General features: G+C 66.8%; 45 protein-coding genes and 1 CRISPR repeat array (1 of these 46 only partly in view). Of the genes, 24 read left to right on the forward strand and 21 right to left on the reverse strand.

Going from position 1 to position 50403, the window contains the following annotated elements:
* The 3 genes in view from PIGHUM_RS06260 to PIGHUM_RS06270 are tightly spaced (each overlapping or abutting the next) and all read right to left on the reverse strand, a layout consistent with a single transcriptional unit that may run on beyond the window.
* Positions 1 to 31: the 5' end (the start) of an alpha/beta hydrolase gene (locus tag PIGHUM_RS06260; protein WP_124078531.1), read on the reverse strand. Its footprint begins 962 nt before the window's first position; only the first 31 of its 993 coding nucleotides appear in the window; its start codon is at positions 29 to 31; its stop codon lies off the left edge, out of view.
* Positions 28 to 1368, reverse strand: coding sequence for an amidohydrolase family protein (locus tag PIGHUM_RS06265; protein WP_124078532.1), 1341 nt, complete (start codon positions 1366 to 1368; stop codon positions 28 to 30). The genes PIGHUM_RS06260 and PIGHUM_RS06265 overlap by 4 nt, the downstream gene beginning before the upstream one ends.
* Positions 1365 to 2876 carry an FAD-dependent monooxygenase gene (locus PIGHUM_RS06270; protein WP_124078533.1) on the reverse strand — a complete coding sequence of 504 codons (1512 nt, stop codon included), beginning with the start codon at positions 2874 to 2876 and terminating at the stop codon, positions 1365 to 1367. The genes PIGHUM_RS06265 and PIGHUM_RS06270 overlap by 4 nt, the downstream gene beginning before the upstream one ends.
* A 147-nt stretch (positions 2877 to 3023) precedes the next feature.
* Between PIGHUM_RS06270 and PIGHUM_RS06275 the strand changes: the two genes are divergently transcribed.
* Together PIGHUM_RS06275 and yghX are read left to right on the forward strand one after the other, a co-directional pair.
* Positions 3024 to 4022: a LysR family transcriptional regulator gene (locus PIGHUM_RS06275; protein ID WP_124078534.1), complete on the forward strand. Its 999-nt coding sequence runs from the start codon at positions 3024 to 3026 to the stop codon at positions 4020 to 4022.
* Between the two features lie 104 nt (positions 4023 to 4126).
* Positions 4127 to 5014: a YghX family hydrolase gene (gene yghX, locus PIGHUM_RS06280; RefSeq protein WP_124078535.1), complete on the forward strand. Its 888-nt coding sequence runs from the start codon at positions 4127 to 4129 to the stop codon at positions 5012 to 5014.
* Here yghX and PIGHUM_RS06285 read toward each other — a convergent pair.
* A complete protein-coding gene (locus PIGHUM_RS06285) occupies positions 5002 to 5811 on the reverse strand; it encodes an alpha/beta fold hydrolase (protein ID WP_124078536.1) in 810 nt (269 codons plus the stop codon). The two genes, yghX and PIGHUM_RS06285, sit on opposite strands and share 13 nt — an antisense overlap.
* Before the next feature lie 222 nt (positions 5812 to 6033).
* Here PIGHUM_RS06285 and PIGHUM_RS06290 point away from each other — a divergent pair, with 222 nt between their 5' ends.
* Entirely contained in the window at positions 6034 to 6966 is a 933-nt protein-coding gene (locus PIGHUM_RS06290) for a LysR substrate-binding domain-containing protein (RefSeq protein ID WP_124078537.1), read from the forward strand.
* 45 nt (positions 6967 to 7011) lie between these two features.
* Here PIGHUM_RS06290 and PIGHUM_RS06295 read toward each other — a convergent pair whose 3' ends face one another.
* The gene (locus tag PIGHUM_RS06295; RefSeq protein WP_425466682.1) at positions 7012 to 7536 is read right to left on the reverse strand and encodes a cupin domain-containing protein; all 525 of its coding nucleotides are present in this window, start codon (positions 7534 to 7536) and stop codon (positions 7012 to 7014) included.
* A gap of 245 nt (positions 7537 to 7781) precedes the next feature.
* On the opposite strand from PIGHUM_RS06295, the gene PIGHUM_RS06300 reads away from it, so the two are divergent.
* The 4 genes from PIGHUM_RS06300 to dsbD are packed head-to-tail and all read left to right on the forward strand — an operon-like array spanning position 7782 to position 11866.
* Entirely contained in the window at positions 7782 to 8753 is a 972-nt protein-coding gene (locus tag PIGHUM_RS06300) for an ATP-binding cassette domain-containing protein (protein WP_124078539.1), read from the forward strand.
* A gap of 35 nt (positions 8754 to 8788) precedes the next feature.
* The gene (locus PIGHUM_RS06305; RefSeq protein WP_124078573.1) at positions 8789 to 9580 is read left to right on the forward strand and encodes an ABC transporter permease; all 792 of its coding nucleotides are present in this window, start codon (positions 8789 to 8791) and stop codon (positions 9578 to 9580) included.
* A gap of 10 nt (positions 9581 to 9590) precedes the next feature.
* Positions 9591 to 9935 carry a divalent-cation tolerance protein CutA gene (gene cutA / locus PIGHUM_RS06310; protein ID WP_246012964.1) on the forward strand — a complete coding sequence of 115 codons (345 nt, stop codon included), beginning with the start codon at positions 9591 to 9593 and terminating at the stop codon, positions 9933 to 9935.
* Positions 9929 to 11866 carry a protein-disulfide reductase DsbD gene (gene dsbD, locus PIGHUM_RS06315; RefSeq protein WP_246012965.1) on the forward strand — a complete coding sequence of 646 codons (1938 nt, stop codon included), beginning with the start codon at positions 9929 to 9931 and terminating at the stop codon, positions 11864 to 11866. Before cutA ends, dsbD begins: the two co-directional genes overlap by 7 nt.
* 31 nt (positions 11867 to 11897) lie before the next feature.
* Here dsbD and PIGHUM_RS06320 read toward each other — a convergent pair whose 3' ends face one another.
* From PIGHUM_RS06320 to PIGHUM_RS06335, 4 genes are all read right to left on the reverse strand, one after another.
* On the reverse strand, positions 11898 to 13109 hold the full coding sequence (locus PIGHUM_RS06320) for a magnesium transporter CorA family protein (protein ID WP_124078541.1): 1212 nt from the start codon (positions 13107 to 13109) through the stop codon (positions 11898 to 11900).
* A 4-nt stretch (positions 13110 to 13113) separates the two neighbouring features.
* Positions 13114 to 14124 (reverse strand): porphobilinogen synthase, encoded by a 1011-nt coding sequence (gene hemB, locus PIGHUM_RS06325; protein ID WP_124078542.1) that lies wholly within the window; start codon positions 14122 to 14124, stop codon positions 13114 to 13116.
* A 67-nt stretch (positions 14125 to 14191) separates the two neighbouring features.
* A complete protein-coding gene (gene yihA / locus PIGHUM_RS06330) occupies positions 14192 to 14815 on the reverse strand; it encodes a ribosome biogenesis GTP-binding protein YihA/YsxC (RefSeq protein ID WP_124078543.1) in 624 nt (207 codons plus the stop codon).
* Between the two features lie 54 nt (positions 14816 to 14869).
* Positions 14870 to 15427 (reverse strand): gamma carbonic anhydrase family protein, encoded by a 558-nt coding sequence (locus PIGHUM_RS06335; RefSeq protein WP_124078544.1) that lies wholly within the window; start codon positions 15425 to 15427, stop codon positions 14870 to 14872.
* A 323-nt stretch (positions 15428 to 15750) separates the two neighbouring features.
* Here PIGHUM_RS06335 and PIGHUM_RS06340 point away from each other — a divergent pair, with 323 nt between their 5' ends.
* The 8 genes from PIGHUM_RS06340 (at position 15751) to PIGHUM_RS23870 (ending at position 22847) form a co-directional block, all read left to right on the forward strand.
* On the forward strand, positions 15751 to 16431 hold the full coding sequence (locus tag PIGHUM_RS06340; protein ID WP_124078545.1) for a c-type cytochrome: 681 nt from the start codon (positions 15751 to 15753) through the stop codon (positions 16429 to 16431).
* Between the two features lie 148 nt (positions 16432 to 16579).
* On the forward strand, positions 16580 to 18694 hold the full coding sequence (locus PIGHUM_RS06345) for a cytochrome c biogenesis protein ResB (RefSeq protein WP_246012973.1): 2115 nt from the start codon (positions 16580 to 16582) through the stop codon (positions 18692 to 18694).
* Between the two features lie 6 nt (positions 18695 to 18700).
* The gene (gene ccsB / locus PIGHUM_RS06350; protein ID WP_124078546.1) at positions 18701 to 20029 is read left to right on the forward strand and encodes a c-type cytochrome biogenesis protein CcsB; all 1329 of its coding nucleotides are present in this window, start codon (positions 18701 to 18703) and stop codon (positions 20027 to 20029) included.
* Positions 20030 to 20126: 97 nt separating this feature from the next.
* The gene (gene msrP, locus PIGHUM_RS06355; RefSeq protein ID WP_124078547.1) at positions 20127 to 21095 is read left to right on the forward strand and encodes a protein-methionine-sulfoxide reductase catalytic subunit MsrP; all 969 of its coding nucleotides are present in this window, start codon (positions 20127 to 20129) and stop codon (positions 21093 to 21095) included.
* Between the two features lie 3 nt (positions 21096 to 21098).
* On the forward strand, positions 21099 to 21761 hold the full coding sequence (locus PIGHUM_RS06360) for a protein-methionine-sulfoxide reductase heme-binding subunit MsrQ (RefSeq protein WP_124078548.1): 663 nt from the start codon (positions 21099 to 21101) through the stop codon (positions 21759 to 21761).
* 70 nt (positions 21762 to 21831) lie between these two features.
* Entirely contained in the window at positions 21832 to 22179 is a 348-nt protein-coding gene (locus PIGHUM_RS06365; protein ID WP_124078549.1) for a DUF4870 family protein, read from the forward strand.
* 180 nt (positions 22180 to 22359) lie between these two features.
* Positions 22360 to 22530 (forward strand): hypothetical protein, encoded by a 171-nt coding sequence (locus PIGHUM_RS23865; RefSeq protein WP_160142182.1) that lies wholly within the window; start codon positions 22360 to 22362, stop codon positions 22528 to 22530.
* Between the two features lie 149 nt (positions 22531 to 22679).
* Positions 22680 to 22847 (forward strand): hypothetical protein, encoded by a 168-nt coding sequence (locus tag PIGHUM_RS23870; protein WP_160142183.1) that lies wholly within the window; start codon positions 22680 to 22682, stop codon positions 22845 to 22847.
* A 64-nt stretch (positions 22848 to 22911) separates the two neighbouring features.
* On the opposite strand, the gene PIGHUM_RS06370 is transcribed toward PIGHUM_RS23870, so the two are convergent.
* Positions 22912 to 24168: an NYN domain-containing protein gene (locus PIGHUM_RS06370; RefSeq protein ID WP_124078550.1), complete on the reverse strand. Its 1257-nt coding sequence runs from the start codon at positions 24166 to 24168 to the stop codon at positions 22912 to 22914.
* Positions 24169 to 24374: 206 nt separating this feature from the next.
* Between PIGHUM_RS06370 and PIGHUM_RS06375 the strand changes: the two genes are divergently transcribed.
* Together PIGHUM_RS06375 and PIGHUM_RS06380 are read left to right on the forward strand one after the other, a co-directional pair.
* A complete protein-coding gene (locus PIGHUM_RS06375; RefSeq protein ID WP_246012967.1) occupies positions 24375 to 25343 on the forward strand; it encodes an ABC transporter ATP-binding protein in 969 nt (322 codons plus the stop codon).
* Positions 25343 to 26104 carry an ABC transporter permease gene (locus PIGHUM_RS06380; RefSeq protein ID WP_124078577.1) on the forward strand — a complete coding sequence of 254 codons (762 nt, stop codon included), beginning with the start codon at positions 25343 to 25345 and terminating at the stop codon, positions 26102 to 26104. Before PIGHUM_RS06375 ends, PIGHUM_RS06380 begins: the two co-directional genes overlap by 1 nt.
* Here PIGHUM_RS06380 and PIGHUM_RS06385 read toward each other — a convergent pair.
* The 7 genes from PIGHUM_RS06385 to lptM form a co-directional block, all read right to left on the reverse strand.
* Positions 26086 to 27099 (reverse strand): substrate-binding domain-containing protein, encoded by a 1014-nt coding sequence (locus PIGHUM_RS06385; RefSeq protein ID WP_124078551.1) that lies wholly within the window; start codon positions 27097 to 27099, stop codon positions 26086 to 26088. The genes PIGHUM_RS06380 and PIGHUM_RS06385 overlap by 19 nt on opposite strands.
* 12 nt (positions 27100 to 27111) lie before the next feature.
* Positions 27112 to 28140 (reverse strand): Bug family tripartite tricarboxylate transporter substrate binding protein, encoded by a 1029-nt coding sequence (locus tag PIGHUM_RS06390; protein WP_124078552.1) that lies wholly within the window; start codon positions 28138 to 28140, stop codon positions 27112 to 27114.
* A 73-nt stretch (positions 28141 to 28213) separates the two neighbouring features.
* The gene (locus tag PIGHUM_RS06395; RefSeq protein WP_124078553.1) at positions 28214 to 29413 is read right to left on the reverse strand and encodes a M24 family metallopeptidase; all 1200 of its coding nucleotides are present in this window, start codon (positions 29411 to 29413) and stop codon (positions 28214 to 28216) included.
* The gene (locus PIGHUM_RS06400; RefSeq protein WP_124078554.1) at positions 29410 to 30393 is read right to left on the reverse strand and encodes a D-2-hydroxyacid dehydrogenase; all 984 of its coding nucleotides are present in this window, start codon (positions 30391 to 30393) and stop codon (positions 29410 to 29412) included. The genes PIGHUM_RS06395 and PIGHUM_RS06400 overlap by 4 nt, the downstream gene beginning before the upstream one ends.
* A gap of 132 nt (positions 30394 to 30525) precedes the next feature.
* A complete protein-coding gene (locus PIGHUM_RS06405; RefSeq protein WP_124078555.1) occupies positions 30526 to 31218 on the reverse strand; it encodes a GntR family transcriptional regulator in 693 nt (230 codons plus the stop codon).
* 22 nt (positions 31219 to 31240) lie between these two features.
* On the reverse strand, positions 31241 to 32533 hold the full coding sequence (lysA, locus tag PIGHUM_RS06410) for a diaminopimelate decarboxylase (protein WP_124078556.1): 1293 nt from the start codon (positions 32531 to 32533) through the stop codon (positions 31241 to 31243).
* Positions 32530 to 32733 carry an LPS translocon maturation chaperone LptM gene (lptM, locus tag PIGHUM_RS06415; RefSeq protein WP_124078557.1) on the reverse strand — a complete coding sequence of 68 codons (204 nt, stop codon included), beginning with the start codon at positions 32731 to 32733 and terminating at the stop codon, positions 32530 to 32532. The genes lysA and lptM overlap by 4 nt, the downstream gene beginning before the upstream one ends.
* Before the next feature lie 103 nt (positions 32734 to 32836).
* On the opposite strand from lptM, the gene cyaY reads away from it, so the two are divergent.
* Entirely contained in the window at positions 32837 to 33181 is a 345-nt protein-coding gene (cyaY, locus tag PIGHUM_RS06420) for an iron donor protein CyaY (protein WP_124078558.1), read from the forward strand.
* Between the two features lie 125 nt (positions 33182 to 33306).
* Here the strand turns inward: cyaY and PIGHUM_RS06425 are convergent, their stop codons facing one another.
* On the reverse strand, positions 33307 to 35661 hold the full coding sequence (locus tag PIGHUM_RS06425) for a penicillin-binding protein 1A (RefSeq protein ID WP_124078559.1): 2355 nt from the start codon (positions 35659 to 35661) through the stop codon (positions 33307 to 33309).
* 285 nt (positions 35662 to 35946) lie between these two features.
* Between PIGHUM_RS06425 and PIGHUM_RS06430 the strand changes: the two genes are divergently transcribed.
* The 3 genes from PIGHUM_RS06430 to PIGHUM_RS06440 are packed head-to-tail and all read left to right on the forward strand — an operon-like array spanning position 35947 to position 38750.
* The gene (locus PIGHUM_RS06430) at positions 35947 to 36480 is read left to right on the forward strand and encodes a shikimate kinase (protein ID WP_124078578.1); all 534 of its coding nucleotides are present in this window, start codon (positions 35947 to 35949) and stop codon (positions 36478 to 36480) included.
* Positions 36477 to 37586, forward strand: a complete 1110-nt coding sequence (aroB, locus tag PIGHUM_RS06435; protein ID WP_124078560.1) for a 3-dehydroquinate synthase — start codon at positions 36477 to 36479, stop codon at positions 37584 to 37586. Before PIGHUM_RS06430 ends, aroB begins: the two co-directional genes overlap by 4 nt.
* A gap of 27 nt (positions 37587 to 37613) precedes the next feature.
* Positions 37614 to 38750 (forward strand): deoxyguanosinetriphosphate triphosphohydrolase, encoded by a 1137-nt coding sequence (locus PIGHUM_RS06440; RefSeq protein ID WP_124078561.1) that lies wholly within the window; start codon positions 37614 to 37616, stop codon positions 38748 to 38750.
* Positions 38751 to 38787: 37 nt separating this feature from the next.
* Here PIGHUM_RS06440 and PIGHUM_RS06445 read toward each other — a convergent pair whose 3' ends face one another.
* Positions 38788 to 39711, reverse strand: a complete 924-nt coding sequence (locus tag PIGHUM_RS06445) for a LysR family transcriptional regulator (RefSeq protein WP_124078562.1) — start codon at positions 39709 to 39711, stop codon at positions 38788 to 38790.
* Positions 39712 to 39926: 215 nt separating this feature from the next.
* Here PIGHUM_RS06445 and PIGHUM_RS06450 point away from each other — a divergent pair, with 215 nt between their 5' ends.
* From PIGHUM_RS06450 to PIGHUM_RS06460, 3 genes are read left to right on the forward strand one after another with little or no spacing between them, the layout of a single operon-like run.
* The gene (locus PIGHUM_RS06450) at positions 39927 to 41642 is read left to right on the forward strand and encodes a thiamine pyrophosphate-requiring protein (protein ID WP_124078563.1); all 1716 of its coding nucleotides are present in this window, start codon (positions 39927 to 39929) and stop codon (positions 41640 to 41642) included.
* 32 nt (positions 41643 to 41674) lie between these two features.
* Positions 41675 to 42640: a Bug family tripartite tricarboxylate transporter substrate binding protein gene (locus PIGHUM_RS06455; RefSeq protein WP_124078564.1), complete on the forward strand. Its 966-nt coding sequence runs from the start codon at positions 41675 to 41677 to the stop codon at positions 42638 to 42640.
* A gap of 28 nt (positions 42641 to 42668) precedes the next feature.
* On the forward strand, positions 42669 to 44117 hold the full coding sequence (locus PIGHUM_RS06460; RefSeq protein ID WP_124078565.1) for an aldehyde dehydrogenase family protein: 1449 nt from the start codon (positions 42669 to 42671) through the stop codon (positions 44115 to 44117).
* A 406-nt stretch (positions 44118 to 44523) separates the two neighbouring features.
* Here the strand turns inward: PIGHUM_RS06460 and cas3f are convergent, their stop codons facing one another.
* The gene (gene cas3f / locus PIGHUM_RS06465; protein ID WP_124078566.1) at positions 44524 to 47901 is read right to left on the reverse strand and encodes a type I-F CRISPR-associated helicase Cas3f; all 3378 of its coding nucleotides are present in this window, start codon (positions 47899 to 47901) and stop codon (positions 44524 to 44526) included.
* Complete coding sequence (cas1f, locus tag PIGHUM_RS06470; protein ID WP_124078567.1) at positions 47898 to 48881, reverse strand: type I-F CRISPR-associated endonuclease Cas1f; 984 nt, start codon at positions 48879 to 48881, stop codon at positions 47898 to 47900. The genes cas3f and cas1f overlap by 4 nt, the downstream gene beginning before the upstream one ends.
* Before the next feature lie 194 nt (positions 48882 to 49075).
* A CRISPR array of direct repeats spans positions 49076 to 50302; the repeat unit is 28 nt; unit sequence CTTCACTGCCGTGCAGGCAGCTAAGAAA.
* Positions 50303 to 50403: the final 101 nt, after the last annotated feature.

Below are 50403 nucleotides of genomic sequence, written 5' to 3' on the forward strand. Positions count from 1 at the left end.
CCGCCAGTTGCGGATCCAGCGGCGTGCTCATGCCGGCAATTCCATGACATAAGCCTGCGAAGCCCGCGCGCGCGCCATCAAGGCCTCGAGATCGATGTCGAGCATGCGGCCGGCCCGCTTGACCGCGCGGCCGGCGACGAACACCGAGTCGACGTTGCCGGGATGGGCGGCCAGCACGACCGCGCCGACGGCATCGCACACCGGGGCCAGGTTCAGGTCCCCGGTGCGGACGAAGATGATGTCCGCCTGCTTGCCCGGCGTCAGCGAGCCGACCTTGTCGCCCAGGCCGTTGGCATGCGCGCCGGCCACGGTGGCGAACTCGAGCACGTCGCGCATGGTCAGCGTGGCGGGCGCGTCGGGCTCCCGCGAATGGCGGCCGCCCATCCACGAACGGTAGTAGGCGAAGGCCAGGCGCATCTGGGTGAACATGTCGCCCGAGCACTTGGTTTCGGTGTCGCCGCTGAGGCTGGGGCGGATGCCGGCGGCCAGCAGGCGGTCGAAGGGAATGTCGCCGATGCCCTGGGCGTTCATTTCGCAGTGCACGCCCAGCGAGGCGCTGACGCCGGCGTCGGCCATCATCGAGATCTCGTCGCGGCCGCAGCAGCAGCAATGCACGAAGGTCAGGTCGGGGCCGAGCGCGCGCTCGCGTTCCATCTGCGCGATCGCGCGCACGGGCGCGTTGCGCGCGTAGGCGCCCATGTGGATGCTGGAACGGATGCCCAGTTCGCGCGCCAGCCGCAGGTCGGCCAGCCAGGTTTCCCGGCGCGCCATCTCGGGGCCGCGCGCCGCCATGGCGAGCGTCAGCAACTGGTCGTCCGAAGAGAAGTATTCCTTGCGCAGGCGCCGGATGTCTTCGGGATGGCCGCGCTGGCTGTCGAACATCCAGCTGGCGCCGTCGACCAGCGGCCAGCCATGGCCGAACACCGCCCGCAAGCCGGCGTCGCGCAGCGCGTGGATGGCGGCGTCGCTGTGCTCCGGGCTGTTCTGCACGTGCGACCAGTCCATCATGGTCGTGATGCCGCCGTCGAGCGCGGATACCGCGCCCAGCAGCGTGCCGGTATAGACGTCCTCGGTGCGGAACGCCGCGCCTTTGGCGCCCAGCATTTCCGCGAAGTAGATCTGCGGGTCGATGTCGGCATAGCGGTGCCGCACGCAGCTCTGCCAAGTGTGGCGGTGCGTATCGACGAAACCCGGCAGCACGATCATGCCGCCGGCGTCGATCTGTTCGGCGTCGTCCACGCGCAGCTCCGGCGCGACGGCGGCGATGCGCTCGTCTTCGACCAGCAAGTCGCCGCGCGGCAGCTCGCCGATGCGGGGATCCATGCTGAGGATCCATCCGCCCTTGATGAGTTGGCGGCGCGGGCTCATGGCTGGAGCCCCCGCAGCCAGCGGCCGAGTTCCGCGCGCGCCTGTGCGGCGCCCTGAGCGGGGTCCGTGCCGGCCCAGGCGACGTAGGCGTCGGGGCGCACCAGCAGCCCCGTGACGCCGCGCAGCTCGGCCGGGACCCTGCCCAGCCGCGCCTGCATGCGCCTTACCGGCAGGCCGTCCAGCGGCAGCGCGTCGAACTGGCCGGAATAGCCTTCCAGGTCGAGCAGGACGAACTCCCGCCGGCGCAGCAGTTCGGTCAGCCGCAGAGGTTCGCCTTCCAGGGGCAGGACGTCGATGTCGGGCGCGCGGCATCCCGCCAGTGCATGGCTGCCCGGCGGCCGCGGATAGGGCTGCGACAGCCCGCACAGCTCCAGCACCAGCTTGCGCTGCACGTCGGGCTGGGGAATGACTTCGCTTTGCATGCGGCGCTTGAGGGCCACGCCTTCTTCGCCGAAGTTGAATTGCAGCGCGCACTGGGCCATGACGCTGGCCAGCAGTTCGCGCATCACGGGCAGGCGTTCGTCGTTGTAGCTGTCCAGGGTCTCGGCGGGGGCGGTGCCCTTGAGCACGTTGGCCAGCTTCCATCCCAGGTTGAAGGCGTCCTGCAGGCAGAAGTTCATGCCGACGCCGCTGGCCGGGTAGTGGATGCGGGCCGACTCCCCCACCAGGAACACGCGGCCGCTGCGCAGCGCGGGGACGGCGCGCATCTGGTCGTCGAAGCGCGAGGCCCACCGATGGCTGCGTATGCCGTAGTCGGTGCCGTGCACGTCGCGTATGCATTGCAGCGCCTCGTCCAGCGTGACGGGATCGTCCTTGGCGGCGTGGCGCCGGTCGCGGTGCACGATGTTGAAGCGGGTGATGCCCTCGCCGAAGGCGTAGCCGCGCACCCAGCCCATTTCGTTGTCGACGTTGATGCGCCCGCCCGGCCACGGCGCGTCCAGCTCGGCGTCGAAGACGATGCCGCGGAACGTGCCCGAGCGGCCCTCGAACGGCAGGTCGAGCGCCTTGCGGACCGCGCTGCGGCCGCCGTCCGCGCCGACGACGTAGCTTGCCCGGATGCGCGCGACGCGTCCGCTGGTATCCACGGTCTCGACTTCCACCCCGTCGCCATCCTGGCTCAGGCCGCGCACTTCCACGCCGCGCTGGATCTGCGCACCGCTTTCGACGGCCCAGTCCCAGAGCAGCGCTTCAGTTTCATTCTGCGGCAGCCCGAGCGTGACGCCGAAGCGCGACTCGAAGTAATGCCATTCGATCGGGTGGAAGCCCGCCCAGATGTGGGACGGGCGGAAGGGATAGGGGCTGATGCGCCGCGTCCTTTCCACGAAGCGGCCGGCAATGCCGCGCGCATCGAACAGTTCGAGGACGCGTGGCAGCAGGGTGCCGGCGCGCGACTGCACGCCCTCGGTGCGCCGTTCCAGCACCAGCGTCCGCGCGCCCGATCCCGCCAGCTCCGCGGCCGTGACCAGGCCCGACGGGCCTCCGCCTACAACAATGGCATCCCACTGCATGTCTTGTCTCCTGCGTGGCGGCGCAACGATGCGCGCGCCTGTTTTCCCGGCCCGGGGGCCGCCGGATACGCATGGTGGCGTTGGCCTGGACGTGCGTAAAGTTAATTGTTTAAATTCGACTCATTTGCCAGATAAATAGGTTGGGCAGTGCGATTCAACAAACTGGACTTGAACCTGCTGGTGGTGCTGGACGCCCTGCTGGCCACCCACAGCGTCAGCCGCGCGGCCGAACGCTTGTTCCTGAGCCAGCCCGCGACCAGCCTGGCGCTGGGAAGGCTGCGCGAATACTTTGCCGACGAGCTGCTGGTGCCGGTGGGCAAGACGCTGGTGCCGACGCCGCTGGCCGAGCAACTGGTCAAGCCCGTGCGCGACGTGCTGCTGCAGATCCAGGCCGTCACGCGCGCCCGCCCCACCTTCGATCCCGCTACCGCGACCCGCCGCTTCACCATCGAGTCCTCGGACTACGTGATCACCGTGCTGCTGTCCGAGGTGGTGCGGCGCGCCGCGCGGCTGGCGCCGCTGATGCAGTTCGACCTGCGGGCCATCAGCCCGCAGACGCGCGAACATCTGGACAGCGGCGATATTGAACTGCTGGTTGCGCCGGAGTTCGCCGTCGTCGCAGGCCATCCGTCCGAGCCCCTGTTCGAGGACGACTTCTCCTGCCTGGCCTGTATCGAGCACGGCGGCGCCGGCACCGGCATGACCGCGGAGCGCTACTTCGAATCCGCCCACGTCGGCGTGGAGTGGGGCGGCGGCCGGCGCATCACCTACGACGCCAAGATGATCGCCACCGGGCCGCAAGTGCGCCGCCAGGACGTCATCGCGCCCAACTTCACGCTGGTGCCCGAACTGGTGATGGGCACGTCGCGGATCGCCACGCTGCCCACGCGCCTGGCCCGCCACATGGCCGCGCGCTATCCGCTGCGCGTATTGCCATGCCCGATCCCGATCCCGCGCTTTTTCGAGAACCTGCAGTGGCACAAGTACCAGGAGCGCGACCCGGCGATCTCCTGGCTGCGCGCCCTGATCCGGGAGACCGCGCAAGGGCTGCCGCCGCTGGCCGGCCTGGCCGCGTCCGGCCGGCGCGGGCGCGGCGCGGGGCGGGCTCCCGCGCACGGCAAGGCGCGGCCGCGGCGCGCGGACTGAGCCGGGCTCGACCCGGCATCATCCCGATGCCGGGCGGCGCCATTCCAGTGTATGGTGAACGCCGATCGCGGATTCCCATTCCTCCCACACGCCACGAGGTCGCCATGGCTCGCCTGACTGCGGAAGATTTCCACCCGGAACTGCTGGAACTGTACGACTACTACGTGCACGGGAAAATCTCCCGGCGCGACTTCCTCGACCGCGCCGGCAAGTACGCCGTGGGCGGGTTGACCGCGGCGGGGCTGCTGGCCTCGCTGATGCCCGACTATGCGATGGCCCAGCAGGTGTCGTTCACCGATCCCGACATCGTCGCCGAATACATCGTCTATCCCTCGCCGAAAGGACACGGCCAGGTGCGCGGCTATCTGGTGCGGCCGGCCAAGGTCGCGGACAAGCTGCCGGGGGTGGTGGTGGTGCACGAGAACCGCGGCCTGAACCCTTACATCGAGGACGTCGCGCGGCGCACCGCCAAGGCCGGGTTCATCGCGCTCGCGCCCGACGGCCTGAGTTCGGTGGGGGGCTACCCAGGCAACGACGACAAGGGCCGCGATCTGCAGCAAAAGGTCGATCCGGCCAAGCTCATGAACGATTTCTTCGCCGCCGTGGACTTCCTGATGGCCGATGGCAGGACCACGGGCAAGGTCGGGATCACCGGCTTCTGCTATGGCGGGGGCGTGGCCAATGCCGCCGCCGTGGCGATCCCCGAACTGGCGGCGGCCGTGCCGTTCTACGGCCGCCAGCCCAGCGCGGAAGAGGCCGCGCGCATCCGCGCGCCGCTGCTGCTGCACTTCGGCGAACTGGACAAGGGCGTGAACCAGGGCTGGCCGGCCTACGAGGCCGCCCTCAAGGCTTCGGGCAAGACCTACGAGGCGTACGTCTATCCCCGCGCCAACCACGGCTTCCACAACGACTCCACGCCGCGCTACGACGAAGCGGCGGCCAAGCTGGCGTGGGACCGGACGGTGGCGTGGTTCAGGCGCTACCTGGCCTGAGCGCGCACGTGCCGCAGCCAATCGCCCAGCACGCGATTGAAGGTGTCCGGCTGCTCCACGTTCGGCACATGGCGGGCGCCCGTGAACTCCTGGTAGCGTCCGTCGGCCAATAGCGCGGCGATGCGGCGGCTTTCCTCGGGCGTGGCGCGCGGATCTTCACTGCCGCAGGCCACCAGGGCCGGGATGCGTACCGTGCCGAGGCGGTCGGTGTAGTGGAAGTCGGCCAGGGCTTGCGCGCAGCCTATATAGCCCTCTGCGGTGCAGCCGGCCACGGTGTCGCGTATCTGCTGCCACCGCAGCGGATGCGCCGCGCGGTAGGCCGGCGTCAGCCAGCGCTCCATGGTGTCGTCCGCGATCGCCGCCACGGTGCCGGTTTCGCGCAGCGTGGCGATGCGTTTGCCCCAGTGCGTCGCCGCATCGGGAAACGACTCGCTCTGGGTGTCGCACAGCATCAGCGAGCGCACGCGGTGGGGATGGCGCAGGGCCAGCGATTGTCCGATGGCGCCGCCGATCGATAGGCCCACGAAGTGGAAGCGCTCGATGCCGGCGGCGTCGGCGATGGCGATCAGGTCGTCGGCCAGTTCGTCCATGGTGTACGGGCCGGGCGCGGCGCGGCTGCCGCCATGGCCGCGCAGGTCGCTGCGCAGGACGCGGTAGCCGCCGTTCAGCAGCGCGGGGAGCTGCTCCGCCCAAAGGCCGAGGTCGGCGGCGAGCGAGTGGGTGAAGGCGACGACTTCCCCGGTCTCCGGGCCGGCCAGGTCATAGCAGAGCGTGCGGTCTTTCAGCGGGAGGAGCATCGCGTCACTCCCCGGTCGGCGCGGGGCGCCGCGAGGGGGGCGGGCCGTGCGTGATCTTGCATGTCTTCATGTATCCTTCGCTCCTCGATGTGTGCTGGCCGCCAGGCAGGCTTGCCGCTATAGTGACTTCTCGCCTTGGCCGCCAACCGGGAATTCTTCCATTCCCGGCCATCGCAGTCGATTGAATAAAACCGCCCGCCTCGTTAAAGGAGTGGTTAATCGGTGCCCACCAAGCTGGACTGGTATCTTCAGGTCAATCTCAAGGCGCGCCAGCTCCAGCTGCTCGTCGCACTCGACGATTTCGGCAACCTGAAGAAAGTCGCGGAGGTGTCGCACGTCACGCTGCCCGCGGTGTCCAAGGCGCTGACCGAACTCGAAAAAGGACTGGGGCTCGAGCTTTTCACCCGCACCGCGCAGGGGATGCTTCCCACCGTGTACGGAGAATGCCTGATCCGGTACGCCCGGGGCATGCTGACGGACTTGCAGCAGGTGCGGGACGAACTCAAAGCCCTGGAGTCGGGTTCCAGCGGCAAGGTCAATATCGGCGTATATCCGCTGTCCAGTCCCGCCCTGGTTCCGCGGGCGCTCGTGCTGCTCAAGCAACGCTCCCGCAGCACCAATGTCAGGGTGATCGAAGGCACCACGCGTGCCCTGCTGCCCCAATTGCTCGAGGGCAAGCTCGACCTGGTGATCGGCAGGCTGCCCGCCTTGCAGTCGCCGACGGGGTTCGAGGCAAAGGAACTGCTGGAGGAAGACCTCCTGGTGGTGGCCGGACCCCAGCATCCGTTGGCCAAGCGCGAACACGTGGACTGGCCGGAGCTGACGGGCTACACATGGGTGCTGCCGCCGCTGTTCTCACAGATGCGCGAGCCGCTCGAGCGCGTCCTGCTGCAGCACGGTATGCCGCTCGAGAACGACTACCTCGAGACGCCCTCGATCTCCCTAGCAAAAGCCTATCTGTATCTCACCGACGCCGTTGCTGTGATGGCGGGCACGGCGGCCCACGACTCCTTGCAGCCGTTGGCGATTCTGCCGGTGAGTCTGCCTCGCTTGCTGCCGCCGCTGGGCGTGCAATGGAACCGCAACCGGCCCTTGAGCCGGTCGGCCAGGCTCATGGTGGAGTGCCTCGAAGAAGCCGCGGCCATGCTGCGCTAGCAGGGGCCGGGGCGCCCCGCCAATCCGGCCGCGCCCGGCCGACGCTCAGCGCTTGACCTGCGACAGCGGATCGTCCGGCTTGTAGGTGGGAGTCTGGGGCCTGGGCGAGCCGAGCATCACGCACATCAGCGCTTCTTCGTCGCCGATGTTGACCTCGCCGCGGTAGACGCCGGGGGGCACGGAGATCAGGTCGCGCTCGCCGGCTTCCGCTTCCCAGTATTCGCCTTCCTTGGATTCGCACATGATGCGCACCTTGCCGCGCAGCACGAAGAAGACTTCCTCGGTGTCTTCGTGCAGGTGCAGCGGGCCGACGTGGCCGGCCGGGATGATCATGGTCGAGAAGGTGAAGTGCACCGAGGGCACGGTGTTGCTGTCGCTGGACACGCCGGTGGCGCCGGTGCCGATGTAGCGCATCTGGGCGCGGCCGTACTTGGGATCGTAGTCGGCCTGGAATTTCAGCGCGTTCCAATCGTACTTGCGAGTGGAACGCATCACACATCGCGATGCCATCCAGTCGCCGAAGCTCATCCCTTCGGGGCGCTGCAAGGTGGGAAGCGCGGCGTCGATCAGTGGTCTTACGGGGTCGTTCATGGCTATTCCCTGGTGTGGTTGCGGGGGGATATCGTCGGAAGAAATTCTAGGGACGATGGCGGCCGGAATCCTTGATCTAGGTCAAATTTGTTCCATAATTAAACTGTTGTCTCATAGGTAAAAAATAAAGACGGATGACGCCGCAGTGGCCTTCGCCCGGCGGAGCGGCCATCCTCCCATCGGCCCGGTCCTGCGGCGCGGCGGGCACCGGGTACTATTCCCCTATGACCAACACCTTCCTGCATGCCGGATCCCCGCCCTTGGCAGCCGATGGAGCCGGTCCCGCGCTGCGGGTCGAACGGCTGGCCAAGCGCTATGGCGACCGGGTGATCGTCGATGGCTTGTCGTTCGAGATCCGGCGCGGCGAATGCTATGGATTGCTGGGGCCCAATGGCGCCGGCAAGACGACCACGCTGCGCGCGCTGCTCGGGCTCACTCCCATCGACGGCGGCAGCATCCGCCTGCTGGATTTCGAGGTGCCCGGGCAAGCGCGGCAGGCGCGTGCCCGCGTCGGCGTGGTGCCGCAAATGGACAACCTCGATCCCGATTTCACGGTGGAGGAAAACCTGCTGGTGTTCGGCCGCTACTTCGGCCTGTCCGATGCGCAGGTCCGCCGCCGCATTCCGGGTTTGCTGGATTTCGCCTCGCTGGCATCCAAGCGCGCCGCGCGCATCAACGAGCTGTCGGGCGGCATGAAACGGCGCCTGACGCTGGCGCGGGCGCTGGTCAACGACCCGGACCTGATCGTGATGGACGAGCCGACCACCGGGCTGGACCCGCAGGCCCGCCACCTGATCTGGGAGCGCCTGCAGGCCCTGCTCGGGCAGGGCAAGACCATTCTGCTGACGACGCATTTCATGGACGAGGCCGAACGGCTGTGCGGCCGGCTGGGCCTGATCGACCACGGCAGGATGATCGCGGAAGGCGCGCCGCAGGAACTGATCGCCCGCCACGTCGAGCCCGAAGTGGTGGAGGTGTTCGGCGAGGGTGCGCTGCAGTGGCTGGCGCGCCGCCGGCAGGAATTGCCGGGCCGCATCGAGACCAGCGGCGAGACCGTGTATTGCTATACCGCCGAACCCGAGCGGGTGCTCGGCCTGCTGCGCCAGGACGGCAGGCTGCGCTATCTGCACCGGCCCGCCAGCCTGGAAGACCTGTTCTTGCGCATCGCCGGCCGCGACCTGCGCGAAGGAGCCTGAACGTGTCCGCGCAACGACCCGGCACGATGCCCGCCATGCGCCGCCCGTCCGGCCTCTGGGGTCTGCCGCGCCCGGGCCGCGGCTGCCTGCCGGTGCTGCGCCGCAATTTCCTGGTGTGGCGCAAGACCGCGCTGACCACGGTGCTGGGCGACGTGATGGATCCGATGGTCGCGCTGCTGGCGCTGGGCTACGGCCTGGGCAGCCTGCTGCCCGGCATAGACGGGGTGCCGTACGTGACCTTTCTCGCGGCCGGGTCGATCTGCATGGGGGCGTTGTACGCGGCGACGTTCGAGGCCACGTATAGTGCGTTCTCGCGGCTGCACATCCAGCATTCCTGGGATGCCATGCTCAACACCCCGCTGTCGCTGGACGACGTGGTGTTCGCCGAAATCCTCTGGGCCGCGGCCAAGAGCCTGAAGAGCGGCCTGGCCATCCTGCTGGTGGTGCTGGCGCTGGATATCTCGCGCGCGCCGACGCTGGCGTGGATTCCGCTGCTGCTGGTGCTGCTGGGCGTGACCTTCGCCTCGCTGGCGCTGGTCATGTCGGCGCTGGCCAAGGGCTTCGATTTCTTCATGTATTACTTCACGCTGGGCGTGACGCCCATGGTGTTCCTGTCCGGGGTGTTTTTCCCGGTGGCGCAATTGCCCGAGGCATTGGTGCAGGTGGCGCGCATCGCGCCGCTGGCGCCGGCCATCGAGCTGGTCCGGCCGCTGGTGCTGGGGCGGCTGCCGGAACACGCGTGGATGCACGTGCTGCAATTGGCCGCGACCGCCGCCGTCGCGACCTGGCTGGCGACGGCGCTGATGCGCCGCCGGCTCTTGAGATAAGGGGAACGGGATGACGATGTCCGGACCGCCCGCCGGGGATGCGGTGCTGTTGATGATGTGCAATGCGCCGGATGCAGGGGTCGCCGAGCGGATCGCGCAGGAACTGGTGGCGCGTGGGCTGGCCGCCTGTGTGAACGTCGGCGCGCCGGTGCTGTCCATCTACCGTTGGCAGGGCGCGGTCGAGCGCGCCGAGGAAGTGCCGCTGTTCATCAAGACCGTCCAGGCGCGCCGCGAGGCCGTGCAGGACGCGATCGCCGGCCTGCACCCCTACGACGTTCCCGAGATCGTCGCCCTGCCCATTACCCACGGATTGCCGGCCTACCTGGAATGGGTGCGGCAGGAAACGCAATGCTGACTTCCATGTTCTCCAAGCGGCCCGCGGGCCTGTTCGTGTCCTGTCTGCTGGTCCTCGCCGCATGGCTGGGGGCGCTTGCGCCGGCGGCGGCCGACGATTTCCTGCCGCCCGAGAAGGCCTTCCGGTTCTCGGCCCGCGCCGTGGCGCCCGACGCCATCGAGTTCGCCTGGCAGATCGCGCCGGGCTACTACATGTACCGCGAGCAATTCCGCTTCGTGGCCGACGCGGGCGTTGCCCTGGGCGATCCGCAATTGCCGCCCGGGAAGGTGAAGTTCGACCAGACCTTCGGCAAGGACGTCGAGACCTACCGCGAGCGCATCGCCGTGCGGGTGGGCATTCCCGCCGGCAGCGGGTTCGCGGTGACGGCCACGGGCCAGGGCTGCGCCGACGCCGGCCTGTGCTATCCGCCCACCGACCACAAGGTGCGCGTCTCGGCGGCGGCCGGTCCGGGCGAGCTGCCGCGGGTGGACGACGGCCGCGGCTTCGACTGGTCGGCGCTGGCCGGCAGCGATGACGTGGGGCTGGCGGGCATGCTGGAAGACAGCGGGCTGGCGCGCATTGCGCTGGTGTTCTTCGGCCTGGGTATCCTGCTGTCGCTCACGCCGTGCGTGCTGCCCATGGTGCCCATCCTGTCGGCCATCGTGGTCGGCGACGCCGCGGCCGCGCGCCGGCCGCGCCTGCGCGGGCTGGGGCTGGCGGCGATCTACGTGCTGGGCATGTCGGTGGTCTACACCGCCGCCGGCCTGCTGGCGGGCCTGAGCGGCGTCAGCCTGGCGGCGTCGCTGCAGACGCCCTGGGTGCTGGGCCTGTTCGCCGCGCTGCTGGCGGTGCTGGCGCTGGCCATGTTCGACGTGTTCACGGTGCAGATGCCGGCCGGTTGGCAGTCCTCGCTGTCGGCCCGGGCGGCGCGCCTGCCGGGCGGCCGGGCCACCGGGGCGCTGGCGATGGGGGCGGTGTCGGCGCTGATCGTCGGGCCATGCGTGGCGGCCCCGCTGGCCGGCGCGCTGCTGTACGTATCGCAGACGCGCGACGTGGTGCTGGGCGGCGTGGCGTTGTTCGCGCTGGCCTGGGGCATGGGCGTGCCGCTGCTGGCCGCGGGCGCATCGGCCGGAGCCTTGCTGCCCAAGGCGGGGCCGTGGATGAATGGGGTCAAGCGCTTTTTCGGCATGCTGCTGCTGGCCGTCGCCTGGTGGATGCTGTGGCCGGTGCTGCCGGGCAACGTGCAGATGGCGGGCTGGGCGGTGCTGGCCATCCTGGCCGCCGCGCTGCTGCACGCTTTCGACGGCCTGCCGGTGGATGCGGGCACGGGCCGCCGCCTGCTCAAAGGCGTCGGCGTCGTGCTCGCGCTGGCCGGCGCGCTGGAGGCGGTGGGCGCCGCCAGCGGGGGGCGCGAGCCTCTGCGGCCGTTGGCGCACCTGGCCGCGCCCGGATCGGCGCCGCGGGCGGCGAGCGGCGATGGGGCCGCCGACGGGTTCGTTCCAGAGCCGCGCGAGCCGGCCGGCGTGGAGTCTCCCGACGACGGCCTGTGGCAGCCGCCCGGTGCCGGCATGTCGCGCCAGGGCGGCGAGGTGGGCTTCGAGCGGATTCGCTCGGTGGCCGAGCTCGACGCGCTCGTGGCCGCGTCGGACCGCCCCGTCATGCTCGATTTCTATGCGGACTGGTGCGTATCCTGCAAGGAAATGGAGGCGCTGACCTTTCCGCGCCCCGAGGTCGCCGCGCGCATGTCGCGCTTGCGCGTGGTGCAGGCCGACGTGACCGCCAACAATGCCGACGACCGCGAATTGCTCAAGCGCTTCCGGCTGTTCGGCCCCCCCGGCATCGTGTTCTTCGCGCCTGGCGGCAAGCCTTTGCCACAGCGGGTGATCGGCTACCAGAATGCCGAGCGCTTCGCGCGCACGCTGGATGCGGTGCTGGACGGCGCCGGCGGCTGAGGGCAGGGCGCGAGCGTTTGCCGCCGCGCCGCTACAAGCGATCGCCCGGATCGGTATCCGGGTCGTGCCTGCCGGCGCGCAGCCCCGCCTTGCGTATGAGCGCCTCGGCGATGCGGTAGGGGCGGGTTTCGAGGAAGCGCCGCGCCGCGAACCAGGTCCACAATATGACCGCCAGGATCGCCATGCCGGCGATGATGCCCCAGAATGCCCCGCGGTCGTGGACGAAGGGCAGGTCGTCCACGTTCATGCCGAAGATGCCGGTGATGAGCGTCAGAGGCATGAAGATCACCGTGACCACGGTCAGGATGCGCATGATCTCGTTGGTGCGATGGGCGGTGGCGGAGAAGTGCAGCTGCACCGCGTTTTCCACCGACGACTCCATGCGCCGCGCGTGGCCCAGCACGCGGTTGACGTGTTCCATGACGTCGTTGATCCGCACCAGCAGCGCATCGCGCCGCAGTTCGAACGCGCCCGAGCCCCAGGCGTCTTCGCTGCGGTCCATGGCGGCGTCGCGCAATTCGGAGAGGGCGTCGTACTGTTCTTCGCAGGTGTTCTCGAGCCGGCGCAGCACGATTCGCGCATCCAGCAGCGCCAGCCAGTTGCGGAAACGGCCGTTGGGGTTGAGCAGTTCGCGCTGCCAGCGGTCGAGCTGGCGCGTGAGCGGCTGGCGCAGCGCCAGGTATTTGTCGACCATGCCGTTGAGCAGGCGCAGCATGAGTTCGGCGGGGCCGGCGGGCGGGCGCCCGAGCGAGGCGGGAGGGCCGGCGGCGCGTTCCGCCTGCCCCGCCGGCGCGGCCTGGCCGTCGGGATGGGCCAGGCGCTGTTTCATGTTCTCGCAGGTCGAGCTGTGGCCGTGGCGCACGGTGACCAGGGCGCGCTCCAGCACGAAGAAAGCCACCGGCTGGGTATGCAGGTTGGCCAGCAGCGGGATGCCGGCGCGGCCGTTGGCCTCAGGCCGTTGCGCGGCCTCGGGAGTGTCGGTGACGATGCGCCGGAACACCACCATCTCGTAGGTCAGCGTGTTGTCGAAGTACGAAGGGTGCGCCGGATTGGTGGCGTCCTGGAGGTGGAGGTCGTGCAGATGGACGCCGGTGAGCCGCTCGACCTCGTCGCGCCAGGCCTCCGGGCCGTTGGCGACTTCGTCGGCGCTGGCGTCTATCCACAGAAAGCCCGCGCCGCCATGCACCGCCGACGCGGTATGGGGCAGGGCCCCTCCGCTTTCCGGCAGCCAGAGCACGTCCATGCCGTCAGCCCTTGAGCTTGCGGGCGGCGTCGAGCGCGAAGTAGGTCAGGATGCCGTCGGCGCCGGCGCGCTTGAAGGCCAGCAGCGCTTCCATCACGACCTTGTCTTCGTCGAGCCAGCCGTTGGCGCTCGCGGCCTTGATCATCGCGTATTCGCCGCTGACCTGGTAGGCGAAAGTCGGGACGCGGAAAGTGTCCTTGACGCGCCGCAGGACGTCCAGGTAGGGCATGCCGGGCTTGACCATGACCATGTCCGCGCCCTCGCGCAGGTCCAGCGCGACTTCGCGCAGGGCCTCGTCGATGTTGCCCGGATCCATCTGGTAGGTGGCCTTGCTGGACTTGCCCAGGTTGGCGGCCGAGCCCACGGCGTCGCGGAACGGGCCGTAGAACGCGCTCGCGTACTTGGCCGAGTAGGCCATGATGCGCGTGTGGATGTGGCCGTTGTTCTCCAGCGCCTGGCGGATGGCGCCGATGCGGCCGTCCATCATGTCGCTGGGCGCGACGATGTCCACGCCCGCCTCGGCCTGCACCAGCGCCTGCTGGGTCAGCAGGCCGACGGTGCGTTCGTTCAGCACGTAGCCGTGTTCGTCGATCGGGCCGTCCTGGCCGTGGCTGGTGTAAGGATCCAGCGCCACGTCGCACAGCACGCCCAGCTCGGGAAAGCGCCGCTTCAGTTCGCGCACCACGCGCGGGACCAGGCCGTCCGGGCGGGTGGCCTCGCTGCCGTCGGGATCTTTCAGTTCCGGGGCGATGACGGGGAACAGCGCCAGCACCGGCACGCCCAGTTCCAGGCATTCCTCGGCCACCGGCAGCAGCGTGTCCAGGCTGTAGCGGTGCACCCCGGGCAGCGACGGCACGGGCTGGCGCAGCCCCTGGCCGTCGGCCACGAACACCGGGTAGATGAAGTCGTCGGCCGACAGCCGGTGCTCGCGCACCAGCCTGCGCGTGAAATCGTCGCGCCGCAGGCGGCGGGGCCGGCCGGCGGGGAAATCTGCGAATACTTCGTGTTGGCTCATAGCGGTTCCATCGTTCCAGGTCTTGCAATGCGGCAAGGCAGGCTTCGCCGCGCCGGTTCCCGCGCGCTCAGGGCGCGACTTGCGGCGACAGCCAGCCCTCGATGTGGGCCGTGGCTTCGTCCAGGCCGAGGCGTTGGGTCGAGGAAAACGGCACGGTATGCAGCGCGCCGATGGCCGCCAGTTCCTTCTTGACCGCGAACTGCGCCTTGATGCGCTGGCCGTAGGGAAACTTGTCGGCCTTGGTCAGCAGCGCCAGCACCGGCTTGCCGGAGGGGGCGATCCAGTCGATCAGGTTGCGGTCGAGGTCGGTCACGCCGCGGCGGATGTCCACCAGCAGCACCACCCCGGCCAGCGAGGCGCGGCCGCGCAGGTAGCCGCCCAGCACCTGCGCCCACTGCGTGCGGTCTTCCCGCGCCACCGAGGCATAGCCGTAGCCGGGCAGGTCCACCAGGTAGCCCAGATCGCGCTCGGGGTCGAGCGGGTCGGGCACGCCGAACATGTTGATGAGCCGGGTGCGGCCCGGCGTCTTGCTCGAGAAGGCCAGGCGCCTTTGCTGCGTCAGCACGTTGATGGCCGACGATTTGCCGGCGTTGGAGCGGCCGACGAAACAGACCTCCGGCGCGGACGGGGCGGGCAGCTGGTCCAGCCGGGCGGCGGACGTGGTGAAGTGGGCGCGATGAAGAATGGACACGGATGGGCGCCGCAGCGGCAAATATGAATACGGGACATTGTACGGCGAGGGGCCCTATTCGTATTCGGGCGTGTACCGGCCGGCGGGCGCATCCACCCTGGCCAGGCCCTGCTTGAAGAGCTGCTGGCGTTTCACGTAGCTCTCGGCGCCCTTGCGCAGGCGCGCGATGTCGTCGTCGGTGAGCTCGCGCACCACTTTGGCCGGCGCGCCCAGGATCAGCGAGCGGTCGGGGAACACCTTGCCTTCGGTGACGATCGCGCCCGCGCCGACCAGACAGTGCCTGCCGATGACCGCGCGGTTCAGCACCACGGCCTGGATGCCGATCAGCGTGCCGTCGCCGATCGTGCAGCCGTGCAGCATGGCCTGGTGGCCGATGGTGACGTAGTCGCCGACCGAGAGCTTGATCCCTTCGTCGGTGTGCAGCACGGCGCCTTCCTGCACGTTGCTGCCCGTACCCAGCACGATGTCGTCGTTATCGGCGCGGATCACTGCGCCCGGCCAGACGCTGGCATCCTCGCCCAGGCGTGCCTTGCCGATGACCGCGGCCTGCTCGGCCACGTAGGCCGATGCGGGGATGATGGGGGTGTCGATGCCCAGTGAATAGACCGCCATGAGTGTCGTCCTTTCGTCCTTGTCCGAATGCTTTTAAACTGGCTACGCCGTAACGGCTATAATAAGTGGTTGCGTAGAAAAGCAAACCAAACGAACAAATTCGCGGTAGACGAACGCGTTTGCCCCGGCGCGAGCCGGGACGAACGGATAAAAGGGGTAAGTGGGCCCCGCGGAGACGCCTGCAGGACACCTTCCTGCCGTGGCCGTGCCTTGATCGGGCGGTGCGGCCGGGACGGCCGGACTCCTGGTGGGAACGGCATCGAGCGGGGCATCCGTGAGTCGCGTAACCGTAGCCTGATTCAGGAACATAGGTCGAGGTCTTCATGAAGCGTGTGCTGTCCCAGATGCTTGTTGCCAGCGGTGCGATCTTCGGCGCCATGGCGATTGCGCCCTCCATGGCCGCCGATGCCGCGGCCCGTCCCAAGGTCGACGCGGCCAAGGGCGAGCAGCTCTTCACCAATGGCGATGAAGCGCGCAACATCATTTCCTGTGCCAGTTGCCACGGCCCGGGCGGCAACAGCCCCGGCGCCGCCAATCCCAAGCTGGCCGGCCAGCATCCCGAGTACATCTACAAGCAGCTGGTCAATTTCAAGGTCAAGGAAGGCGCCAAGAAGCCCGAGCGTGTCAACGCAGTGATGAACGTCAACGCCGCTCCCCTCACCGAAGAGGACATGCGCAACGTTTCCGCCTACTTGGGCACCCAGGCCTTGAAGCCGGCCTTCGCCAAGAACAAGGATACGGTCGAGCTGGGCCAGCGCATCTTCCGCTCCGGCATCGCCAGCAAGGGCGTTCCCGCCTGCGCCGCATGCCACGGGGCCACCGGCGCCGGCATCCCCTCGCAGTACCCGCACCTGGGCGGCCAGTTCGGCGAATACACCGAATCGCAGCTGGTGGCGTTCCGCAGCGGGGAGCGCCACAACAACACCCCCATGGCGGAGATCGCCGCCAAGATGTCGGATGCCGAGATCAAGGCCGTTTCCGACTACATCGCCGGCCTGCGCTGAAGCGTCCGCCGGAACCGCCGGCCGTGCGCATGGTCTGTGAAGGGGCGGGGTTTCCGCCCCTTTTGCTTTTCATTTTGGATGGCCATGCTGCCGGGGCGGTTCCGCCGGCGCGCAGTTCCGGGTCAGGCCCGTTTTCGTCAAGAGCATGATGTCTTCTTCCGCTTCCCGCCAGGCGCCCCGGCGCACCGCCGCCGAGCTGCTCGAACTGCTGGCCTCCATGCGCTTCGCGGTCAGCCTGCTGGTCTTCATCTGCCTGGCCAGCATCGTCGGCACCGTGCTCGTGCAGAACCAGCCGTCGAACAACTACGTCAACCAGTTCGGCGCGTTCTGGTACCAGGTGTTCGAGACGTTCTCGCTCTATCACGTCTACAACGCCTGGTGGTTCCTGCTCATCATGGCGTTCCTGGTGACGTCCACCACGCTGTGCCTGGTCCGCACCGCACCCAAGATGGTGCGCGACATGCGTTCCTTCCGCCAGAACGTGCGCGAGAACAGCCTGCGCGCCTTCCACCACCGCGCCGAATTCGCGTCGGCCCAGGCGCCGGAAGCGATGGCCGGGGCGGCGGCCGGGCTGCTCAGGCAGAAGGGCTATGCGGTGCGCACGCGCACGGATGGCGAGGCCGTGCTGGTGGCGGCCAAGACGGGCAGCGGCAATCGCCTGGGGTATATCTTCGCGCATACCGCGATCGTGGTCATTTGCCTGGGCGGGCTGCTCGACAGCGAACTGCCGATCCGGCTGCAGATCTGGCTGGCCGGCAAGCAGCCGCTGTTCGACAACATGGCCATCGCAGACGTGCCGCCCAGCGGCCGGCTGGGCGTCGGCAATCCCAGTTTCCGCGCCAACATCCTGGTGCCCGAGGGCGGGCAGACGCGCAGCGCCATCGTCATGGTCGACGACGGGGCGCTGGTCCAGCCGCTCCCTTTCACGCTCGGACTCAAGAAATTCATCGTCGAGTATTACTCGACCGGCATGCCGCGCCTGTTCGCCAGCGAGGTCGAGGTGACCGACCCCGAGACCGGCGAGCACTTCCCGGCCACGATCAAGGTCAATGAGCCGCTGCGCTACAAGGGCGTGACGGTCTACCAGTCCAGTTTCGACGACGGCGGCAGCACGCTCGAACTGACCGGCTATACGCTGCGCGGCACGCAATCCGCCAGCTTCCCGGTCGAGGGCAAGGTGGGCGAGTCGGCGAAATTGGTGGCCGAGGCGGCTGGCGGCAACGATGCGCTCAAAGATCTGACCGTCGAGTTCAGCGGGTTCCGTCCGATCAACGTCGAGAATTTCGCGGCGGCGCGTGTCGGCGCGGCCGCGCCCAAGGCGTTGCGCGAGCACGTCGCCTCGGTGACGGGCAGCGCGGCGCGGCCGGGGCAGAACGAGGATTTCCGCAACGTCGGCCCGAGCGTGCAGTACAAGCTGCGCGACGCGAGCGGGCAGGCGCGCGAGTTCCACAACTACATGCTGCCGGTCGAGGTCGACGGCGTGCCGGTGCTGTTGACCGGCGTGCGCGACAACCCGGACCAGGATTTCCGCTACGTGCGCATCCCCGCCGACGCGGAAGACTCCCCCAGGGAATTCCTGGCTTTGCGCGCCGCCCTGCAGGACCCGCAGGCCAGAGCGCTGGCGGCGCGCCGCTTCGCCATGGGCAATCGGCAGGCCGCCGGCGGCGGGGCCGACGAGGTCCTGACCGGGCAGTTGCAGGCATCGGCCGAGCGCGCCCTGGAGACCTTCGCCAACGGCGGCCTGCAGTCCATCGCCCGCTTCCTCGAGGGCAGCGTGGCGGCGGGCGAGCAGCAGCGCGCCGCCGACGTCGTGGTCAAGCTGCTGGGCGGGGCCGTCGCGGGGCTGCGCAGTGTCGCGCGCGAGCGGGCAGGCCTGCCGCCCGTCCCCGCTTCGGGTCCGCAGGCCGAGGCGGCCCATGCCTGGAACCAGGCCGCTGTGGCGGCGCTGTCGGACCTGTTCCTGTACCCGGCGCCGGTATTGCTGGGCCTGAAGGATTTCCATCACGTGCAGGCCAGCATTTTCCAGATGAGCCGGACGCCGGGCAAAAATGCGGTATACCTGGGGTGCCTGCTGCTGATCCTCGGCGTATTCTCGATGTTCTACATCCGCGAGCGCCGGGTCTGGCTGTGGATCAAACCCGGCGGGCCGGGCGCGCAGGCGCTGATGGCCATGACCTCGCAGCGTCGCACGATGGATTTCAACCAGGAATTCGAGCAGCTCAAGGCTGATATGTCCGCCTTGCCGCCGCATCACCAAGGGTAGAGAAACATGGAATTGACCTCTTCCACGCCGGGTGGCAGCCGGCGGATCGCCCGGCGGGGCCTGGAGGCGCCGCGCGGGCTGGACTGGACCGACGCCGCCTTCACCCTGCTGCTGGCCGCCGGCGCCGCCTTCGCGTTCCAGCGCGTGGGCGGCCTGATGGACTACTACGAGAAAGCCATCCTGGCGGGCGCGGTGGCGGCGCTGGCGTGGCTGGCCTGGCTGTGGCGGCCGCTGCGGGCGCTGATGGTCGCGGCGGCCGTGAGCGGCGGGCTGGCGGTCATGCTCTACCAGGGCGACCTGGCGCGCGCCGACCAGGCCTTCCTGCTCAAGTACCTGTTGTCTTCGCAGTCGGCCATCCTGTGGATGTGCACGCTGTTCGTGCTGGCTACGGCCTGTTACTGGATAGGCCTGGTCGCGCGCAGCGGCACGGCGGCCTGGCTGGGCACCGCGCTGACCTGGGGGGCGGTTTTCGCCGGCCTGACCGGACTGCTGGCGCGCTGGCACGAAAGCTACCTGCTCAGCCCCGACATCGGCTACATCCCGGTCAGCAACCTGTACGAAGTCTTCATCCTGTTCTCGCTGATCACCGCGCTGTTCTACCTGTACTACGAGCAGAAATACGATACGCGCAGCCTGGGCGGCTTCGTGCTGCTGGTGATCGCCTCGGCCGTCGCCTTCCTGCTCTGGTACACCTTCGACCGCGGCGCGCAGCAGATCCAGCCGCTGGTGCCGGCCCTGCAGAGCTGGTGGATGAAACTGCACGTGCCGGCCAACTTCATCGGCTACGGCACTTTCTCGCTGGCCGCCATGGTGGCGTTCGCCTACCTGGTCAAGGCGCACGGCCGGACCGGGTCGTGGGTACGGCTGGCGCCGCTGTTCGTGCTGGGCGTGGCGCTGGCGGTCGAGCCCATGGTGTTCCGCCAGACCGGCATGCCGGCCTACTGGATGGGCTATGCCGGCGTGGCGGCCGTGGTGGTCGGCGCGATCCTGCTGGGCCGGCGGCGGCTGGCCGAGCGCCTGCCGCCGCTCGAGGTGCTGGACGACATCATGTACAAGGCCATCGCGGTGGGCTTCGCCTTCTTCACGGTGGCCACCGTGCTGGGCGCGCTCTGGGCCGCCGACGCCTGGGGCGCCTATTGGCAGTGGGACCCGAAGGAAACCTGGGCGCTGATCGTCTGGCTCAACTACGCCGCCTGGCTGCACATGCGCCTGATCAAGGGCCTGCGCGGCAATGCCGCCGCCTACTGGGCGCTGGTCGGCCTGCTGGTGACGGGTTTCGCCTTCCTGGGTGTGAATATGTTCCTGTCGGGCCTGCACTCCTACGGAGAGCTGTAGCTTTTCGCCTGAATCTTTTTCCGGGCGCGGTGTCTATACTCGACGATGCCGTGGCTGGGGTGGCTTGCCGCGGGCTGGTACGGACCAGGAGCCCGTCATGTTGATACGCAGGTCGTCCGGCATACTGCCTTCCGAAATTACGCCCGAGGCGGTCTACCGCGACCGCCGCCGGCTGATGCTGCAGGCCGGGCTCGGGGCTTCGGCGCTGGGGCTGGCGGGGTGGAGCGGGCGGCAGGCGTTCGCGCAGGCCGCCGCGGGCGCCAAGCTGCCGGCTACGCGCAATCCCGCCTTCGTGGTGATGGACAAGCCCACCTCGCGCAAGGACGTCACCACCTACAACAATTTCTACGAATTCGGCACCGACAAAAGCGATCCGTTCAGCCGCGCCGGCCGGTTCCGTACGTCGCCCTGGACGGTGGAGATCGAGGGCGAGGTCGGGAAGCCGCTGCGCCTGTCGGTGGACGACCTGCGCAAGCTGGCGCCGCTGGAGGAGCGCGTCTACCGCCTGCGCTGCGTCGAGGGCTGGTCCATGGTGATTCCCTGGACGGGCTATGCGCTGTCCGCCCTGATCCGCAAGGCCGAGCCCACCGGGAATGCGAAGTTCGTCCAGTTCGTGACCGCAGTTCAGCCCGACACCATGCCGGGCCTGCGCACCGGGGTGCTGGACTGGCCCTACGTCGAAGGCCTGCGCATGGACGAGGCCATGCACCCGCTCACGCTGCTGACTTTCGGTGTCTATGGCGAAACCCTGCCCAACCAGAACGGCGCGCCGGTGCGGGTAGTGGTGCCTTGGAAGTACGGTTTCAAGTCGGGCAAATCGCTGGTGAAGATACGTCTGGTCGAGCGCATGCCGGAGACCAGCTGGGTGCGTTCCGCGCCGCAGGAGTACGGCTTCTACGCCAACGTGAACCCCGACGTGCCGCATCCGCGCTGGAGCCAGGCCACTGAGCGCCGCATCGGCGAGGACGGCTTGTTCTCGCCCAAGCGCAAGACCCTGATGTTCAATGGCTATGCCGACCAGGTCGCCAGCCTCTATCGCGGCATGGACCTGGCGCGCAACTACTGAGCGATGGCCGCGCCCTTCGCCCCGCCGGCCCGGCCCGTGCGCCCCAAGGGAACGCCTGCCGAGCCGCGCCTGTTCGGCATGCCCGTGGCGCGATTCAAGATCCTGCTGTTCATCGTCGGGCTGCTGCCGCTGGCGCGCTGGATCTGGCTCGCCGCCAACGACGGGCTGACCGCCAACCCGGTCGAGTTTCTGACGCGCTCGAGCGGGACCTGGACCCTGGTGGCGCTGCTGGCGACGCTGTCCGTCAGTCCGCTGCGCGTCTGGCTGGCCCAACCCGCGCTGCTGCGCGTGCGCCGCATGTGCGGGCTGTTCGCGTTCTTCTACGCCTGCCTGCATTTCACCACCTATGTCTGGTGGGACCAATGGTTCGACCTGACCGCCATGCTGCGCGACGTGGCGCGCCGCCCCTTCATCACCGCCGGGTTCGCCGCGCTGCTCGGGCTGCTGGTGCTGGCCGCGACTTCCACGCGCGGCTGGATGCGCCGGCTGGGGCCGCGCTGGCAGGCGCTGCACCGCCTGGTCTATGCCGTCGGCATGCTGGCCTTGCTGCACTACTGGTGGCAGAAGGCCGGCAAGCATGATTTTTTCGAGGTCTTTATCTACACTGTCGTATTCGCGGGGTTGATGGGCTGGCGGCTGGTGCGCTGGCGGCGGCGCAGGAACTGAAGGGCGCCTGCCGCGATCGCGCCGTTGGCCTGGGCTCCGGTGTTTCCGATACGACAACAAAAGGTGCCTCATGAACGAAGTCGAGGTCGACTCCAGCAAGCTGCAATCCGCCAAGAACCTCGCCACGGTCGTCTATGCGCTGCAGGCGCTGTCGCTGCTGATCGGCATCAGCGGCATCGCCGCCATCATCATCAACTACATCAAGCGCGACGACGTCGCCGGCACCTGGGTCGCCGGCCATTTCCGCTGGCAGATACGTACTTTCTGGTTTGCGCTCTTGTGGGCGGTGATCGGCTGGGTCACGATGTGGCTGTTCGTCGGCTGGATCGTCTGGTGCGCCGGCTATGTGTGGTTCATCTACCGGGTCGTGCGCGGCTGGCTGAACCTGAACGATGGCAAGGAAATGTACGCCGCTTGACGCAGAGGCGTTCGACGCCATGGCTGAGAGTATCGGTATTTGGGATTGAATCGCGCACCCTGGCCGCTACTGCGTCTCGTGCCCTCTGTGGGTGATGCAAAAAGCCTTTTATACTCGGCTTTCGTAGCAGCCCATGAAGGGCTGTGCTGCGGCTTTGTGTTTTGAATCGAAGGAGTCGATATGAGCAAGACCGAATTTTCGCAACACGTGGGGGGAAGCCCTCGCATCGAAGAAGACGATGCGGGCAAGCAGGCCTATTGCGCGCCTGGCCTGGTTCGGATGGGGACGTTGAAAGACATGACCCACTTCAATCTGGGCCCCGGCCCGGATGGGTCCAGCTCGGCAAGCTGATTCTCGCAGCTGCGCCTCTGCGGCAGCAGCTCGTCCTTGTCTGCTCGTCATTCTTGCCTGGGTGGCGCAAAAGCCTTTTATACTCGGCCTTCGTGGGAGCCCATGCACGGCCGTGCTGCGGTTTTTTGTCCTGAATCGAAGGGGGAGACATGAACAAGATCGAGTTTTCGCAATACGTGGAGGGTAGCCCTCGCATCGAAGAAGATGGGGGCAAGCAAGCCTATTGCGCGCCGGGCCTGATCCGGATGGGGACGTTGAAAGACATGACCCTGCTGGAGTTGCAAATCATCGACGATGGGATCCTCTTCGGAAGCTGATTTTTCAAGGAAGGTATGCCGCCAGGCCCAGCCCTCCCGGCATTGTCCCCATGGCTCCGCGTCCTTATTCCGCTTGGGATGCAGAGCTCGCCTTGCGCGGACGGCTGTGCCGGGCAGTTGACTTACGGGCTGCCGTTTTCTTGGCAGGCTTGTCTCCTGTCTTCTTGAGGGACTGCGCCGTTTCCAAAACGGTCTCGTTCGCAGAAGGTACCGCCGCCTGCTCGGCCGACGGGCGGTGTTCCACGTCGATGGGCTCCCGGGAGGGTGCTTCCGCGGGTTCTGCGGATCGACCGGTTTCGTCGGCGTTGCCGCTCTTCACCGCCTTGGCCGGCGAAGCCCGCCGCGATGCCGATTTGCGTGGCGCGCGCGTGCCGCCCCGGCGTTCCGGCTGGGCCGTGGCCTCCTCCGCGGCTGGTCCCGTGGGCAAGGGCGCCGCTTCCGCGACTTCTGCGGCAGGGATCGAGTGCTTCGGCACTGCCGCTTCCACCGCCGGAGGCTCTGCGGTGCCATTGCCCCGATACACGTAGGCTCCCGATTTGTCGTCGCGTCCGAATTCCAGCAGGCCGCGGGCCTGGGCCGCCTCGAGCAGGTTGCCGAAGGCGCGGAAGCCGAAATAGCTTTCGTTGAAATCGGGGCGCCGGCGCTTGATGGCCTCCTTGAGCACGGAGGCCCAGATCTTGCCGGTGTCGCCGCGTTCGGCCACCAGCGCGTCGAAGGTTTCCACCGCAAGCGCGATGCCCTTGTCGCGGCGCGATTCCAGTTCTTCCTTGCGACCCTTGTCTTCTTCCTGGGGACGGCGTCCGGCGTGGCCAGCGCGCGCATCGCGCTTGGCGGCCTGCTGGGTCTCGCGGACCAGGTCGTCGTAGAAAATGAATTCGTCGCAGTTGGCGATCAAAAGGTCGGAGGTCGATTGCTTGACGCCCAGGCCGATCACCTGCTTGGCGTTCTCGCGCAGCTTGGAGACCAGCGGCGAGAAGTCCGAATCGCCGCTGATGATGACGAAGGTGTTGACGTGCGACTTGGTATAGCAGAGGTCGAGCGCATCGACCACCAGCCGGATGTCGGCCGAGTTCTTGCCGGATTGGCGTACGTGGGGAATGTCGATCAGCTCGAAGTTGGCTTCGTGCATGGTCGCCTTGAAACCCTTGTAGCGCTCCCAGTCGCAATAGGCCTTCTTGACCACGATGCTGCCCTTGAGCAGCAGGCGCTCCAGGACCAGCTTGATGTCGAAGCGCTCGTATTTGGCGTCGCGCACCCCCAGGGCAACGTTTTCGAAGTCGCAGAACAGTGCCATGCTGACGTTGTCGTGGGTGGTGATCATGGTGGTGCTCCGGATGGTGCCATGGCCGGCGGATTGCCGGCCGTAGAGCGCCGATGATAGCGGTTTCGGCCGGGGTTCGCCGCACGCGGCGGGGCGCCGTCCGATAAACTGGATGCGGCAACGGCGACGCGTGTCTGCTCGACGGGCGCGTCGCCCGCCTTTTCCGAGACGCCATCCACTTCCCGGCTCCACTGCCGGATTCCGACATGCCATCTGTTTCGCACATGCCCACGATCGCCAGCCCGCCATCCGCTTCCGCAGTCGAGATCCGCGGGTTGGCCAAGACTTATGCCAACGGTTTCCAGGCCCTCAAGGGCGTGGACCTGGAGATCCGCCGTGGCGAGATCTTCGCGCTGCTCGGCCCGAACGGCGCCGGCAAGACCACGCTCATCAGCATCGTCTGCGGACTGGCGCGCGCCAGCGCCGGCAGCGTGCGCGTGGACGGCCACGACATCGTGGCCGACTACCGCGCCGCGCGCAGCAGCATCGGCCTGGTGCCGCAGGAATTGTCCACCGATGCTTTCGAGACGGTCTGGGCGACCGTGAACTTCAGCCGCGGATTGTTCGGCCGCCCCGCCGATCCGGCCTACCTGGAGCGCGTGCTGCGCGAACTGTCGCTGTGGGACAAGCGCAAATCGCGGATCATGACGCTGTCCGGCGGCATGAAGCGCCGCGTGCTGATCGCCAAGGCGCTGGCCCACGAACCCACCGTCCTGTTCCTGGACGAGCCCACCGCCGGCGTGGACGTCGAGCTGCGGCGCGACATGTGGAAGATGGTGCGCCGGCTGCGCGACGAAGGCATGACCATCATCCTGACCACGCACTACATCGAGGAGGCCGAGGACATGGCCGACCGCATCGGCGTCATCAACAAGGGCGAGCTGATGCTGGTCGAGGAAAAGCGCGCGCTGATGCGCAAGCTCGGCAAGAAGCAGCTCGTGCTGCGGCTGCGCCAGCCGCTGGCGTCCCTGCCGTCCGCGCTGGCCCGCTACGACCTGGAGCTGGCCGACCAGGGCCGCACCCTGGTCCACGTCTTCGACAAAAGCGGCGAGGCCGAGGGCATCGCGCCGCTGATGCGCGACCTGATCGGACAGGGCATAGAGGTCCAGGACATCGAGGCCAGCGAGAGTTCCCTGGAAGACATCTTCGTGAACCTGGTGCGGGAGCAGGCATGATCAATTTCTACGCGATACGCGCCATCTACCGCTTCGAGATGGCACGGGCCTTTCGTACGCTGATGCAGAGCATCGCCTCGCCGGTGCTGTCCACCTCGCTGTACTTCATCGTGTTCGGCACCGCCATCGGCTCGCGCATGGGCGAGGTCGGCAGCGTCAGCTATGGCGCCTTCATCGTCCCCGGACTGGTGATGATGTCGCTGCTCAACGAGAGCATCTCCAACGCCTCGTTCGGCATCTACATGCCCAAGTGGACCGGCACGATCTACGAGCTGCTGTCGGCGCCGGTGTCGCCGCTGGAGGCGGTGGTCGGCTACGTGGGCGCGGCGGCATCCAAATCGGTGCTGCTGGGCATCCTGATCCTGGTCACGGCGCGCCTGTTCGTGCCGTACCACATCGCCCATCCGTTCTGGATGATCGGCTTTCTGGTGCTGACCGCCGTCACGTTCAGCCTGTTCGGCTTCATCATCGGCCTATGGGCCGACGATTTCCAGAAACTGCAGATCGTCCCGTTGATGGTGGTGATGCCGCTGACCTTCCTGGGCGGCGCCTTCTATTCCATCAGCATGCTGCCGCCGCTGTGGCAGAAGATCACCCTGGCCAACCCGGTGGTCTACCTGATCAGCGGCTTCCGCTGGAGCTTCTACGGCGAAGCGGACGTGAACGTGGCGGTGAGCCTGGGCATGACGCTGGCGTTCCTGCTGCTGTGTCTCGGCGTGGTGGCCTGGATGTTCCGCACCGGCTATAAGCTGAAATCCTGATCCCCCTGCGCGCTTGCGCGCGCCGGTACGAATACCTCGTCCCAGCTCATCGGCCGCTCCAGGTAGCCGTCGTCGTGCAGCATGGCGGAGAACGCGTCCAGCGTGGGCCGGTTGGCTTCGATGCCATAGGGCCAGGGATCGGGCCCCAGCGCCGCCACGGTTTCCTCCACGTGGTCCATCAGCCACGGCAGCATGGCCGACAGCGCGCCGCTGAAGCGCAGCCGCTGCCAGGCGGCGGCCTTGGCCTGATCGCAGGCCTGCACCAGCGCCGGCGCCAGCCAGGGATGCGCCTCGTGCACGTCGCGCCGCAGGACCAGTGCGTGCATGATGGGAAAAATGCCCGTGCGGGAGAAATACCCGGCTTCGCGGGTCCGGTAATCGGGGAACAGCCGCTGCACGTCGCCGTGCCGGCCGTAGGATTTCGGGATGAAGGCGCCCACCAGCGCGTCGATCCCGCCCTGGGCGAGCAGGTCGCTCAGGCAGGTGGTGGCGGGGATGCGCTGCGCGCGCAGCGGCCGGCTGGGCCGCAGCTCCATGATGTCGCCGCCCGCCACCCCGTATTCATTGACGCCGCCTTCATACCATTCGACCCCGTCCAGGTCGACGCCGTGCTCGTCGCGCAGCAGGCCCCGTATCCAGACAGCCGCCGTCATCTGGTGGCCCTGGACGCCGATCCGCTTGCCGGCGAGATCGGCCGGCGTGCGGATGCCTGCTTTGGCATTCACGAAAATGAATCCGTGCCGGAACATCCGTGACGGAAAGACCGGCAGCGTGACGAAATTGGCGCGGCCCTGGGCGGTCAGGGCGTAGCAGTGCGTCAGCGACATTTCGGCGATGTCGAAGGCGCCGCGTTCGATCATCGGACTGAAGATGTCGACCGGGCGCTGCCGCACGTTCGCATCGATGCGCACACCCTCGACGGCTACCGTGCCGTCGTAGAGGGCCTGCAGGCGGTCGTAGGGGCCGGCGGCCAGCGTCAGGTCGAGGGTAGGCATGGCCGCTCCCGCCTACTCGAGCTTGACGCCGACTTCACGGACCAGCGCGCCCCAGCGGTCGAACTCCTCCTTGAGCATGTCGCGCATCTGTTCGGGCGTGTTCGGTTTCGGATCGTGCGAGGCGGTGTGGATGCGCTCGACCAGATCTGGCGACTTGAGGGCGGTCGCCACCTCGGCATTGAGCTTGCGCACGATCTCCGGCGGCGTGCCGGCGGGCGCGAGCAAGGCCATGGCCGAGTCGATGCGGAATCCCGGCACGCCGGCTTCTTCCATGGTCGGCACGTCGGGCATGGCCGACGCGCGCTGGCCGCCGGTCACGGCCAGTACGCGCACGCGGTTGGATTGAAGCAGGGGCTGTATCGGCCCCGAATCCGTGATGCCGGCGTGCACCTCGCCGGCGGCGACCGCCGCCGCGGCGGGGCCGCCTCCCTTGTACTGGACCGAGGTCATGTCCAGCCCCTGGGAGCGCTTGAGCAGCTCGCCCGCGAGGAACGTCTGGCTGCCGACGCCGGTGACGGAATAGTTGATGCTGCCCGGCTTGGCCTTGGCGGCATCGATCAGGTCGCGCATCGACCGGATGGGCGAGTCGTTCTTGACCGAGATCACCAGGCCGCTGGTGGCGATCAGCGAGATCGGCGCGAGGTCCTTGAGCGGATCGTAGCCGGCCTTGGTCAGGTGGACGGTGACGGTCAGGGCACCCAGCGAGGTCAGCACCAGCGTGTAGCCGTCGGGCTTGGCGCGCGCCACCGCTCCCACGCCTATCGTGCCGCCCGCGCCGGCGCGGTTGTCGATGAAGAAGGTCTGGCCGGTCTGTTCAGTCAGCTTTTGCGCAAGCGCCCGCGCGATCACGTCCACGCTGCCGCCGGGGGCATAGGGCACGACGATCTGGACGGAGCGTTCGGGATAGCGTTGCGCCCAGGCGGCGGGCGAGGCCAGCGCCAGGCTGGCGGCAACTGCGGCCGCGGCCGGCGCCGCGGCGAGGCGGACGGTCCGGTCGAGAGAGGTGGGGCGAGGTACTGCTGGCGATCCGGTACGGGACATGGCAAGCCTCCATCATCAAGCAGGGCAGGGCGTGAATGCGGCAAAGCCGCCGCGCGAGGCGCGCGGCCGCGGGTCAGATTTCGATGATCGTCTTGGGGGTCTTGTGCAGGCACTCTCCCGGGCCGTCGGGGCCGATGATGTAGTTGTCGCAAACGGTGGTGAAGACGCTGGGCGTGGCGTGGCCGGGGTGCGCCACGATATTCATGCCGGCGGCGATGGGCATGGTCTCGTCTTCCCGGATCAGCGGGCGCTCGACCATGTCGTAGCCTTGGCCGTGGCAATACAGGCGCGTTTCCTCGCGCATGCCGCGCGAACGCATGAAGGCATTGTGCGCGGACAGAATGTCGGCGGGCAGCGCGCCCGGTTTGAGCTGGTCCAGCGTATGGCGCTGCGCCTCGACCAGCAGCGCTATGGTGTCCTTCAGCTCTTCCGAGGCCTTGCCCAGCACGAAGGTGCGCGCCAGTTCGCCGTAGTAGCCGCCGGGGCCGTTGTTCTCGATCAGCAGGGTGAACGAATCGCCTTCGCGGATCTCGCGGCCCTGCAGGTGGCGCGGCTTGTACATGGCGGCGCGGCCGGCGGGCGAGGACGAGCCGATGAACAGCCCTTGCTCGCTGCCGTGCAATTGCCCCACGTACTGCGCATAGGCGGAAATCTCGAAATCCTTCATGCCCGGCCGGATGTGGCGCGTGAGGGCTTGCAGCACCTCGTCCTGCATGGCCGCCATGCGCTGGATGGCCTCGATTTCCTCGGGACTCTTGATGGCCTTGATGTGGTCCACCATGTCGGTGGCGTCCACCACTTTCACGCCCGCCGCGTCGAGCGACTTCAGCAAATGGGCGCAGAAATCGTGGTACATGCAGGCCGTGCCCACCATGCCTATGGTCTTGTAGCCGGCGCGCTTGAGTTCGCCCAGCACCAGGTCGGCGTCGTAGTGGCCGGTGTAGTGGATGGACGCGTAGCTGGGCGTGAACAGGATGCGCTCGACGCCGCGGTCGGCCAGGTCGTCGGCCTCGACCTGGCGCACGCCGCCCGTCGGCCCTTGTTCGACCGAAATCATGTGGCCGCTGCGCGCGAAGACGATGGCGCGCGGGTAGGCGTTGGTGGCGGGGCGGTCGGTGAACCATTTGACGTAGCCGCCGAGCCAGTCGTTGGCGTTCTGCATGACGAGCGCGTCGATGCCGCGCGCTTCCATTTGAAGGCGCACGGCCTGCCAGCGCCGTTCGAGCTCGGCGGTGGAGATGGGATGCAGGACTCGGGAGTTGTTGTCGCTCATTGGATTTCCGCGGGTTGGACCAGGGGCCGGTCGCTGCCGCTCCGGACGACGTTGCGCATGGCGCCCGGCCGTCCGTCGAGGTAGCACCGAAGGTTGTGTTCAAGAATGGGCATGACTTGCTCGACGTAGATTTCGGTCGTGCCGCCGTGCTTGGGCGAGATCAGGATGCGCGGCTCCTGCCAGAAAGGATGGCCGGCGGGCAGGGGTTCGGTGGCGAACGCGTCCAGCCCGGCGCCGGCGATCGTTTCCTGGCGTACCGCCGCGAGCAGCGCGTCCTCATCGACGACGCTGCCGCGCGACATGTTGACGAAGAAGGCGCCGGGCTTCATGGCCGCGAAGAAGCGGCCGTCGATCGAGCCGTCGGTGTCGGGGCCGGCCGGCAGCAGGCAGATGACGTAATCGGCCGTCGCCAGGGTTTCATGCAGGCGCGCGCGAGGCAGGACGAGATCGAAGTTCGGGACTTCGCGCGGCGCGCCCGAGATGCCGACGACCTCCATGTCGAAGGCCTTGCACCGCCTGGCCAGGCCTTCGGCGATGATCCCCGTGCCGAGGATGACCGCGCGCTTGCGGTACAGCAGCGATTGCGGCCAGCGTTCCCAGGTGGCTTGCGCCTGGTTGCGCAGCATGCGGGGCAACTGATGCGTCAGGGCCAGCATGTGGATGAAGGCCATCTCGGACATCTGCGGGGCGTGGATGCCGCGGGCCGAGGTGACGAGCACGTGGGGCCGGAGCGTTTCCAGCGCGACGATGGCGTCGGTGCCGGTGGTGAGCGCCTGTATCCAGCGCAGGCGCGGCATGCGGGCCACCAGTTCGTTGGTGTAGAGGTGGCCCAGGGCGAAGACCGCTTCGCAGCCGGCCAGCGCCGCGTCGTCGATGGCGGCGAAATTGCGTCCGCTGGCGATCTCCACCTGCGGAAAGGCGGCAGCCAGGGCCTCGTGGTAAGGCCGGCTGAAGTAATGGTCCACGATCAACAGTTTCACTGCGTACTCCGGGGCGATGCACTGGACGTACTCTATAACTAAGATTCTAGTATGTCAATCAAGGCGAATCAGCAGAAGCATCGTGGTCGAAGAGAAGAAGCGAGGGGGGAAGAGCGGCCGCCGGAGGCGGCTTTAGAGCAGTCCTACGCGGCGCGGCTTGCCCAGCACGTGGGCTTCCATCGCCTGCTCCGCCGCGGCGGCGTCGCGCGCGGCGATGGCGGCGACGATGCCGGCGCGCTCGCGGTTGCCGATGGCGCGCATGTGCTCGGAATAGTCGCGCTGGCCGTTGCGCAGGATGTAGTTGGCCATGTGCCAGAACTTGCCGATGCGATTGGCCAGCACGGGCGTCCTGGCCATGTGCCGGATGACGCTGTGGAAATAGCTGACGTTGTCCAGGTTCCAGTGGCCGCCGCCGCTGGGCGACTGCTCGAAGCTGGCCTGAGCCGCGCGCAGCCGGGCCAGGTCGGCTTCGTCATGGCGTTCGGCCGCCATGCCGGCCATGCGGCCTTCCATCTTGGCGAAGACCGAGAAGAAATCCTGGATTTCGCCGCGATCGGGCGCCGCCGCTTCGCATCCGACCTGCGGCGTAATGATGACGAAGCCGTCGCCGGCCAGGTCGCGCATCGAGGTGATGATGGGCTGGCGGCTGACGCCGAATTCCTGCGCCAGGTCCACCACCGAGAGTTTTTCGCCGAAGCGGTAGTGGCCGCTGGCGAACCGCCCCTGCAGGATCTGCAGGATCCTGCCCGTCTTGCCGGCGGGCGCGCTCTGATCCGCGAGGCCGGTGGGGTAGCCGGGAGGGGGAATCGGGACGGGGCTGGACATGTGCGGCTGTCTCGGTCGGGCGTCAGCCCAGCGTGGATTCCAGCGCGAACAGCTGCTCGACCGTTTCGCGCGCGCGCACGACGTGGTAGCTGCCGCCGTCCACCATGACCTCGGCCGCGCGCGGCCGGGTGTTGTAGTTGCTGGCCATGACCATGCCGTAGGCGCCGGCGGATTCGATTGCCAGGTAGTCGCCTTCGCGCACGGCCAGCGAGCGGTCCTTGGCCAGCCAGTCGCCGCTTTCGCAGACCGGGCCGACCACGTCGTAGAGCGCGGCGGCTTCATCGGCGCGCGGCCGGACCGCGAGCACGCCGTGGTAGGCCTCGTACAGCGTGGGCCGGATCAGGTCGTTCATGGCCGCGTCGACGATCAGGAAGTTCTTGGCGTCGGTGGGCTTGAGGTATTCCACCCGCGTCACCAGCAGGCCGGCATTGCCGACCAGCGAGCGGCCCGGCTCCAGCACGATCTGGCGCGAGCCGTAGCCGCGCGCATCGATGCGCTCGAACACGCGCGACAGCAGCGTCTTGGGTGCCAGCGCGGTTTCGTCCGAGTAGCGGATGCCCAGGCCGCCGCCCAGGTCCAGGTGCTCGACGCGGATGCCGTCCGCGGCCAGGACGTCGAGCAGGTCCAGCAGCTTGTCGAGCGCGTCCAGGAACGGCGCGGTCTCGGTAATCTGCGAACCGATGTGGCAGTCCACGCCGACCACCTGTATGCCCGGCAGCGAGGCGGCCGTGCGGTAGGCGGCGGGAGCTTCCTCGATGGCGATGCCGAATTTGTTTTCCTTGAGCCCGGTGGAGATGTAGGGATGGGTCTTGGGATCCACGTCCGGGTTGACGCGCAGCGACACCGGCGCGCGCTTGCCCATGGCGTGCGCGACCGAGGAAAGGCGGTGCAGTTCGGCCACGGATTCGACGTTGAAGCATTTCACGCCCGCCTCGAGCGCCAGGCGCATCTCGGCGGCCTGCTTGCCCACGCCCGAGAACACCACTTTGCCGGGGTCGCCGCCCACGGCCAGCACGCGCTGCAGCTCGCCGGCCGAGACGATGTCGAAGCCGGAGCCCATGCGGGCGAACTCGCGCAGCACGGCGAGATTGGAGTTGGCCTTCATGCCGTAGCAGACCAGCACGTCGCGCTCGCCTATGCCCTGGCGGTAGGCATCGTAGGCGGCGTGCAGCGCGGCGCGCGAATAGATGTAGAGCGGCGTGCCCAGCCGGTCGGCCAACTGGGCCACGGACACGCCCTCGGCGTGCAGGATGCCGTCGCGGTAGGCGAAATGGGGGCTGCCGACCGGAACGGGCAGGGAGGCGGAAAGGCTCATTGGGGAATGGGAGTATGCGAGATGGATTCGTTGCGGCGGGAAACATCGTCGCCGGTCTGTGCCGGCGCCGCTTGGGCCGGAGCGGCCGGCTGCGTGGCCTGGGGCGGCGCCTTGGGCAGGTAGAGCGGCCCTTTGTTGCCGCAGCCCGCCAGCAGCGCGAGCGCGGCAGCCGCGCAGGCGGCGCCCAGCCGCCGCGCCATGCGGGGCTTGCTGGCTACAATGGCGGTATCAGCAACCCGATCAAGGTCTGGGCATGCGGCGCGCCCGCGGCGCGATGGTTTCATGTCGGACATAGACGAAATTATGAACGAAAGCGAATTTCTTGCCCTGGCCCAGGACATCCTGGATTCGATCGAGCAGCAGGCCGATGTCTGGTTCGAACAGCGCGACATCGATATCGAAGGCACGCGCAATGGCAACGTGCTGACCCTGACCTTCGAGGACGGCAGCCAGGCCGTCGTCAACAGCCAAGCCCCCATGCAGGAAATGTGGGTCGCTGCGCGCAGCGGCGGCTTCCATTATCGCCTGAAGGACGGCAAGTGGCTCGACACCCGCTCCGGCGAGGAGCTGGCGCAGGCCTTGTCGCGTATTTGCTCCGAGCAATCGGGCCAGCCCATAGAAGTGGAAGTCCCCTCCCCTACGCGCTGACGCGCGCTCCCTCAGGGGGCGGCGCTGGCGGACCGGCGGAGCCGGATCCGCGGCGCCCTGGGCCAGGCGGCGTCCCTTCATGCGGTTGGGGCACGGCGCCACTCCCGAGGCGCCGGCCGCTCCGGTCACGGCAGGTAGTTCTCGCGGCGCGCGCCTTCGCCCGTGTTGCTGCCGCCGTTGCCGTTGATCAGGTTGCCCAGGCTGTCGATGAGCCGGGACATGGGATCGGCCGAGGGCTGGGGCACGCCGACGCTGGCCACTGCCTGCCCCGGCGGGAATTCCGCGAAGTAGTAATCGCCGTCGCTGACGACGATGCCTTGCGGCATGGGCTGTTCGCGCTGCGGGACGTCCTTGAGCGCCTGCTGCATGAACTTCAGCCAGATCGGCATGGCGGCGCCGCCGCCGGTTTCGCGCGTGCCCAGCGAGCGCGGCTGGTCGTAGCCCAGCCAGGCCACGCCCACCAGCCCGGGGGTATAGCCCGCGAACCAGGCATCCACCGAGTTGTTGGTCGTGCCGGTCTTGCCGCCCACGTCCGAACGCTTGAGCGACAGCGCGGCGCGCGCCGTGCCGGTGCGCACCACGTCGCGCAGCATGGAGTCGGCGATGAAGGCGGTGCGGGCATCGATGGCGCGCAGCGATTCGTCGCCGGCCTTGGTGGGACGGGCCTGCATCAGCACGCGGCCGGTACTGTCGGTGACCTTGTCGATCAGGTAGGGCGTCACGCGGTAGCCGCCGTTGGCGAACACCGAGTAGGCGCCGGCCATCTGCAGCGGCGTGACCGAGCCGGCGCCCAGCGCCATGGTCAGGTAGGCCGGGTGGCGGGCGGCCTCGAAGCCGAAGCGGGTGATGTAGTCCTGCGCATACTGCGGGCCGATGCTTTGCAGAATGCGGATCGACACCAGGTTCTTGGACTTGGCCAGGCCCTGGCGCATGGTCATCGGCGGTTCGTTCTTGCCGTCGTAGTTCTTCGGTTCCCAGCGCTGCGAGCCTGTGGCCGAAGCCTCCAGCACGAAAGGGTCGTCCGAGACGATGGTGGCGGGAGTCAGTCCGCGCTCCAGCGACGCCGCGTAGATGAAGGGCTTGAAGCTGGAGCCCGGCTGGCGCCAGGCCTGCGTCACGCGGTTGAACTTGCCGTTGTGGAAGTCGAAGCCGCCCACCATGGCGCGGATCGCGCCGTTCTGGGGATCAGTGGAGACGAAGGCGCCCTGGACCTGGGGAATCTGCAGGATTTCCCAGTCGTTGCCGGTCTTGAGGATGCGCACGACGGCGCCGCGGCGCAGTTTCATCGAAGGCTGGGCCTTGGGCGACAGCGCGGACTGCGCGAACTTGAGGCCCTTGCCGGAGATTTCGATGATCTCGCCCGAGCTGCGCGCCACCCGTACCTTGGCGGGCTCGGCGGACAGCACCACGGCGGCCATCAGGTTGTCGCTGTCGGGGTAGTCGTTGAGCGCGTCGTCCACCGCCTCGTTGAGCTTCTCGGCATCGCCGTCGATGCCGGCGGGCAGGTCGACGAAGGCTTCCGGGCCGCGATAGCCATGGCGGCGCTCGTAGTCGAGCACGCCGTCGCGCAGGGCGCCGTAGGCCGCGTCCTGCATGTCGGACTTGACCGTGGTGTAGACGTTCAGGCCGCGCGTATAGGTCTCTTCCTTGTAGATGTCGTAGACCAGTTGGCGGGCCAGTTCGGCCACGTACTCGGCGCGCACGCCGAATTCGCCGCCCAATTGGCGGATCTTCAGCTTTTCGTCGAGCGCGGCGCGGTACTCGGGTTCGGTCAGGTAGCCCAGGCCGGTCATGCGCTGCAGCACGTATTGCTGGCGCAGCTTGGCGCGGGTCGGGTTGACCACCGGGTTGTAGCGCGAGGGGGCCTTGGGGATCCCGGCGAGCATGGCCGCCTCGGCGGCGGTGATCTCCGACAGCGGCTTGCCGTAGTAGATCCGGGCCGCCGACGCGAAACCGTAGGAGCGCTGGCCCAGGTAGATCTGGTTGATGTAGAGCTCCAGGATCTGGTCCTTGGTGAGATTGGCCTCGATCTTGAAGGTCAGCAGGATCTCGTAGAGCTTGCGGGTCCAGGTCTTTTCGGACGACAGATAGAAGTTGCGCGCCACCTGCATGGTGATCGTGCTGGCGCCCTGGCTTTTGGAAAAGTTGACGACGTTGGTGAGCGCGGCGCGGACGGCGCCGGTCCAGTCGATGCCGCCATGTTGGTAGAAACGGTCGTCTTCTGCGGACAAGATCGCCGATTTCAGCACGTCGGGCACGTCGCGGATGCGCACTACGTTGCGCCGCTCTTCGCCGAACTCGCCGATCAGGGTGTTGTCCGAGGTGTAGACGCGCAGCGGCATCTTGGGATGGTAGTCGGTCAGGGCGTCGAGGTCTGGCAGGTTGGGGTATGCCAGCGCCAGCGCCAGGCCGACCAGCAGGATGCCGCAGGCGGCCAGGCCGGCGAGAATGCCGAGGACCTTCAGGATGATACGGGACATGAGGAAGCTGTTTCTCGTGCGAGGACGAGACCCATTATAGGAACATAGGGCGGTAGCGGCCTTATAGACCCGCCGGGCGGGCTGGGGTTCCTGTAACAGATGATGTGCAAAAGTCCCGGCGGCGATTTTCGGCTGGGGCGCTCTTGCGGGATAATGGGCTCTTGTAACTATATTTCGTGGCTTCGGCCTCACTAGCCAGTGGATCAGCTTTCCTACGATTCATGCGCGGCCGCCGCTACGGGGCCGGCGGGCACGGATTTCGTGCCGCCCGTGTTCCTGGTCGGAATGATGGGAGCGGGCAAGACCACCATCGGGCGCGGGCTCGCCCGGGCATTGTCGCGCGAGTTCATCGACGTCGACCATGTGCTGGAGGCGCGCTGCGGCGTGCGGGTGCCGATCATCTTCGATCTCGAGGGCGAGGCGGGCTTTCGCCGCCGCGAGACCCTTGCGCTGGACGAATGCAGCCGTGTTTCCGGGGCCGTGCTGGCCACCGGCGGCGGAGCCGTGCTGGCCGAAGAGAACCGCCGCATGCTGCGGGCGCGCGGCGTCGTGGTCTATCTGCGCGCGCGCGCAGACGAGCTCTACCAGCGCACCCGCCACGACCGCAACCGGCCGCTGCTGCAGACGGCCGACCCGCTGGCCCGCATCGGCGAACTGCTGCGCCAGCGCGAACCGCTGTACGAAGAAATCGCCGACCTGGTCATCGATACGGGCAAGGGCTCGGTTCCCAGGCTGGTCAACCGCATCCTGCCCCTGCTCGCAACCTGCAACAAGCGCGTCACGCCGCCCGCCGAGCTGCCGCCGCTGGAGTGCCTATGAAACAAGTACGTGTCGAAACCCCCGGCGGAAATTATTCCATCCAGATCGCCCCCGGCCGCCTGGACCGCCTGGCCGAGGCCGTGCCGGCCGACGCGACCACCCTGGTCCTGGTGACCAATCCCACCGTCGCCGCGCTCTACGCCGAGCGCGCCGAGCGGGCGCTGTCGGCAACCGGCAAGCGGGTGCTGCGCATCGAGCTGCCCGACGGCGAGCAATACAAGGATTGGCAGACGCTCAACCTGATCTTCGACGGCATGCTGGCGCAGCATTGCGATCGCAAGGCAGTAATCGTGGCGCTGGGCGGCGGGGTGATCGGCGACATCGCCGGCTTCGCCGCGGCGGTCTACATGCGCGGCATCCGCTTCATCCAGGTGCCGACCACGCTGTTGTCGCAGGTCGATTCCTCCGTGGGCGGCAAGACCGCCGTCAACCATCCGATCGGCAAAAACATGCTTGGCGCGTTCTACCAGCCGATCTCGGTGGAAATCGACACCGATGTGCTCAACACCCTGCCGGCGCGTGAAGTCTCCGCGGGCCTGGCCGAGGTCATCAAATACGGCGCCATCCTCGACGCGGAGTTCTTTGCCTGGTGCGAAGCCCACGCACAAGACCTGCGCGCGCTCGACCCGCAGGCGCTGGCCCACGCCATCGCCCGTTCCTGCGAGCTCAAGGCCTTCGTCGTCTCGCAGGACGAACGCGAGACCGGCCTGCGCGCGATCCTGAACTTCGGCCATACCTTCGCCCATGCCATCGAGGCGGGGCTGGGCTTCGGCGCCTGGCTGCATGGCGAGGCCGTGGGCTGCGGCATGGTGCAGGCGGCCGAGCTGTCGGCGCTGGCCGCCGGGCTGGTGCAGGCCGATGCCGAGCGCATCCGCGCGCTGACGCTGGCGATAGGCTGTCCCGTCTACGCGCCCGACCTGGGCACCGAACGCTGGTTCGACCTGATGCAGGGCGACAAGAAAACCGAGGCCGGGCAATTGCGCTTCATCCTGCTGCCGAAACTGGGCGAGGCGGTGCGAACGCCGGCCGACGCCGCGCTGGTCCGGCAGGCGCTGGACCGGACGGTAGCGAAAACCGCGGGCGAGCAGCCAGCCGTCGTCGCCTGAACCCCATCGAAGGAGCCTCTTACGACCATGCCGCAAGTCCTTGCTCCTTACGCCGCCGACCCGGCCGCCACGCGCGGCCGGCGCCATCCCGAAGCCCCGCCCGAGGGGCGCACCGAATTCCAGCGCGACCGCGACCGCATCATCCACGCCAACGCCTTCCGGCGGCTGGAGTACAAGACCCAGGTATTCGTCAACCACGAAGGCGACCTGTTCCGCACCCGGCTCACGCACAGCCTGGAGGTGGCGCAGATCGCCCGCTCCGTGGCGCGCAATCTCGGCCTGAACGAAGACCTGGCCGAAGCCATCTCGCTGGCGCACGACCTGGGCCATACACCTTTCGGCCACGCCGGGCAGGACATCCTGCACGCCTGCATGCACGAGTTCGCGCCCGAGGCCGGCGGCTTCGAGCACAACCTGCAAAGCCTGCGCGTGGTGGACGAGCTCGAAGAGCGCTATGCCGACTTCGACGGCCTGAACCTGTGTTTCGAAACGCGCGAAGGCATACTGAAACATTGCTCGCTGACGCGCGCGGCGCGGCTGGGCGACGTCGGCGAGCGCTTCCTCCGGCGCACCCAGCCCTCGCTCGAAGCCCAGCTCGCCAATCTGTCCGACGAGATCGCCTACAACAACCATGACATCGACGACGGTCTGCGCTCGGGCCTGATCACGCTGGAGCAACTGCGCCAGGTGCGCATCTTCGCGCGCCACTACCGGGAGGTGGTCCAGCGCTACCCGGAGCTGCCGGAACGCCGAGCCATTACCGAGACCGTGCGGCGCATGATCAACACCCTGATCATCGACCTGACCGGCACCACCGCCGAGCACATCGCCGAACACCGGCCGCAGTCGATCGACGACGTGCGGGGCGGACCTCCGCTGGCGGGCTTCAGCGCCGCGCTGCGCGCCGAGGCCGACGAGCTGAAGACGTTCCTGCGCGATAACCTCTACCGGCACTACAAGGTGCTGCGCATGACCACCAAGGCCAAGCGCATCCTGCGCGACCTGTTCACCGCCTTCATGGACGATCCGCGCCTGCTGCCGCCGCAATACCAGGCGCGCGCCAGTCTCGGCCAGGCGCGCGCCATCGCCGACTACATCGCCGGCATGACCGACCGCTACGCGATCAAGGAGCACCGGCGGCTGTTCCTGGTGAGCGACGAATAGCGCAACGGCCGCCGGCCCTGAGCCGGGCGGCGCCCCCTCAGGTGGGCGGCCGCCCGAAAAATCGCTGGTATGCCAGGCTGCGCAGCCACGTCAGGCCGGGATCGCGGGCATAGCGCTCGTGCCAGGACTGCGCCACTTCGTAGGGCGGCAGGGGGAGCGGCGGTTCGTAGGTCCGGACTCCCCACGCATGTTCGAAAGTCGCCGCAAGCGTGCGCGGCACGGTGGCCAGGTAGTCGGTCTGCGCAACGATGCGGCCGATCGAGAGAAAGTGGCCGACCCGCAGCGCGATCGGCGCGCCGATGCCGGGGGAGGACAGGATGCGCTCCAGCACCTGCGCATGCCCGGTGATCGATCCCGTGGCGATCACGTGCCCCAGGCTGCGGAAATTGTCCACGGTCAGCCGGCCGTGGATGGCGGGGTGGTCGCGGCGGGCGATGCAGGCGTACCTGGCCGTGAACAGCACGTCGGAACACATGCCCTCGGGATGGAGCCGCAAGTGGCCCATGGCCAGATCCACGGTGCCGTCGGCCATCGCGTCGTGCAGCGCCTTGCCCTGCAGCTGGCTGGTCTGCAGGCGCACGCCGGGCGCCTGGCGCGCCACCAGGTCCGCCAGGGTCGGCAGGAAGACCTGCTCGCTCACATCCGACATGGCCAACGTGAACACACGGTTTTCGGTTGCGGGATGGAAGACCGGCGGGTGCAGCGTCTGCCGGACGATATTCAGCGCCTGGCGGACCGGCGCGCTCAACTCGTCGGCAAACGGCGTAGGCACCAGCCCGTGCGGCTGGCGCAGGAAGAGGTCGTCGCCGTAGGCATGGCGCAGCCGGGTCAATGCGCGGCTCATGGCGGGCTGGCTCAAGCCCAGTTCGCGGCCGGCCGCGGTGAGGTTGCGGGTCTGGTAGACGGCCTGGAAGAGTTCCAGCAGATTCAGATCGACCTGGTGCGAGAGACGTTTCGCCAATGGGACCCCCTACGCGCTTACGCGCGCCCCCAGGGGCGGCACCCGGCGAAGCGGGATCCGTTATGCCCTGGATCAGGGCGGCGTCTAAGCGGCGCGAATAGCACGTGGCGCATGCAGAATAGACATGCGTTCGAAGCATGTCTGATATCAGTTCATTTCATTTTACGCATTTCGTCGGCCTTTGTACGATGGTTACCAAAATATCAGGAGACCTTATGTACAGCAGCGCCCACTATCTGCTCCAGGGGCTGACCGACCTGAACGTCGAGTACGTCTTTTCCAACCTGGGCACCGACCACGCGACCATCCTCGAGGAGCTTGCGCGCTGGCGCAAGGAAGGGCGCCCGCATCCGCGCTTCGTCCTGTGCGCCCACGAGAACGTCGCCATCCACATGGCGGCGGGGTACGCGGCGATGACCGGGCGCGGCCAGGCGGTCATGGTGCACGTCGATGCGGGCACGGCCAACGCCGCCATGGGCATGCACAACATGTTCCGCTCGCGCCTGCCGGTCATGCTGATGGCGGGGCGCTCGCCGCATACCCTCCACGGAGAGCTGCAGGGCTCGCGCGACAACTACGTGCACTTCGTGCAGGATCCGTTCGACATCGGCAGCCTGGTCAGGCCCTACGTGAAGTGGGAATACACCTTGTCGACCGGCGTCAACGCGCGGGAAGTCCTGCGCCGCGGGCATGCCGTCATGCAGAGCGATCCGCCCGGACCGGTCTACCTCACCCTGCCGCGCGAAGCGCTGGCCGAGCAGTGGGAAGAAGAGCAGGTGCGCGAGTTCAGCGAAGCGCGCTACGGTCCCGTGGCGCTGGGCGGCATCGACGAGCAGCGGGCCGGACAGATCGCCCAGGCCCTGATGGACGCGGAAAAGCCGATCGCCGTCGCGGCCTACCTGGGCCGCAGCGCGCAAGCCATGCAGGCGCTGGAAGAGCTGGCCATGCTGTGCGGCATCGCCGTGTACGAGTTCTCGCCCTTTACCTTGAACATTTCGCGTGAATCGCCGTGCTTCGCCGGTTTCGATCCCGCCCCGGGCGTGGCCGAGGCCGACCTCGGGCTGCTGCTCGACGTGGACGTGCCCTGGCTGCCCAAATACATGCGCGAACGCCCAGAGACGCGCTGGGTGCACATCGACGTCGATCCCATCAAGAAAGACTTCCCCATGTGGGGCTTCGCCACCGACATGCGGGTGCAGGCCGATTGCGCCACGGTGCTGCGCCAGGTCATCGGCATCGTCGAGGCGCGCGCCGACGATGCGTTCCGCGCGCGCGTGCGCGGCCGCATGGCGCAGCTCGAGGCCGCCGCGTCGGCCCGGCGGGCCCGTGCCGCCCAGGCCGCCGCGCAGGGCGGCTCCCCGGGCGCCATCTCGCCCGCCTATCTGTGCGCGCAGCTGGACGCCGCGATCTCGCAGGACGACGTCATCGTCAGCGAAGCCATCCGCAACGCGCCCATGGTGCTCAACCACATCCGCCGCACCCGGCCGCAGACCTTCCTGGGCACGGCCGGCGGCGGGCTGGGCTATAGCGGCGGCATGGCGCTGGGCGCCAGGCTCGCGCGCCCCGGCGTGCGCGCCATCCAGATCGTGGGCGACGGCGGCTTCCACTTCAGCGCGGCCACGGCCGTCTACGACGCCGCGCAGCGCTACGGGCTTCCCATCTTCACGGTCGTACTCGACAACGGCGGCTGGCAGGCCGTGAAAGAAGCCGTGCTGCGGGTCCACCCCGACGGCGCCGCGGCCGACGCCGACGAGTTCCATGCCCGGCTGAGCGGCGAAACGCGCGAGTTCGCCCAGGTCGCCCAGGCTTTCGGCGCGCACGGCGAACGGGTCGCCGATCCGGCCGAGGTCGGCCCGGCGATCCGGCGCTGCCTGGAGGCCGTGGACGCCGGGCGCGCGGCATTGCTGCACGTGCAGATCGGCAATATCTAGTAGCGCAAATACAAAAAAACCGGAGGAAGACAATGAGCAAATCGAGAGCATGGCCCATCGCGGCCCTGGCGCTGGCCCCCATGTTGCTGGCGGCACCCGCGGCCCACGCCGCCTATCCCGACAAGCCCGTCACCATCGTGATCGGCTATGCCGCGGGCGGCGGCAACGACGTGCTGGCGCGCATCATGGCCGAAGAAATGAGCAAGGGCCTGAAACAGCCCGTCATCGTCGAGAACCGCGCGGGCGTGGCCTCGATTATCGGCGCGGCCTACGTGGCCAAGGCCAAGCCGGATGGCTATACGCTGTTCTGGGGCGCGAGCGGACCGATCTCGTTCAACCCCGGGCTGTATTCCAAGCTGCCCTATTCGGTCGACGACTTCAAGCCCATCTCCCTGACGGCGGTCTTTCCGCTCGTGCTCATCGCCAATGCCGAGCTTCCAGCCAAGAACGTGGCGGAACTCGTCGATTACTCCAAGGCACATCCCGACCGGGCCAACTACGGCTCCAGCGCCGCCTCCTTCCAACTGGTGACGGAACTGTTCAAGGCCAAGACCGGCGCGAGCTTCGCGCACATTCCCTACAAAGGCAGCAACGAATCCGCGCAATCCGTCATGGCCGGCAACGTCTCCATGGCCATCGTCGATCCCACGCCCGCCATGTCCGCGCTCCAGAGCAACCGCGTGCGCGCGCTCGGCGTGACCTCGGCCGCCCGTACCGAACTGCTGCCCGACGTGCCTACCCTCAAAGAGTCAGGCATAGACCTCGACGTCGAACTGTGGGCCGGCCTGCTGGCGCCGGCCGGGACCCCGGACGACATCGTCCAGCGCCTGCAGGCCGAAGTGGCGCGCGTCACGGCCCTGCCCACGGTCAAGAAAAAATTCGCGGCCATCGGCAACACCGCGCGCTCCAGCACGTCCAAGGAATTCCACGACCTGATCCAGCGGGAAGTGCCGTTCTGGACCAAGGTCGCCCGCGATAACGACATCAAGGCGAACTGAAACCGGCCTCGTCTTTGTGGACACAGACATGAATCACGCATCCCATTACATCGATGGACAATGGCTCGACGCGCTGCAGGGCGGGGCGCGCCGCGGCGAATCCTTCAACCCCGCGACCTCGCAAGCCTCGGCCACCTTCGCCGAAGGCGGACAGCCCGAGGCCGAAGCCGCGCTGGCCGCCGCCGAGCGCGCCTTCCGCACCACCGACTGGCGGCGCAGCCCGCGCCTGCGCGCCGCCATCCTGCTCGACTTCGCCGACCGGCTGGAAAAACGCACCGACGAGATCGCCGACTGGCTGGTCACGCTGAACGGCAAACTGCGCCGCGAAGCGCTGGGCGAAATCGCCGGCACCGTCTCCGAGCTGCGCTACTACGCCGGCTTGGCGCGCAACATCTTCGGCCGCGTCATCGAAGTCGAGCCGCACTGCTACGCCACGCTCGACCGCGAAGCCGCCGGCGTGGCCGTCATCATCGTGCCCTGGAACGCGCCCGTCACCCTGCTCGTGCGCTCCCTGGCGCCCGCGATCGCGGCCGGATGCACGGCCGTGATCAAGCCGGCGCACCAGACCGCGCTGGTCCACAACATGGTCCTCGAAACCCTGGTCTGCGACGCGCGCATTCCCAAAGGCGTCGTGAACTCCGTCATCGAATCCGGTTCCGAAGCCTCCCGCACCCTGTGCGCCTCGCCGCTGGCCGACATCATCAGCTTCACCGGCTCCGCCGAAGTCGGCAAACGCATCGCCCAGACCGCGTCCGGCACCCTGGCCAGGCTCTCCCTGGAACTGGGCGGCAAAGCGCCCGCCATCGTTTTCAAAGACAGCAACCCGGCACGGACCGCGGCCGGCGTCGCCGCCGGCGCGCTCGTCATGGCCGGCCAGCAATGCACCGCCATCGCCCGAGTGTTGGTCGAAGAAAGCTACTTCGACGAATTCGCCGGCGCGCTCGCCCAGACCCTCGAAGCCGTGCGCATCGGCCCCGGCAACGACGCCTCATCGCAGATGGGCTGCCTCATCGACATGCGCAACCGCGACCGGATCGCCGCATTGGTCGACGACGCCGCGCGGTCGCACACCATGCACCTGCGCGGCCACATCGGCGACGGCCCGCTCGCGCGCGGCGCCTTCATCACCCCCAGCCTGGTCGAAGTCGAAGACCTGGCCAGCCCTTTCATCCAGAACGAACTGTTCGGCCCCTTGCTCGTCATCGAACGCTTTCGCGACGAAGCCGACGCGGTCACCCGCGCCAACGCCACCCGCTACGGCCTGGCCGCCAGCGTCTGGACCCGCGACGCCACCAGGGCCAGGCGCGTCGCCAGCCAGATCCGCTCGGGAACGGTCTGGGCCAACACCCACAACCGCCTATTCGCCGAAGCCGAAACCGGCGGGCACCATGACAGCGGGTATGGGAGGCTGCATGGGCAGGAGGGGTTGAATGACTTTTTGGCGACCAAGCATTTTTATGTGGAGGGTGGGGCGTAGGGGAGGGCGTCCCCGCTTTTGCGGGGACGGCTTGCTTGCCAATTGAATGCGGGGCGATGTTCGGGCTTCTACTTCTTGGCTGCCTATTCAGCAGTGAAGCGATAGCCCAGGGCGGCGGCTGTCCATTGTGTTTTCTTAGCTGCCTGTACGGCAGTAAGTCTAGAAGGCCTTTTGGGGCCCTTTAAGGGTAAGTTTCTTAGCTGCCTGCACGGCAGTGAACGATGGCAACTTCGAGGACCGCGGCGGCTTCTGTTTCTTAGCTGCCTCCACGGCAGTAGATGCCACGATCTGGGATGCGGACGTCCTCATATGTTTCTTAGCTGCTTCTAACAGCAGTGAGTTGACCAAGATCTTTCCGAGCACAGCCCAAGCCGTTTTCTATCGTCGCAAAGAACTCATCGATTTTCTACCCCGCCCGGCTGAACCCCAGTGCCGCGTGAAACCTCCACCCCTGGAGTTCATCAGGAATCGTCACCTTCGCAAATCGCTGGGCGCAGCTCATCAAGTCCAGCTCGAAGGCCTCGGCGTGTTCTGTCAGTGCCGCGATGAAATCCACTCGGCCCCAAGGCACCACTCGATCGGCGCGGAACCGTTGGTCAGGAACCTGGTGTCGCAGCGCATCTTCGATAACGGTCTGAGTCCGGCCATTTTTTTCCTCGATCCGGGCCAGCTCGAAATCGTCCTCGTCTTCATTGGGCAGCAGCACCAGTTCGACCTTGGGACGCGGATCGGCGCGGAATGGCTGACGTTGCGGCAACACTCCAGTCAGCCAAACCAGAGGGATGCGCCAGTGGCTGCTGGCATTGGCGATTTCCTGCGCGCCGGCCGAGGTGAATCTTGATCTTCGTGTCGACGCCGGATCGGTCTGTATCGGAACAGGCAGCATTTGCCTGGCGAGGCGAGCATGTTCCAGGTCGACGAGGTTTTCGCGGGGGCGCAATGTTTCCTGAGGCCGCTGCAGGACCCTGGGGCGTGCATCGATCACCGTGCGTTCCCCTTCGTTCAGCAAGTGCTGCAAATCGTGTGAAGTCAGCCTGAAGTCTCCCCGATTCTGTTCGAACCCCGGTCGGCAGAAAGCGGCCTCTCCGGGGTGCTCGAAATGTCGCAGGTTGCTGCTCAGGACGACGAGGTTCGGGGTCTCGACGGCACCGATTCTGTGCCGGCGCACCCGGCCCGCGAGTTGGATGAGCGAACGCATCGACGAGGGTTCGACTACGGCCCAGTCGTAGTCATGGTCGCGTCCGACTTCTGTTACGGGGCTGCCCAGCACGATGAACAGATGATCTTGTTCGCCATGTTGGTCGAGCCCGGCTCGAATCTCCGGCAATCGATAGACCGCGCCTTCGTCGCGGCGGTTGAGCGCGGTGTCCAACCGGTTTTCTATGGCCGATCTCAGCAATAGCGGGAACTGGGAATGGTAGACGCAAAGGTGGATGCGTACACCGGGAGGCGCATCCTGCTGATACAAGGCCAGCGCAATGTCGAACAGAGGATCGATGTTGGCCATCCTGATCAAGCCGAAGCTGACTCGCTTGCCGCTGTTCGCATCCATGCCATGGTGTCGCGCATGCAAGCTCAACGCGGCCTCCCGCAAAATCCCTGCAAGTTGCTCGCGCCGCTCCGCTTTATCGTGGGTCGTGAAAGATAGCGGCAGCAGTTCGCAATGCCGCCGTACGGGCTCTTTGCGAAGATGATCGATACGTTTCTGGACGAAGTCCAGGTGCTTGGTGAGGAACGTCGCTCCATCCGGGCAGTCCTGCTGGGCCTGCCCGAATTCGTCGACCCAGGCGCAGCAAATGTTTGCGGGCTCGCCTGGCCGCTCTCCGCGGTTGCGCTGGAACCAGGCACGGCCATCGCTATAGGCAAGGAACAGCCCTTCCACCAGGGCCGGCGGCAGGGTAGCGGACGACAGCAGAACGCGGCTCCCGAGCAGGCCGGCCCAATGCACCAGACGCGTAAGCGCCGGCAGATCGTCCATGTCGAACTCGTCCGGTTCGTCCACGACCAGGTCGCCGGACATCAGGCGCAACATTGGCACAATCTGTCTGCCGCCACGCAGGCTCTCGGTCGCAGGGGTCAGGTGGTCGATGGTGCAAACCAGTACGGGGGCCGCGAGTAGTGACCGTACCTGCCGGTTGTGGCTAAGGCGTTGCAAAACGGGATGCTGGTCGTTGCCTTCGAACTGTACGTAGCTGCTTTCTTCGTCCAGTAGATCCTGGCGGGATGCAGAGCCGCTCTGTTCGGCTAGGGCCCGATAATGTTCGAAAAGCTCCCGGTTTTCCCTGCCTCCGACTTGAATGGCTAGGGCGTCGTCGGTCAATCCCAGATCGTCGCGAAAACTCCGGCCGGTCTGCAGCGTCAATGTGCGCAGCCCCATGGCGAAGGCACAGCGCAGCCCCCGTTTGGGATCCGCCAAGGCATTCATGATGCGGGCATTGGCCAGCGTTTTGCCGCAGCCGGTGGAAGCCATGTTCACAATGAATGCGCCTTGTCCCGCTGCGCGTCCACGCATCGCCGTCGCGACGTCCGCTGCGCGATCCTGCCAGCGGAACCGGGCCACACTGCTGCGTTGTCCCAATTTTTTGTGCCGGACGAGACAAGAAAGATGCCGCTCGAAACCGGGCAAGGCGTGAATGACCTGGCTGGCATGAGCCTCCACGCCGAGCAGATGCTCGTCGAGCGTCTGATTCATCTGAATACGGCCATCGACGCGTACGGTATTCGCATGTAACGGATACGTGGCGTTGATGTGCAGTCGAACCTCGCGACCGGATAGCGTCGAATAGTGATGGTCCGCCAGCATCAAGCCAAGCCGAGCAAGATGCATCAGATAGGGGTTCTCCAGGCAGGACTGGTCGGGATGCCTCGCGCGCAGGTCGATCAGGCGTTTCGCCAGCCGGGCGGCGCGTTTGCGCCACGATGGCTCCGTCACGGGCAGTCCATGGGGAAAATACCAGTAACTTCTGACCGACTCGGCATCCGCCGCTTCCACGCGCTCGTTCCAGGAGGGGCCGATCTGCTTCAGGATTTCATCCAGCATGCTCACCTGGAAGCCCTGAACGCGGGTCTCGGACGAACTTTCCGTGGGCGATGCCTGAGGGAGGATAGGTAGCCGATGATGCGTCAAGATCAGCCATGCAACGGCACTTGCCAGGGGAGGAAGGTGCGCGAAGGGCTTGTTCGCGTCTGCGTCCGGGTCGAGACCGTCGCGCAGGCGCTTGCGTTCGACGCACCAGTCATCGAGCTGCCAACCGTCCGGATCGGCCAATCTACGTAGCCAGCCGGCATCGTCGTCCGATCCGACAAAAGCCTGGAACTGGCGTACCGACACCCATTCGTGCCGGTAGAGGTTGCGGGTGATCGGTCCCGATGATCGCAGTCTGTCCTGGAATGCCTGGCTTGCCTTGCCCAGGTCATGCAGCAGGCTTCCCAAGGCGGACAACGCCTGGATCCAGGGCAAGGTGTGCCAGTCGTTCTCATCCTCGTTGCGCAAAACTTTGCGCCGAGTCATGTTGGTCGGCGTTGCACCGTTCTCATTGAATTGACGGGTGTCACCAACGATCCAAAGCAGTTCGCTATGGTCGCGGCCCCGTATCCAATGGCAGGCCACTGCCGTGTTCTTTCGAGCGGTTTTTCTTAACAGGCGCCGCAGTGTGTCGAGCCCCGCCTGCGTGATCGAGGTTTGCCACGTCCGGTCACCGCGCCGTTCGGCGAACTGGTCCAGGATGCGGCGAGTTTCGACAATGGCCCGCTTGCTGCATTGGGAAACCAACAAGACGTTCATGCGGCACGTCCCGCCTCGCTCGCGGTCTCCACGGCCACGCGTTTGAGCGTCTCGATCATGAAGTCCAACGATTCCGTCCTTGCCAGCGCTTCGATGCAATTGCGGCGAAACGTTTGTTCGTCGTCACCCCGCATCGCGGACAGGAACGCCTGCGGCAGGATGATGCCGTCCTTGACCAGGTCCGCTACATCGAATACCAAGCCCCCACGCCGGGTCTTGCCATGCAGAACAGCCAAGCCGTGCGGCAGGCCTAGCACCCAGGTTGCCGTCGCACCGAGACCGTAGGCCAGGTAATTGCCATGATCGAGAAAACGGTTGGCCGGATCGCTTCCCGTGCCGCGTTTGGCGCGCGTGAATTCCCCGTATCCGACGGTATCTACGGCCAGCTTGAACAGCGCTTTGGTCAGCCGTGCCTCTTCGGTGAGCAACGTTACTACATCGCTCGCGGTGTCCAGGCGCGCAAAGGCTGCGTCCAGCAGGCTACCCAGTCTTTCTTTATGCACGTCGAAGCCCGTTTCCTGCAATGAGCGATGGTTCCACGACGCTCTGATCTGTCCAATGCGCGCGCGTTGCAACTGTTTGGCGGCGAGCAACCGCAGTGCATCGTCGAACCAGAATCGCACCCAGGCTTGTAGGTATTCCGTGGGACGGTATTCGCTCTGAGGAGAGAACCAGGCTAATTCCACGTCCATTTCGTTAGCACTGAACAAAGGCGTACCGCCGCCTCCGCAGAAGCCAACCAGTACACCGGCTTTAGCCAACTCCCGCATGGCGGCCTGGGTGATCGACGTTCCCGTTCCGAGCAGGATCGTCGTGGTGTTGGCGATGGGAATGTTCCAATAGAGCGACTTGCTGCCCTGGTCTGTGACGTATTCGACCCTCCCCCCGTTGACCAGGACACGGCAATGCTCGAGGTAGTAAATATTCGCCCGTTTTGAATGCAAGATGGTCTTCAGGTCTGAGGGGCTGATGTCCTGCACGTTTGGAGTCCTTTTGGTTTGACTTGTCATAGAGACTATTGGACGGTTTGAGTATAGGGCGAGACCCTTTTTTCTGGGGGGCGGGGAATTTCCTTAAGAATCAATATGTTGGAGATTTTTAGGAAAAATAGGTCTGGTGAGGGGGTGAGTGGGTTTTTACTTTAGAATCAATGAGTTGTGAGAGTTTTGATCTACTTCACTGCCGTGCAGGCAGCTAAGAAACGGGAGAATCCGCAACAAGCGACCCAGCATAGCTTCACTGCCGTGCAGGCAGCTAAGAAAAGATCGTCAGAGAGCCTCGTAGTGGACCATTACTTCACTGCCGTGCAGGCAGCTAAGAAAGGTGACGATCAGCAAACAATCGGCATTGCCGACTTCACTGCCGTGCAGGCAGCTAAGAAACGGTCCAGCCGCTCGATTTCGGCGAGGATCAGCTTCACTGCCGTGCAGGCAGCTAAGAAATTATCTAGTAACCCCAACTTGCTAGATTGCGTCTTCACTGCCGTGCAGGCAGCTAAGAAAAAGCGGTAATCGATTGGCGCGCTGCGGCCGCCCTTCACTGCCGTGCAGGCAGCTAAGAAACGATTAAGCCGCCAACGCTCCCGGTCTTTGAGCTTCACTGCCGTGCAGGCAGCTAAGAAACACCGCTCTACCACCGTCAGGGGGGGTGTCTCTTCACTGCCGTGCAGGCAGCTAAGAAAGAGCCAGCAGAACGCTGACATCGCAGCCGAACCTTCACTGCCGTGCAGGCAGCTAAGAAAACAGGCCGGTGCCGGGCCAGAAGTCGAACACGCTTCACTGCCGTGCAGGCAGCTAAGAAATGCTGACCTCTGAGACATGGGTGCTGGGTACCCTTCACTGCCGTGCAGGCAGCTAAGAAAAGCGACTCCGCGTTTGCCGGCAGCGGCCGAAACTTCACTGCCGTGCAGGCAGCTAAGAAAATATTGCGCGGATCATGTACCGCGATCTGAGGCTTCACTGCCGTGCAGGCAGCTAAGAAAAGCACGGCGCTGGATGTCACTGTTTCCATGAACTTCACTGCCGTGCAGGCAGCTAAGAAAATCACCGCCGGCTCCACGGTCGGGCCATCGACCTTCACTGCCGTGCAGGCAGCTAAGAAAGTCTCGACGCTGACCTCGGCCTGCCCGACGGGCTTCACTGCCGTGCAGGCAGCTAAGAAAGCCGCGAAGCTCTACTCGCCCGGCTTGCCAGCCTTCACTGCCGTGCAGGCAGCTAAGAAAATGCGGGGAATACCGCCTGGGAAAACGACCACCTTCACTGCCGTGCAGGCAGCTAAGAAAGACCTTCTCCAGCACCAGACGGGTGCGCTCGGCTTCACTGCCGTGCAGGCAGCTAAGAAAACGCCGACCGGGTAGCGCCGCGTCTCAGCACGCTTCACTGCCGTGCAGGCAGCTAAGAAATCTTGAATCGAACCGGTTTTTGAGGAGGCTCCAATTCTTGAGAAAATGGAGCCATGAGCAAGAACAACAAGTTTTCCCCTGAAGTACGTGAACGTGCGGTA

Source organism: Pigmentiphaga humi, from assembly GCF_900606115.1.
Classification (GTDB): domain Bacteria; phylum Pseudomonadota; class Gammaproteobacteria; order Burkholderiales; family Burkholderiaceae_B; genus Pigmentiphaga; species Pigmentiphaga humi.

Coding starts and splice junctions, on each gene's coding strand:
- PIGHUM_RS06320 (WP_124078541.1), bottom strand. CDS start 13,109: ATGGACGTGCTCTGGCTGCCGGAAAGCGGAGGGGCCCTGCCCCATACC.
- PIGHUM_RS06450 (WP_124078563.1), top strand. CDS start 39,927: ATGTACAGCAGCGCCCACTATCTGCTCCAGGGGCTGACCGACCTGAAC.
- PIGHUM_RS06365 (WP_124078549.1), top strand. CDS start 21,832: ATGAACGAAGTCGAGGTCGACTCCAGCAAGCTGCAATCCGCCAAGAAC.
- aroB (WP_124078560.1), top strand. CDS start 36,477: ATGAAACAAGTACGTGTCGAAACCCCCGGCGGAAATTATTCCATCCAG.
- PIGHUM_RS06340 (WP_124078545.1), top strand. CDS start 15,751: ATGAAGCGTGTGCTGTCCCAGATGCTTGTTGCCAGCGGTGCGATCTTC.
- PIGHUM_RS06430 (WP_124078578.1), top strand. CDS start 35,947: ATGATGGGAGCGGGCAAGACCACCATCGGGCGCGGGCTCGCCCGGGCA.
- PIGHUM_RS06270 (WP_124078533.1), bottom strand. CDS start 2,876: ATGCAGTGGGATGCCATTGTTGTAGGCGGAGGCCCGTCGGGCCTGGTC.
- PIGHUM_RS06390 (WP_124078552.1), bottom strand. CDS start 28,140: ATGTCCCGTACCGGATCGCCAGCAGTACCTCGCCCCACCTCTCTCGAC.
- ccsB (WP_124078546.1), top strand. CDS start 18,701: ATGGAATTGACCTCTTCCACGCCGGGTGGCAGCCGGCGGATCGCCCGG.
- PIGHUM_RS06335 (WP_124078544.1), bottom strand. CDS start 15,427: ATGGCGGTCTATTCACTGGGCATCGACACCCCCATCATCCCCGCATCG.
- PIGHUM_RS06440 (WP_124078561.1), top strand. CDS start 37,614: ATGCCGCAAGTCCTTGCTCCTTACGCCGCCGACCCGGCCGCCACGCGC.
- lysA (WP_124078556.1), bottom strand. CDS start 32,533: ATGAGCCTTTCCGCCTCCCTGCCCGTTCCGGTCGGCAGCCCCCATTTC.
- PIGHUM_RS06460 (WP_124078565.1), top strand. CDS start 42,669: ATGAATCACGCATCCCATTACATCGATGGACAATGGCTCGACGCGCTG.
- PIGHUM_RS06285 (WP_124078536.1), bottom strand. CDS start 5,811: ATGCTCCTCCCGCTGAAAGACCGCACGCTCTGCTATGACCTGGCCGGC.
- cutA (WP_246012964.1), top strand. CDS start 9,591: ATGACGATGTCCGGACCGCCCGCCGGGGATGCGGTGCTGTTGATGATG.
- yghX (WP_124078535.1), top strand. CDS start 4,127: ATGGCTCGCCTGACTGCGGAAGATTTCCACCCGGAACTGCTGGAACTG.
- PIGHUM_RS06395 (WP_124078553.1), bottom strand. CDS start 29,413: ATGAGCGACAACAACTCCCGAGTCCTGCATCCCATCTCCACCGCCGAG.
- dsbD (WP_246012965.1), top strand. CDS start 9,929: ATGCTGACTTCCATGTTCTCCAAGCGGCCCGCGGGCCTGTTCGTGTCC.
- PIGHUM_RS06455 (WP_124078564.1), top strand. CDS start 41,675: ATGAGCAAATCGAGAGCATGGCCCATCGCGGCCCTGGCGCTGGCCCCC.
- PIGHUM_RS06345 (WP_246012973.1), top strand. CDS start 16,580: ATGTCTTCTTCCGCTTCCCGCCAGGCGCCCCGGCGCACCGCCGCCGAG.
- hemB (WP_124078542.1), bottom strand. CDS start 14,124: ATGAGCCAACACGAAGTATTCGCAGATTTCCCCGCCGGCCGGCCCCGC.
- PIGHUM_RS06360 (WP_124078548.1), top strand. CDS start 21,099: ATGGCCGCGCCCTTCGCCCCGCCGGCCCGGCCCGTGCGCCCCAAGGGA.
- PIGHUM_RS06385 (WP_124078551.1), bottom strand. CDS start 27,099: ATGCCTACCCTCGACCTGACGCTGGCCGCCGGCCCCTACGACCGCCTG.
- msrP (WP_124078547.1), top strand. CDS start 20,127: ATGTTGATACGCAGGTCGTCCGGCATACTGCCTTCCGAAATTACGCCC.
- cyaY (WP_124078558.1), top strand. CDS start 32,837: ATGAACGAAAGCGAATTTCTTGCCCTGGCCCAGGACATCCTGGATTCG.
- PIGHUM_RS23870 (WP_160142183.1), top strand. CDS start 22,680: ATGAACAAGATCGAGTTTTCGCAATACGTGGAGGGTAGCCCTCGCATC.
- lptM (WP_124078557.1), bottom strand. CDS start 32,733: ATGGCGCGGCGGCTGGGCGCCGCCTGCGCGGCTGCCGCGCTCGCGCTG.
- PIGHUM_RS06405 (WP_124078555.1), bottom strand. CDS start 31,218: ATGTCCAGCCCCGTCCCGATTCCCCCTCCCGGCTACCCCACCGGCCTC.
- PIGHUM_RS06305 (WP_124078573.1), top strand. CDS start 8,789: ATGCGCCGCCCGTCCGGCCTCTGGGGTCTGCCGCGCCCGGGCCGCGGC.
- PIGHUM_RS06265 (WP_124078532.1), bottom strand. CDS start 1,368: ATGAGCCCGCGCCGCCAACTCATCAAGGGCGGATGGATCCTCAGCATG.
- PIGHUM_RS23865 (WP_160142182.1), top strand. CDS start 22,360: ATGAGCAAGACCGAATTTTCGCAACACGTGGGGGGAAGCCCTCGCATC.
- PIGHUM_RS06370 (WP_124078550.1), bottom strand. CDS start 24,168: ATGATCACCACCCACGACAACGTCAGCATGGCACTGTTCTGCGACTTC.
- PIGHUM_RS06375 (WP_246012967.1), top strand. CDS start 24,375: ATGCCATCTGTTTCGCACATGCCCACGATCGCCAGCCCGCCATCCGCT.
- cas3f (WP_124078566.1), bottom strand. CDS start 47,901: ATGAACGTCTTGTTGGTTTCCCAATGCAGCAAGCGGGCCATTGTCGAA.
- PIGHUM_RS06425 (WP_124078559.1), bottom strand. CDS start 35,661: ATGTCCCGTATCATCCTGAAGGTCCTCGGCATTCTCGCCGGCCTGGCC.
- PIGHUM_RS06300 (WP_124078539.1), top strand. CDS start 7,782: ATGACCAACACCTTCCTGCATGCCGGATCCCCGCCCTTGGCAGCCGAT.